This is a genomic window from Luteipulveratus halotolerans (assembly GCF_001247745.1).
In the GTDB taxonomy this organism is placed as follows: domain Bacteria; phylum Actinomycetota; class Actinomycetes; order Actinomycetales; family Dermatophilaceae; genus Luteipulveratus; species Luteipulveratus halotolerans.
This window is the reverse complement of the sequence record NZ_LAIR01000002.1, coordinates 1,356,226-1,412,843: the sequence shown is the minus strand read 5'-3', so window position 1 is coordinate 1,412,843 and position 56,618 is coordinate 1,356,226. Positions and strand designations below refer to the sequence as shown.

The following is a 56,618-nucleotide window of genomic DNA, read 5'->3' as shown; positions in this document are numbered from 1 at the left end:
CGTAGGACGCCCGGAGCACGTAGGGTCATCGACGCCCGGCGACCGTCGGGTGACGGAGCCATGTTCCACCCCAGGAGGTGCCGAGTGATCTCCCTGCGCGAACAGCTCATCGTCCGCCTGCAGGACGTGACGGCCCGCCTCGAGGATGCTCGGGGACGTCGCGACGAGTACGACAGCATGCTGGCCACCGGTGAGGTCGAGTCGCTCCTGCGGATCGCAGACGACCACGGCCTGCACCTTCCGGAGGCCGATCGCCTTCGCGCGTGCACTGCTTGAGGCCGCTGCTCACTCGATCAGCGACCTGACCCGGTCGACGAGCGCCGACGGTCCAGCGACCACCAGCTCGCTGGACGCCGCCGCCCCGCCCGGGCCGACGACCTTCCCGCCGGCCTCCTCCACGATGAGGTGGCCGGCGGCGAGGTCCCAGGGGTTGAGCCCCGACTCGTAGTAGACGTCCAGCCGGCCCGCCGCGACCGCGCACAGGTCGAGCGCCGCGCTCCCGGCGCGACGGATGTCGCGCACCTGCGGCAGCACGCGTGCGACCACCTCGCCCTGACGGGCCCGCTTGGCGGCGTCGTAGCCGAAGCCGGTACCGAGCAGCGCGGACCCGAGGTCGTGCTCGGCGCTCACCGAGAGCGCATGGACGCCGCTCGGCGCGCGCAGGAAGGCGCCGGACCCGCGGCGGGCGTGGAACATCTCGCCGAGCACAGGGTGGTAAACGGCGCCGGCGACTGCGTGCCAGGCGCCGTCGGTCCTGGTGTCACCCACGCAGGCGGCGACCGACACGGCGTACTGCGGGATGTCGTACAGGTAGTTGACGGTGCCGTCGATGGGATCGACGACCCAGGTGATGCCCGAGGTGCCCTCGACGCTGTCGCCCTCCTCGCCGAGGATGCCGTCCTCAGGACGGCGGGCCAGGATGCGGGCACGCAGCAGCTCTTCGCTGCGGGTGTCCATGACCGTCACGACGTCGGTGCTGCTGGACTTGGTGGCGGCGACACCGAGTCCGTCGGGACGTTCGTCGACGATCAGCCGCCCCGCCTCACGGGCCAGGTCGGCTGCCATCGTCTCCAGGGTCGCGAGGCCCGCTGCGCTGAGCGTGGGCTCGGGGGCGGCCATCAGTCGGACCCGCACGCGGCGGCCTTGGCCACTCGCAGGTTGGGACAGCACCCGGGACGGCAGATCGAGGGCATCGCCTCGCCCGGCCACGCGGGATGGGACACCGTCTCGTCGCGGGCCTCGGCAGCACGCTCCTCGGTCAGGTCGACCAGCCCGCTCACGAACTCGCCGTCGACACCGACGGTCGGGACGCGTACGACACGCAGGCCGAGCTCGGCCGCAGTCTCGGCGGCCTCGACGTCGAGGTCGTAACGCACCTCCATGTGGTCGGAGACGAATCCGATCGGTGCGATCACCACGTCGGTCACGCCCTCGGACGCGACCTGCCTCAGGTAGTCGTTGACGTCCGGCTCCAGCCAGGGCTGGCTGGGAGGCCCGGACCTGGAGCAGAAGACCAGCGCCCCGGACAGGTTGCGGTCCAGGGTGATGCCCGCCTCGTCGAGGATGACGTGCCCGAGCTCGTCGTGCTGGTGCCAGTAGAGGTTGCCCTCACCGTCGCCCGGTCCCGACGTGTCGTCCATGCCGACCGGGATCGAGTGCGTCACGAACGCCACCCGCAGCCGCGCGTCGTCGGGCTGGCCGATCTGGCGGATCGCCTCGGTGGCCAACCGGGTGTTGGCGCGCGCGAAGCCCGGGTGCGTGGCGTACTGACGGATCTTGTCGACGACGATCGTCCGCCCCTCGCCCGCGAGCGTCGAGACGGCCTCGGCGATGTCCTCGCGGTACTGACGGCAGGAGCTGTACGACGAGTACGCGCTGGTGGTGATCGCAAGGACACGACGGGCGCCGCGGTCGTACGCGTCGCGCAGCACGTCGGTCAGGAAGGGCTCGGAGTTGCGGTTGCCCCACAGCACCGGCAGCGCACTCCCCCGCCTGCGCAGCTCGGCGTGCAGGGCCTTCAGCAGCGCCCGGTTCTGGTCGTTGATCGGGCTGCGACCGCCCATCAGGTAGTAGTGCTCGGCCACGCTCTCGAGGCGCTCGTCCGGGATGCCGCGACCGGCCGTGACACGGCGCAGGAACGGCATGACCTCCTCGCGCGACTCCGGGCCACCGAAGGAGAGCAGCACCACGGCGTCGTACGGGCGCAGCTCCTCGAGGTCGTCGGGCGCAGGCTCGGGCACCGGCTCGGATGCCTCGTGCGGTGCCTGGCCTTGTGGTTCGGACGGTTCGGCCATGGGCGAGGTCACGACGGGTCTCCTGTTCGCAGAGGCTGAGGGGCATTGAGGTCGAGGACGACGGCCGCCATGCGGACCGCGAAGACCAGCACCACCGCCGCCCAGACTACGAGGCTCGTGAGGTGCTCGAGCCGGGCGGCGACCACGATGACGACCGAGCCCAGCAGGGCCGGGACGGCGTACAGCTCGTTGCGCAGCACGGCAGGCACCTGCCCGACGATCACGTCGCGCAGCAGCCCGCCCCCGACAGCGGTGATGACGCCTACGACGGCGGCGGTCACCGGAGCGACCGAGAACAGCACCGCCTTCATCGCACCGGACACGGCGAACACGGCGAGGCCGGCCGCGTCGAGGACCCGGACCAGACGGGCGATGCGCTCCACGCGCGGGTGCAGGGCGAACGTGATCAGGCCTGCGACACAGGCTGCGAGCATCAGTCGCCAGTCGCTGACGCCCACCGGCGGGGTGTCGCCGATGAGCACGTCGCGGATCATCCCGCCGCCGAGGCCGGCGACCCAGGCGAGCACCACGACGCCGACCAGGTCGAGACGTGCGCGGACCGCGACGAGGCCGCCGGACAACGCGAACACGAAGACCCCGACGAGGTCGAGGCCGAGCTGGAGGTCGGAGTTGGCGGTGAGCATCTCGGTGCCAAAGGCTACCGGCGCGGCGTGGCCTGCGACTCGCCGACGGCGCGGGGTGGCACAGTTGTCAGCGCGCGCATCGGCCAGCACCCGCTGGCACGTGCGTACGCCGCGGTCGCAGCCCATGATGATGGGGGCACGGCCACTCGGGTGGGCGGTCACGCGACCGCAGGAAGGGACGAGACTGATGCAGGACCTGCGACTGGTGGGGATCCACGAGGACGGCGAGCACGTGCTGCTCGCCGGCGCCGACGGAACCCGCTACCGGGTACCCGTCGACGACGCCCTGAGAGCAGCCACACGCCGCGACCGCACGCCCACCGACCACGGCGACGAGGCGCGCGAGCCGGCCGAGCCCATGCGGCCGCGTGACGTGCAGGCCCTGATCCGCGCCGGAGTGTCCGTGGTCGAGGTCGCCGAGCGCTCGGGATGGACCGAGGACAAGGTCCGTCGGTACGAGCCGCCGATCCGTGCTGAGCGTGAGTACGTCGCAGGCCTGGCCCGCGGCGTACAGCTGCGCGGTCGTACCCATGACGGATCGCTGCCGACGCTCGGAGCGCGAGCAGCACTGCGACTCGACGAGCGCGGGGTCGAGGCCGAGCGGGTCGTCTGGGACTCCTGGAAGACCGAGAGCGGCGCCTGGACCGTCGTCTGCATCTTCCCGGCCGGAGGTCGTGAGCGGCGGGCAACGTGGCGGTTCGAGCCACGTGACCGGACGCTGTCCCCGGCCGACGACGAGGCGCGCTGGCTCGGCGAGGACGAGCAGGCCCAGGCACCCGGCCCGATCCCGGCGTCGACGCCGGCCCGCCCCGCGCGCCGTGTCTACGACGTCGAGGCCGAGGGTGGCCTGCAGGCCAAGAACCGGCACCCGGCGGGCAAGTCCCGTGCCGCCCGACCCACCCCCGCGCCCACCGACGTCCCCGCGCCCGCTCCCGAGGCGACCGCTGACACCGACGCCGAGCCGCTGGACCTGATGTCGGCGATGCGCGAGCGGTCCGCCGCCCGACGCAAGAAGCCGGCTCGTCGTGAGCCCGCGCCCACCGACACGTCCGAGGACATGCCCGAGGACGCGCGGCCGGTCGAGCGCCTCCACCTGGCCGACACTCCGCCGCCGATGGGGTCACACCCGGCGCCGCAGGAGGTCGAGCACGCCTCGCAGGAGATCTACGACGAGGACGACGCGTCGGAGGCGGACACCGCCGCCGCCGACCTGTTCGGCGACATCGACGAGGACTCCAGCGCCGAGACCGCCGACGAGCACGACGACTCGGCACCCGACGACGATGACTCCGCGGACGACGACGATGTCGCTCCCCCGGTGCCGGCCCGGCAGAGCGGGTCTCGCCGCGGTCGTCCTGCGGTGCCGAGCTGGGACGACATCATGTTCGGGACGCGGCCCAGCAGCGAGCACTGACCTCACCCGGCAGCCTCCGCGGGGCGTCAGTCGCGGAAGCGCGAGCTCCAGCGGTCACGCCGGTCGTCATCGTCCGGCGTCGGCGGCCGACGACGCGGTGGACGCCACTGCGGATCGGAGCGGTTGATCGGCACCGTGCGCTCGACGTCGTCCTCGTCGTACGCGTCCGTGGTAGGCGCGCTCGGGCGGTGCTCCTGTGGCCGCTGTGCGCCCGGGGCACGGCGGCGTACGCGCCCCACGGCCGGCCTGGCTGCGGCGGGCACCGGGATACTGCGGCCCGTGTGCCAGGTGATGACGGCTGCGGTCCAGAGCACGAGCAGTGCGGCCGCCACGATCATGCCGATCTTGGCGTTGGCCGGCACGATGACCGCGAGGATTCCGCCGAGCACCCACGACATCTGCAGGACGGTCTCCGAGCGGCCGAACACGCTGGTGCGGACGTCCTCGGCCACGGTGTCCTGGATCTGAGCGTCCAGCGCCAGCTTGCCCATCTGCTGTGCGATGCCCGCGACCAGACCGACGGCCACCGCAGTGACCACGTTGAACATGATGGCGGCCACGACCACCATCACCGCATCGGCGAGCAGCACCGCGAGCACGATCACGCGAGGCGAGCTGACGCGGACGAGCGCGCCGGCCATCGTGCCGATCGCGTTGCCGAGGCCCGCCGCACCCACGACGAGGGCGAGCAGCAGTGAGGCCTTGTCCTCCCAGCCGGGCAACGGGTGCTCACGCACGAGGAAGGCCAGGAACAGCGTCAGGAACCCGGACAACCAGCGCAGCCCCGCGTTGGCCCGCAGAGCCGTGACGACGTCGCCGGAGATCCCGCGGCGGGCACCGCCGGTGGAGCTGGCGGCAAGGTCGCTCATCCTGGCCTGCTCCTCACCGACCGAGGAGTCGACCCGAGCAGGCAGCATGATCGCGAGCACTGTGCCGGCGGCGAACACGACGAACGCGACCCGCAGTGCCCACTCGGACCCGAATGTCGCAGCCGCACCGGCCAGACCGCCGCCGACGCCGGCGCCCACCGTGCCGGCGAGCGAGAGCCGACCGTTGGCCTTGACCAGGGTGAGCCCGTCCGGCAGCAGCCTCGGCGCCGCGGCCGACCTCGTGACCAGGTAGGCCTTGGACGCGACGAGCACCCCGAGCGCGACGGGGAACTGCCAGGTCGACTCGTCGCTGATCGTCTGAGCCAGCACCCAGCACAAGAAGGCACGCAGCGCGAGGGTCGCGCCGATGGACCAGCGACGACCGTGCCGGAAGCGGTCCAGGAGCGGCCCGATCAGCGGTGCCACGATCGCGAACGGCAGCATGGTGATCAGCAGGAACAGCAGCACCTGGGTCTTGGCCTGCCCCGGCTCCAACGAGAAGAACATCGAGCCGGCCAGACCGACCGTGACAGCGGTGTCACCGGCCGAGCTGAACGCGTGCACCTGGATCAGCCGTGCGAGGCCGGACTCCCCCGCCCCCTGTGCCTCGCTCGCTCGCCGCGCGACGCGTAGGGTCGACCGTCCGGCCCGGGCGGTGACACGAGCGACCGCCTTGCTGCCACGGGCCACGCCCCGACCTGCGGCTGCCGCCGTACGCCGTCGGGACCCGGTCGTGGTCTCCGTCGGTCCGTCGTCGTCACGGTCGGTATCGCCCAGAGGTACGCGACCGGTGCGGTCGCGTGGGGCCATGGGCCGCGTCGGGTCGCGCGGAACCGGCCCACGCGGTCGGCCGGGACCTGGCCGGCGAGGCTGATGGGGTCGACGCGGCGGAGGCGCAGCGTTGTGCGCCTCGACGCTGCCCCGGTCGTCCATGGGTTTATTCTGCCCGCGCCCGGGCGGCGGAGCACCCACGTTCAGCCTCGCGTCCCGGCACCCGGGAGCGGGCACAGGCCGAGGTCGAACGGCAGGACGTCGGGCGAGCCGGCCTGCTCGCGCGCGGCGTGCGAGGTCATCCGGCGCATGTAGTGGCGACGACACAGCACCTCGTACTCGACCTGACCCGCGGGGGCGTCGTGGGTGTCACCGACGACGACCTGCTCGCCCTCGACGACCATGTGGCCGTCCACGACGCGCGCGTTGTGGGTGGCCCGGCGGCCGCACCAGCACAGCGCCTCGACCTGGGGCACCTGGATCCGGTCGGCCAGCTCGATCAGCCGCCGCGAGCCCGGGAACAGCTCGGTCCGGAAGTCGGCCGTGATGCCGAACGCGTAGACGTCGATGTCCATCTCGTCGACGATGCGTGCGAGCTGCTCGACCTGCTGCGGTGTGTAGAACTGCGACTCGTCGCAGATGAGGTACTGCACCGAACGACCGTGGGTGGCCTGCTCGACGACGAGGTCCCACAGGTCGAGGTCGTCCCTGACCTCTAACGCCTCGCGTGAGAGCCCGAGGCGCGAGGAGAGCACTGACTCGCCCGCACGGTCGTGCTTGGTGAGGACCAGACCTGTCCGACCGCGCGCGCGGTGGTTGTGGTCCATCTGCAGCGCAAGGGTCGACTTGCCGCAGTCCATCGTCCCGGAGAAGAACACCAGCTCAGCCACGGGACGACCTTAGGAGGTCGAGCGTGCATCGCATCAGACGCTCGCCGACGCCGGCACATGGAGCATCGGGACGAGCTGTTCGTCACCGGTGAGCGAGCCGTGCTGGCCGATCAGACCGAGCACGACGGGTCGCATCACGCGGCTGTCGACCACACCGACCGGCGCGTGCAGAGCGACGACGACCTCACCGATGCGGGGCAGCACGCGCTCGTGCACCGCACCGAACCACCCTCGCTGCAGGGCGTCCTCGCGATGCAGGACCCAGCCCGCGTCGCCGAACCGCGCCTGCCAGGTCGCCAGCACGTCGGCGGCGGCACCCGGCTCGCAGTAGAGCTGGAGGGCGCGCATCTCGCCGCCGACGAGGCGTACACCGGCCGCGAGCTGCGCGTCGTGCGCCACGTCGGTGCGTGCGTCGAGCGGGATGTCGACCATGCCGTGGTCGGCGACCACGGTGAGCGAGCAGTCGTCCGGGAGCCGGCCCGCGAGGCGGCGCAGCTCGCGGTCGATGTGCTCGAGCTCGTCGCCCCACTGCCAGCTGTCGCAGCCGTGCACATGGCCGGTGCGGTCGAGCTCGCCCCAGTAGAGGTAGACCAGCGCGCGCGGGTCGGCTCGCACCGCGGACAGGGCCGCGTCGACGCGGTCGGAGAGCGCGTCTGCACCGCGAAAAGCCGCTCCGCGCAACGCTGCTCGCGTCAGCCCCGACCCGTCGAAGTAGGCCGGCGCGACCATCGTGGTGGCCACGCCTGCGGCGGCGGTGCGTTCGAGCACGGTCTGCTCGGGCTGCCACATCAGCGGATCGGGCCCGTCCTCCCAGCTGAGCTCGTTGAAGAGCCGCCCCTCGCCGGGCACCTCGACCTGGTAGCCGGTCAGCCCGTGCGCGCCCGGGGGCAGACCTGTCCCGAACGAACCCATGCTGGTCGCGGTCGTCGTCGGGAAGCCGGCGCGCAGGTCGAGCCCGTCGGCCAGCAGGGAGCGCAGGAACGGCGCATGCCCCTTGCGCCGACGCAGCAGCTCCATCCCGAGGCCGTCGACGAGCACGACGACCGCTCGGCGCGCAGGGGCGAGCGCGAGCGGACCGGAACCGACTCCGAGTGATGCGGCGACCGAAGGGAGCACGCCGGCGAGGCCACGGTCGTCGTACGCCGGGAGGACCGGCTCCGGCGACGTCACTGGCCGGGGCGGCCGATGGCGGCCGACAGGGCCGCCGCGAAGTCGTGCGCACGGGCGAGCACGTGCTCACCCTCGGCGTCGGCGCTGACGCGCAGCGAGATGTCGTCGCCCGTGACCGTGCCCTCGAAGCCGTGGTCGGCCTCGCACTGCGGGTCGCCGCACGTCGCCGGCACCAGGTCGACGCGCGAGACGGTGCCCCAGCCCAGGGTCAGCGTCAGCTCGCGACCCAGCGAGCCGGGACGGTAGCTGTCGGGCTCGGCGACGACGTGGGTGAGCATGACCCCGCGCACGGCGGAGAGCGGGACGCACTCGGTCGAGGCCGTGGCGACGGACGTCGCGTGGATGCTCGACGTGGGGTCCGGGGCGTGGTCGTCGGCGTGGGCGATGACCAGTCGGCCGGGCGTGAGCGCGAGGACGGTGATGTGCCGGCGTACGGACTCCTGGTCCAGCGTGGTCTCCTGGTGCACCAGGTGAGCGACGACGTCCTCACCCGCGACGGCGGCCGCGACGACGTCGGCCACCAGGGCCGGGTAGTAGCCCGCGGCGGTGATGTCGTCGTGCAGTGAGGACGGCAGCGCGGCTGCCTGAGGCGTACGAGAGACCATGAGGGGCATTGTCCCACCCGTCAGGAGAGTGCACGCCGCCCGGAGTCCTTGCGGCTGTCGGGCGGAGTGAGAACCACCTCGGCGCCGAGCACCTCGAGCCCACCGGGGTGGCAGTTGACCGGGTTGAGCTCCAGGCTCGCCACCTCGGGGATCTGGTCGGCGAGCACCGACACCCGGGCGATGACGTCCTCCAGCGCCGCGCGGTCGACCGGCGCCGCACCCCGGTAGCCGTGCAGCAGCGGCGCGGCCTTGACCGACAGGATCAGGTCGCTCACGTCGACGTCGGTCAGGGGCGGGATGCGGTAGCCGACGTCGTCGAGCAGCTCGGTCGGTGACCCTCCGAGCCCGAAGCTCACGACCGGCCCGAACAGTGGGTCCTCGCTGCTGCCGATCACGCACGGCATACCCGGCGTGGCCATCTTCTGCACGACGAACCGGTTGGCGTGCAGGGGCGCGAGGCGCTCGTCCAGCGCGTCGTACGCCTCGCGCACGGAGGAGTCGCTGGAGATGTCGACCCGCACGGCTGTGACCGGCTGGTGGCGTACGAGCGGCGAGACGGACTTCAGCACCACCGGGTAACCGAGCCGGCGGGCCGCACGCACGGCCGACCGCCGGTCCTGCACCGGCACCACAGGCCACACCCGGATGCCGTAGTGGCCGAGCAGCTGCTCGACCTCGTCCGTGCGCAGGCGGCGCCCCTCGGGCGAGCCCGCGAGGACCTCCTCGACGAGCTGCTCGGCAGCCCCGCGGTCGATGCCCTCGGGCCGGACGAACTGGCCGTGGTCGCGGGCCCGCCACTCGCCGTACCGCGTGGCGGCGGCGAGGGCACGGACACCGTCCTCGGGCATGGAGTACGACGGCACGACCCGACGCCGTCCGCTGTCGCCCTCGGCGCTGGACAGGGCCTCGAGTGCGCCGTGCATGCCGAGGAACGTCGTGACGCACGGCTTGTCGTGAGCTGCGCTGGTGCGCGCGAGCACCTGGGCGACCTCGGTGGAGTCGGTGACCAGCGGTGGGATGAAGCAGGCGATCACGCTGCTGACGTCCGGGTCGGCGAACGCCTCCTCGAGCGCAGCCTCGAACGTCGCGGCGTCGGCCTCGGCGGGCACCGACACCGGGCCGTGCACGACGTCGAGGCCACGGCTCGTGGCGGCGTCGGCGGCGAGTGCGCCGAGGGCGTCGGAGTTGCCGACCACCGCGACCCGGTTGCCCTCGGGCATGGGCTGGTTGACGACCAGCTGAGCCACGTCGAGCATCTGGTGGACGCCGTCGACGCGGATCACCCCCGCCTGCCGCAGCATCGACCGGAACGCCTCGGGCCGCGCCCTCGTCTCGCGGACGCGGTGACCCGGAGGGACGCCGAACGCCGATGAGCTGCTCTTGACGACGATGACCGGTTTGCGGCCGGCGAGCCTGCGTGCGATCCGGGAGAACTTGCGCGGGTTGCCCATGGACTCCAGGTAGAGGCCGACCGCGTCGGTGTCGTCGTCGTCGAACCAGTACTGCATGAGGTCGTTGCCGCTGACGTCGATGCGGTTGCCGGCGGAGACGAAGTCGCTGAGCCCGAGGCCGCGCCGGTCGGCGGCTGCGAGGACGGCGATGCCGAGAGCTCCGCTCTGGGCGAACAGCCCGAGGTGCCCGGCCGACGGCATCTGCGGCGCGAGCGAGGCGTTGAGGCGTTCGTCGTCACGCGTGTTGATGATCCCGAACGAGTTGGGTCCGATCACCCGCATCCCGTGCCGGCGGGCCGTGCGCAGGAGCCGTTGCTGGCGCAGGCGACCGTCCGGGCCTGCCTCGGCGAAGCCTGCCGACACGACCAGCAGCGACTTCACGCCGGCTCGGGCACAGTCGAGCACCACGTCGTGGACCTGGGCGGCGGGGACGGCGATGACGGCCAGGTCGACCGCCGCGGGCACGTCGCTGACGCGCTCGTACGTCGGTCGTCCCTCGACGGGCTCACCGCTCCTGCTGACGACCCAGACCTCGCCTGCGAAGCCGGACCCGACGACGTTGCGCAGCACCTGGCGTCCGACCGAGGCCTCGCGCGCGCTCACCCCGACGACGGCGACCGAGCGCGGTCGCAGGAGGGACCGGACGCTGACCGACTCGGCGCGCTGCTCGCGGGCGGCGCGCACCTCCTGGCTCTGCTCGGTGGGGCTGATGTCGAAGGACAGTGCGATCACACCGTCGTCGAACTGCCGGCTCACCTCGTAGCCGGCCTCGGAGAACACCGACAGCATGCGACGGTTCTGCGGCAGCACGTCGGCGATGAAGCGCTGCACGCCGTTCTCCTGGCCGATCGCCGCGAGGTGCTCCAGCAGCACCGACCCGACGCCGCGGCCCTGCATCGCATCGGAGACGTTGAACGCGACCTCGGCGGTCGGGTCGGTCGGACCGTCGATGCGGTCGTAGCGCCCGACCGCGACGATGTCCTCACCCACCTCGACGACCAGCGCGACACGACTGACGTAGTCGACGTGCGTGAAGCGGTGCAGGTCCTTGTCGCTCAGGCGTTTGAGCGGCGCGAAGAAGCGCAGGTAGACCGACTCGGGTGACTGCGCGGTGTGGAAGCGCTGCAGCGCCTCCTCGTCGTCGGGCCGGATCGGTCGGACGTGCGCGACGCTGCCGTCCCGCAGCACGACATCGGCCTCCCACTCCTGCGGGTAGCCCTCGGGTACGGGGCGCTGCGGCGTCATGACCGCAGCATGTCAGGTCGGCACCGGCCAGGCTGTGACCTCAGCGGGCAGCGGTCGGTGTCGCACCGCCGTGCGTCGCCGGGTCGACGACCTCCCAGGTCCGACCGTCGTCGCTGGAGTGCCAGTACCCCCGCACGGTGCGCGGCACGGCGTACACCTGGGCGGCACCCGGGCTCGCGGTCCAGTCGAAGCCGTCCTCGGGGGCACTGCGCAACGGGCGCGTCCAGGTGCGGCCGCCGTCGCCGGTGACCTGGAGGTGCTGGACACCGACCGTGACGCGCGGCGAGCGCGGCCCCCCGCTGGTGGCGACGACCTTGCCGGCCCGCGTCGCAGCAAGGCTGAGCCGGCCGGCCCGCGGCATGCTGAGCTCACCGGCCGCCGCCGACCAGGTACGACCGTCGTCGGCGCTGCGTACGAGGCGGAACTGCGCGGTGCTCCCGGCCGTCCGGATCTCGCACGCCGCGTAGAGCAGGTCCTTCTCACCGGCCGCGGACGTCATCGCCTCCAGCGGGCGCCCGGCGCACTCTGCCGGTGACGACAGCGAGGTCAGGCGCGTGCCGTCGAGCCGCATCGGTCCGCCGGCGCCGGCTGCGGGCTGCACGTAGACCTGACCGTTGCGCAGCACGAGCTGGGCGTCGGCGACCCGGCCCCCGAGACGCCGCGTCGCGACGGGCCCCTGGACCGTCCGCTCGGCCGTCGTCGTCCGGGAGACGTAGAGCGGTCCGCTGCATCCGCCGGTGGAGCAGCCGTCTGCGGAGAGCACCACGACCTTCTGTTCGCCGTCGATCTCGACGTCGAGCACCGTCTCGCCAGGGTGTGCCATCTGGGTGAAGGTCGCGCCCGCGTCGCGGGTCGCCCACAGGTCTCCGCCGAAGACGTAGCCGACCTGCGGCGAGGCGAAGCGTGCCTCGGTGATCGCGTCCTGCGGCTGCACCAGAGGACGCTGGTCACCGGTGGAGCCGTCCATGTCGGCCTGCGCGAAGGAGTGCACCGACCGCCACGACGCCCCGTCGTCACTGGACCGGATCACGGCCGGGCACGCCTTGCCGTCGCACCGGCCCTCGCCGAGGGCGTAGATCGTTCCCTGGTCGGCATAGCTGAGCGACCAGGTCCGAAAGGCCGGGTCCACCGGCCCGGAGACCTGCAGGGCCGACGTCTTGGTCGCGGTCCCCTGCTCCATCCGTTGCACGGTCGGCGTGGTGCTGGTCGCGACCGCCGCACCACGCGTCACCTCGCCCTGCCCGAAGGTCGTCTGGTGCAGTGACCATCCGGCGACGCCCACGGCGACGGCTGCCGCCGCACCGACGGCAGGGCCCCACCACGAGCGGCGGCCGGTGCGGGTGCTCGCACCCTGCACGATGCGCTGCCACTCGGCCGGACCGGCGCGGTCAGGCCGGATGTCGTCCCGCTCCGCAGCGAAGAACCGCGCGACGTCGTCATCGGCCTCATGTGGCTCGCGGCGCTCGTCGTTCATCGCACTCCCTCCAGCTCGGTCGCGAGCAGCCGGCGTGCGTCGTACAGGTCACGCTTGACCGCTCCTTCGGACTTGCGCAGGCTGTGGGCGACCTGCACGACGGGCAGGTCGACGAAGTAGTGCAGCAGCACCACGGCGCGCAACCGGTCCGGCAGCGCGAGCACGGCGTCGCGCACCGACAGGCGGTCGGCGTGGTCGGGCTGCGGCGCGGCGACCTCGGCACCGACCGGGTTGCCTGCGTGCCATCGGTCGTACGCCGCCGCCTCGCGACCCCGTCGCCTCCAGTGGTCACGGACCTGGTTGGTGACGGCGGTGTAGAGCCACGCGCGTGGGTTCTGCACCGAGGACCAGTGCCGCAGCAGACGCACGAACGCCTCCGTCGCGAAGTCGTGCGCGAGGTCGGGGTCGTCCACGAGCCGCGTCGTCCACCCGACCAGGCGGCCGTAGTGGGCGTCGAAGATCTCGCGCACGGCCTCCTCGGCGCCTGCGGACACTGCGGCGCTCCTCTCGGGTTCGGTCTGGACGCGGACGGACGCCCAGCCGGCCACAGCAGTCATGACCGGTACGACGCCTCACGTCGCCGTCCGGTTGGGTGGCCCTGCACACGGGACGACGCGCGCCGACCAGTATCGATCACCTGGCTGCGCCGATGGGTGCCCGGTCGGGTGCTGGACCGGGCGCGCTCGGGTCGGGCGGACGTGCCAGAGTGACCGGGTGCCCGCAACTGTGCTCCTGGTCCAGAACGCCGAGTCCAGCGGACCTGGCCTGCTCACGGGATGGGTCGAGGAGGCCGGGCTGGCACCGCAGCTGTGCCGGGCGTACGACGGCGAGCCGGTCCCGACCCACCCTGGCGGGCATGCCGCCGTGGTGCTGCTCGGCGGCGGGCTGCTGCCTGACGAGGACGACCGAGCACCCTGGCTGGCCGACGAGCGCCGTCTGGCCCAGGCATGCCTCGACGACGGCACTCCCCTGCTCGGCATCTGCCTCGGCGGCCAGCTGCTCGCCCACGTCGGCGGTGGCCGCGTCGAGGGCAACCACGGACTGCCCGAGAAGGGCGTCACCGACATCACGCTGACCGACGCCGCCGCGGACGACCCGCTCCTCGCCGACCTCGCTGCGACCGTGCCTGCGGTCGAGAGCCATCGCGACGCGATCACCATGCTGCCGTCGACCGCCGTCTGGCTCGCTCGCAGCGAGCGCTGCCCGCACCAGGCGTTCCGGCTCGGTGAGCGAGCCTGGGGCACGCAGTTCCACCCCGAGGTCGGCGCCGACCGCATCGCGCAGTGGAACCCTGACGACGTCCGCGAGCTGGGCTTCGACCCCGACGACGTGCTCGCACGTGCCCGCGAGGCCTCACCCGAGCTCGAACGCACCTGGCACGACGTGGTGCACCGATTCCTCACGCTCGCCACTGCCTGACCACACCTGTCCCACCGAGGAGCCGACCATGGAGCTGCAGGAGGCGGTGCGCAAGCGCCGCATGATCCGCCGTTACGACCCCGACCGACCCGTGCCCGCCGAGGTGCTCGACCGCGTCCTCGAGCTGGCGCTGCGTGCCCCGAGTGCGGGGTTCAGCCAGGGCTGGGACTTCGTCGTCCTCGACCAGGACGCCGACCGCGACGCGTTCTGGTCAGCCACGGTCGAGGAGGACGACGAGCCCGACGCCTGGCTCGCGGGACTGCAGACTGCTCCGGCGCTCGTCCTGTGCTGCTCGGACAAGCAGACCTACCTCGAGCGCTACGCCGAGGACGACAAGCCGTGGCAGGACATGGACGAGTCGCACTGGCCGGTGCCCTACTGGGACATCGACACCGGGATGGCCGCGCTGCTGATGCTGCTCGTCGCGGTCGATGAGGGTCTGGGAGGCCTGTTCTTCGGCGTCCCCGCTGAGGCGCACGACACCGTGCACGAGACGTTCGGCATCCCCAAGGACCACACGATCGTGGGCGTCGTCGCGCTCGGGTACGCCGCCGAGTCCGATCCCAGCGGCAGCACCCGCAAGCGGGCCCGGCGCGGCGTCGGCGAGGTCGTGCACCGTGGGCGCTACGGCACCCCGTACGAGCCGTCAGCCTGACGCGACGACGTAGGACGGGTCCAGGGCGGCCAGATCGGGCGCACCGGCCAGCCCCATGAGGTGCGCGAGGTCGTCCTGCAGTGCGGTCAGCAGGTCACGCACGCCGTCCGCTCCTCCGCATGCGAGCGCGTAGATCGCCGGTCGCCCGAGCAGGACGGCATCCGCCCCGAGCGCGAGCGCGACGAGGACGTCGTACGCGTTGCGGAGACCTCCGTCGACGAGCACCGGCGCCCGGCCACCGACCGCCGCGACGACCTCGGGCAGCGCCGACGCCGTGGGCACCACACGGTCCAGCTGTCGTGCGCCGTGGTTGCTGACGACGATGCCCTCCGCACCCGCGTCGAGGCACGCGGTGGCGTCGTCGCCGCGCAGGACGCCTTTGACGAGGACGGGCAGTCCTGACAGCTCGTGCAGCCACCTGATCTGCTCGGTCGTGATGCCGGGGTCGGCCGCGAGCGCCGAGATGTCGCGCCCGGTGAGGTGCCGTCCGAGGTTGTCGTCGGCTGCCGCGTCGACGAGGGCCGCCGCGTGCTCGGCTCGTGCCCTGCGCGACACGTACGGCGTGTCACCCGTCAGCACGAGGGCTGATGCTCCGGCGTCGACGCACCGGCCCACCATCGCCTCGGTGATGTCGCGCGCGGCGGTGACGTAGACCTGCATCCACCACGGGCCGGTCGCGGCGGCGGCGACGTCCTCGAACGTGCGCGAGGTGCGTGTCGACACGCAGAACGCCGCACCGGAGGCCCCTGCCCCCGCGACGGACGCCCGCTCGCCGTCCGGGTGGTAGAGCCCGTGCGATGCGGTCGGGGCGACGACGACGGGGAGCGCCAGGCGGTCGCCGTACAGTGTGGTGCTGGTGTCGACGGTGCGGACGTCGCGGAGCACGTGGGGCCTGAATCGCCAACGGTGCCAGGCGTTCTCAGCCTCGTCGAGCGATGTCTCGGCGCCGGCACCGGTCTCGATGTAGTCCCACACGGCCGGTGGCAGCAGGGCCTGTGCTCGCTGTCTGAGCACGGCGATGTCGAGGGGCGGAACGACACGGTCTGATGCGGTCACGACGCCTAGCATGCCTGCCATGCCGACGCGTCCCGTCCGAGTTGCCGTTCAGCTGCAGCCGCAGGACGCCGACTACGCCCAGATCCGTGACGCCGTACGCCGCGCCGAGGACCTGGGCGTCGACGTCGCGTTCAACTGGGACCACTTCCGGCCGCTGCGGGGTGACGTCGACGGCAAGCACTTCGAGTGCTGGACGATGCTCGCCGCCTGGGCCGAGCAGACCTCGCGCATCGAGCTCGGCGCCCTCGTCACCTGCAACGCCTATCGCAACCCCGACCTGCTCGCCGACATGGCCCGTACTGTCGATCACATCTCGGGCGGTCGGCTGATCCTGGGCATCGGATCCGGTTGGCACCGAACGGAGTTCGAGGACTACGGCTATGAGTTCGGCACGGCCGGGAGCCGCCTCGACGCACTCGGTGAGGCGCTCCCCCGCATCGAGTCCCGCCTGGCCAGGCTCAACCCGCCACCCACCCGTGACATCCCCGTCCTCATCGGTGGCGGCGGCGAGCGCAAGACGCTCCCGCTCGTCGCCCGGCACGCCGACCAGTGGCACTGGTTCGCCGGGCCGGACGAGCTCCCGCACAAGCTCGACGTGCTTCGTGGACACTGCGCGGCGATCGGCCGGCCGTTCGAGGAGATCGAGCTGTGCGCCGGCGTCGGCGGCCTGGGCCGTGCGGGCCTGCCGCCGCAGCTGCCGGAGGTCGAGGGCGAGCCGTTGCGGGCGCTCGGTGTCACGATGTTCACGATCAACGTGGTCGGGCCGTCGTACGACATGTCGTTCGTCCAGCCCTGGCTCGACTGGCGCGACCGCCTCAACGCCTAAGGTCGCTCTCGTGACCTCTCGCCCCGTACGCATCGCCGTCCAGATCCAGCCCCAGCACGCCGACTACGCCCAGATCCGTGACGCCGTACGCCGCGCCGAGGACCTCGGCGTCGACGTCGCGTTCAACTGGGACCACTTCTACCCGCTGTCCGGTGAGCCCGAGGGCAAGCACTTCGAGTGCTGGACCATGCTCGCCGCCTGGGCCGAGCAGACCAGCCGCATCGAGATCGGTGCCCTCGTCACCTGCAACAGCTATCGCAACCCCGACCTGCTCGCCGACATGACGCGCACCGTCGACCACATCTCGGGCGGTCGGCTGATCCTGGGCATCGGCTCGGGCTGGTTCGAGAAGGACTACTCCGAGTACGGCTACGAGTTCGGCACGGCCGGCACGCGGCTGGACGCGCTCGGTGCGGCTCTGCCCCGCATCGAGAAGCGCCTGGGCCGCCTCAACCCGCCGCCCACGCGCGACATCCCCGTCCTCATCGGCGGCGGCGGTGAGAAGAAGACGCTGCGCTTCGTCGCTCAGCACGCCGACATCTGGCACACGTTCTCCGACGGCGACGAGCTCACGCACAAGATCGGTGTGCTGCGCCAGCACTGCGCCGACGTCGGACGCGATCCGTCCGAGATCGAGATCTCGGTCAACGCCGGCACGTCGACACCGCAGGAGTACGGCGACGCCCACCGGGCTCTGGGGGCTTCTCTGTTCACCCTGCCGGTGGGCGGCCCGGACTACGACTTCACGCCCGTACGCCAGTGGCTCACCTGGCGGGACGCGGTCAACGGCTCCTCCGCCTGAGTCTCGGATCGACAGCACTGCCAGGCGATTTCCTACGCCTGGCAGTGTCCTGCCGAAGGAATTCCGAAAGCCTCATCACCGAGGCCGCAACGGTCCTACCCTTCCCGCATGGGGTGGGGAATCACAGTGAACGGCCGGGCTGTCGCATGCTCCGGAGCGCTGCTTGCGGCATTCGCGCTGTCGGGCTGCGAGCCCGTCGACCAGGGTGCGCCGAGCGCGACCGTGCCTGCAGCGCCGGCTGCGGTGACCGCAGCCGATGCTGCAGCAGCACCGTCGACGAACGACACCTCGGCCGGCACGTCCACGCCCTCCACGGCACCGGCTGCACCCTCCTCGGCCGCCCCAGCCGCACCACCGACCTCTGCACCGCCGTCGGCTGACGCCGCGGGCTCCCCCACTAGTGGCTCCAAGAAGGCAGCCGCGGCTGCGGCAGGAGGCGGTGCGGCGTACGCGGTGGTCAGCGTGATCGACGGCGACACGATCCGGGTCTCGATCAACGGCCGCCGCGAGAAGGTCCGGCTGATCGGCCTCGACGCACCTGAGTCGAAGAAGCCTGGCGTGCAGGTGCAGTGCTTCGCGCAGAAGGCGGCGAGCAAGATGCAGTCGCTCGTGCAGAGCCGCAGCGTGCGCCTCGCGGCGGACCCGACGCAGGCCGACCGTGACCGCTACGGCCGGCTGCTGCGGCACGTCTACACGCTCGACGGCCGCAGCGTGGCGGCCGTCCTGATCCGCGGCGGCTACGCGCGCGACTACACCTACGCCGCGCCGTACGCCGGCCAGGCGGACTACCGGGCCGCGCAGCAGCAGGCACAGAGCACCCACGCCGGGCTGTGGGGCGCCTGTGGTGGTTTCCCCGCCGAGGTGCCGTTCGCGGCCGCGCCTGCTCCGGACCCGAAGCCCAAGGCTTCGGCCACACCGACGAAGAAGGCTGCTCCGCGTACGCCGGTGAAGGCCGCCGAGCCCGCGAAGCCCCAGGGCAGCTGCGACATCAAGGGCAACATCAACGACGAGGGCGAGAAGATCTACCACGTCCCCGGCCAGCAGTTCTACGACAAGACCAAGATCTCGCCGTCCAAGGGCGAGCGGATGTTCTGCTCCGAGAGCGACGCCCGCGATGCCGGCTGGCGCAAGGCCAAGGTCTGACCGGCCGACGGCAGGACCCCGAAGATCGAGCACGCCTATGGGGCACCCACCTCGCGGGGCAACGCACAGGACGCACCGGGCTCCTCCATCGTGATGGCTCGTCGCGAACCTCGCTCGCGCCACCGGTACAGCCTCATTCGTGGCGCCCGAGGTCGAGGAAGTCCCGGAGCCAGGAGCGCATCTCGTGCAGCGTCGACCGGTCGACCTGACCGGAGCTGCGGGTGATGCGACGACGGTCGACGGTGCGGGGCTGCTCGGTCATCGCGAACGAACGCTCCTCCAGGCCGGTTGAGCCGGTCAGCCTGACGTGGTTCGGAAGGCCGCGGTCGCGCGTCGTGACAGGAACGACGATGACGACGTTGGGGACGACCGCGAGGTACTCCGGGCCGGAGACGATCACTGCTGGCCGATGCCCGCTCTGCTCCGAGCCGATGACGGGGCTGAGGTTGACCCACACCACCTCCCCGCACGCCAGGTCAGGCACCCGCGAGTCCGTCCTCACCGGCCGCGTCCCACTCAGCCGTCTCGCCGGCGTAGTCGTCGTCCGCCGGTAGCGCTGCGTATGCCGCCTTCACGGCCGCGAAGCGCTCAGCCCGGTCGTGCTCATCCAGCATGCGCTCCAGCAGCACGGCAGGCGTGACGCCGTGCGCACGCGCTCGATCATTGATGCGGTCGCGGGCGTGCCGGGTGACCTTGATCGTGGTGTTCGCTGCCATCGCTCCATCGTATCCCGCGATCGCCCAGGCCGGTAGACCAAATGCGCTACCTTCCGCGCCACTCCGCCTCGACGCGGCGAGCCTGACCCACGCGACACGCCGACGCGACCATCATGGGAGGCTGACCGGGCGTTGTACACGCGTGCGACGCACCGCCCATCACATGCAGGAGAACGCACGCCTCATGGCTCGCCGTAGCAAGACCCCGTCGGACGACGACCTCAAGGACGTCGTCGAGAACATCGTCGACATCAGCGTCCAGGACGAGATGGAGGCCGCCTACCTCGAGTACGCCTACTCCGTCATCTACTCGCGCGCGCTCCCCGACGCCCGTGACGGCCTGAAGCCCGTGCAGCGGCGCATCCTCTACGCGATGGACGAGCTGGGCCTGCGTCCCGACCGAGGCCACGTGAAGTCCTCCCGCGTGGTCGGCGAGGTCATGGGTAAGTACCACCCGCACGGCGACCAGGCGATCTACGACACCCTCGTACGCATGGCGCAGCCGTTCACCATGCGCCTGCCGCTCATCGACGGCCACGGCAACTTCGGCTCGCTCGACGACGGCCCGGCTGCCGCGCGATACACCGAGGCGCGCCTCGCCCCTGCGGCGATGCTCATGACGGCCAGCCTCGACGAGAACACCGTCGACTTCGTCCCCAACTACGACGACCAGTTCACCCAGCCCGGCGTGATGCCGGCGGCGTTCCCCAACCTGCTCGTCAACGGTGCGAGCGGCATCGCGGTCGGTATGGCCACCAACATGGCGCCGCACAACCTCGGTGAGGTCATCGCCGCGGCCCGCCACCTGATCAAGCACCCAGACTGCTCGCTCGATGACCTGATGAAGTTCGTCCCCGGCCCGGACCTGCCGCTCGGCGGTCAGATCGTCGGGCTCGACGGTATCCGTGACGCCTACCTCACCGGGCGCGGCTCGTTCAAGACCCGCGCGACCGTGCGCATCGAGAACGTCACCCCGCGCCGCAAGGGCATCGTGGTCACCGAGCTGCCCTATCTCGTCGGCCCCGAGAAGGTCATCGAGCGCATCAAGGACCTGCACAACGCCAAGAAGCTGCAGGGCATCTCCGACGTCAAGGACCTGTCCGACCGCGAGCACGGCCTGCAGCTGGTCATCGAGATCAAGAACGGGTTCAACCCCGAGGCGGTGCTCGAGAACCTCTACAAGCTCACGCCGCTGGAGGACTCCTTCGGCATCAACAACGTCGCGCTCGTCGAAGGTCAGCCCCGCACCCTCGGCCTCAAGGAGCTGCTGCGTGTCTACGTCGACTTCCGCATCGACGTCGTACGCCGGCGCACCCAGTTCCGCCTCGACAAGCACGAGCGCGACCTGCACCTCGTCGAGGGTCTGCTGCTGGCGATCGTCGACATCGACGAGGTCATCCAGATCATCCGCAGCTCCGACGACGCCGCAGCCGCCCGTACGCGCCTGATGCAGATCTTCGACCTCACCGAGCTGCAGGCCAACTACATCCTCGACCTGCAGCTGCGGCGCCTGACGAAGTTCTCCCAGATCGAGCTCGAGAAGCGCCGCGACGAGCTGATCAAGGCCATCGAGGCGCTGCGCGCGATCCTCGACGACGAGAAGCTCCTCCACAAGACCGTGTCCGACGAGCTCGCCGCCGTCGCCAAGGAGCACGCGACCCCGCGGCGCACCGTCCTGCTGGAGTCCAGTGGCCAGACCGCTACTGCCGCAACGCCGTTGGAGGTCGCGGACGACCCGTGCTGGGTGCTGCTGTCCTCGACCGGACTGCTCGCGCGCACCACCACGGCCGACCCGTTGCCGACCGAGGGCACCAGGCGCAAGCACGACGCGGTGCTCGCGGCCGTACGCACCACGGCCCGAGGCGAGTACGCCGTCGTCACCTCGGCCGGTCGGCTCATCCGGCTCTCCGCGATCGACCTGCCCACCCTTCCCCCGAGTGCCGACGCGCCGAACCTGTCGGGCGGGGCACCGCTGGCGGCGTACGTCGACCTGCCGCAGGGTGAGCAGGCCCTGACGCTCACGACGACGTCCGACGCGGGCGCCGGCATCGCCCTCGGCACCGCGGCCGGCGTCGTCAAACGCGTCAACCCCGACTACCCGTCGGGCAAGTCGTCGTTCGAGATCATCAGCCTCAAGGACGGCGACCGCGTCGTCGGCGCGGTCGAGCTGGCCACTGGTGAGGAAGAGCTCGTGTTCGTCACCAGCGACGCGCAGCTGCTGCACTACTCCGCGAGCCTGGTCCGCCCGCAGGGCCGCGCCGCCGGCGGTGTCGCCGGCGTCAAGCTCGGCTCGGGCGCGAGTGCCGTGTCGTTCGGCGCCGTCGACCCCGCCCGCACCAACGTCGTCGTCACGATCGCCGGCTCGTCCGGTGCGCTGCCCGGCACCGAGTCGGGCTCGATCAAGGTGACTCCGTTCGAGGAGTACCCCTCCAAGGGCCGCGCCACCGGCGGTGTGCGCTGCCACCGGTTCCTGCGTGGTGAGGACGAGCTGATGCTGGCGTGGGTCGGCGCACAGCCTGCGCGCGCTGCCAGCGCCAACGGTGTCGCCGTCGACCTGCCGCCCGCCGAGGGTCGTCGTGACGGCTCGGGGCAGCCTGCTCCCGCGCCGATCGCGGCCATCACCGCGGCGTTGTCCTAGGCGGTGTCGTCCGCCCGGCACCGGCTCGTAAGGTGCCAGGCGTGACGACCACCCATGCGACCAGCCGTCCCGACGCGTGCTCCGTGCAGTGGGAGGACGCCGGCCTGCCCGCGTGGGGTACGGCCTCGCAGGCCCAGTTCTGGGTGGCTCTGGAGCAGCCCGGTCCGTGGGGCCGTGAAGCCGCCCTCGACTCGCACCTGAGCACCGAGGCGGGACACCGGCTCAGCCAGGCGTGCGCGGACGCGGGCGGCCGCCTGCTGCTCGTACGCGCTCCCGGCCGCCACGCCGATGCCCACTCCGAGGTCGACGGCCACCGGGTCTGGGTCGCGGGTGGCCTGGCCGACGAGCCGTGGCTGCTCGAGGGCGAGGTGGAGGACCCGGCCGAGCTGCTCGCCCTCCCCTGGGCCGACCTGCTCGGCACCGAGCCCGACCGGGTCGAGGCCGCCGTCCCGACCCTGGAGGAGACCCGCGAGCCGCTGCTGCTGGTCTGCACCAACGGTCGCCGTGACATCTGCTGTGCGGTCCGTGGCCGCCCGGTCGCTCTCGAGGCCGCCGAGCTCCTGCCCGGACGTGTCCTGGAGTGCTCGCACACCGGCGGGCACCGGTTCGCTCCGACCGGGATCATGCTCCCCTCGGGTCAGACCTGGGCGAGGCTCACTGCTGAGCGGGCCGTCGCAGCGTTCGGGGCCGAACGCCGAGGTGAGATCCCCGCCGAGCTCAACGACCCGGCGTACGACCGCGGCCGCAGCTGCCTGTCCCCCGCCGCCCAGGCCGCGCAGTCGTGGGTACGCCAGCAGTCCGGCGAGCTCGGTCTGGTCGCGCTGCGTACGCCCACCGATGCGGGCGAGGGCGCGGTCCGGGTGACCGGTGCCGACGGCCGGGTCTGGGACGTCCGCGCCACCCGGCACGAGGGGGCGCAGGTCACCGACTCGTGCGGCAAGCCGGCGAAGCCCTCGATCACCTGGACCGTCGAGCCCGCCTGACCCCGCTCTCAGTCGCCCTCGAAGTGGTCGGGGTCGCGGATGTACGTCTTGCGGGCGTAGAGGGCCCGGTTCAGGAACCACGTCACGGCCCAGAGCACGATTCCGACTGCGAGCAGGCCGCCCGCGATCTGGTACTGCTCACGCTGCTCCTCGGTACGTGCCCAGGGCCCGGCCAGGAAGAAGCACGTTGCTGCGCCGACGTACGGCAGAACCGTGGGCGTGCGGAAGTGGGCGTGCTCGACGGGGTTGCGACGCAGCACCAGCAGGGCCACGTTGACCACGGTGAACACGCACAGGAGCAAGAGCGCCGTCGTTCCTCCGAGCAGCTTGATCGCGTTGGACCCGCTCTCCGTGCCGCTGGCGCGCACGACGTAGACGATCAGTCCGAAGGAGATCAGTGTCGTGAAGATGATCGACACCCATGGTGTACGCCGGGTGGGGTGGACCCTCCCGAACGCCGCCGGCAGGACCTGCTGATTGGCCATGCCATAGAGGAGGCGACTGGCCATCAGCATGTTGATGAGGGCTGAGTTGGCCACAGCAAACATGCCGATGAACGGGAAGATCTTGTCGAACGGCAGATCCGGCGCGCCTGCGGCGACCACCTGAGTGAGCGCCGAGCCCTTGTCCGGGTCGGACAGGTCACCGACCGGCACCAGTGCCACCGCCGTGATCGCGACGAGCACGTAGATCAGCCCGGTAATGCCCAGACCGGTCAGCATCATGCGCGGGAAGTCGCGGACCGGGTGCTCGCACTCCTCGGCCATGTTGACCGAGTCCTCGAAGCCGACCATCGCGAAGAACGCCAACGAGGTCGCCGCGGTGACCGCGAAGAAGGTCGACTTGTCCTCGGAGGACTCGAACACCGTCACCCGTGAGAAGTCGGCGTCGCCCTGGGTCACGGCGTACAGGCCGACCATGATGATCATCAGCAGCCCGGAGAGCTCGACTGCAGTCAGGACGACGTTGGCCTTGACACTCTCGCCCACACCACGAAAGTTCACGGCGGCCACCAGGGCCATGAAGGCCAGGGCGATCAGCATGATCTCGGTGCCCCCGACCTCGAAGCCGAGGTCGAACCCGTCGTTGAGGAAACCCGCGAATGCGTTGGACGCCGTTGACGCCGAGGTGATGCCGGAGCACATCACAGCGAACGCGATCAGGAACGTCACGAAGTGCACGCCGAAGGCCTTGTGCGTGTACAGCGCGGCACCGGCCGCCTGGGGATACTTGGTGACCAGTTCCAGGTAGGAGCAGGCGGTGACGGTGGCCACCAGGAAGGCAGCAAGGAACGGCGCCCATGCGGCTCCGCCGACCTCCTTGGCGACGTCGCCGGTGAGTGCGTAGACCCCGGTGCCGAGGATGTCGCCGACGATGAACAGCAGCAACAGCTTCGGGCCCATGACCCGCCTGAGCTCAGTCTGCGGCTGCGCTCCGGCGGGCTCGGCTTCAGCGGTGTGGCTCATAGCAGTCCAACTTGTCGTGCCGTGGCCGTCCCTGTCCAGTGAAACGCCAGGTGAGACACCGGAAAACTCAGCTCTTGGCGGCCTTGGCCTTCGCCTTGGCAGCCTTCTTGAAGTCGCGCACCTTCTGCAACGACGTCTCGTCGACGACGTCTGCGACGGACCGGAAGCTGCCCTCCTCGGCGTACGGGCCGATCGCCTCGCGCCAGCCGTCGTGCTGCACGCCGAGCTGCTTGGCGAGCAGCGCCGCGAAGATGCGCGCCTTCTGGTCACCGAACCCGGGCAGCGCCTTCAGCCGCTTGACCAGCTCACCGGTCGAGGAGGCTGTGGTCCAGATCGTCGCGGCGTCACCGTCGTACTCGTCGCGCACGGTCGTGGCGAGCTGCTGCACCCGCCCGGCCATCGAGCGGCCGTAGCGGTGGATCGCCGGCGGGGTCGAGCACAGGTCGGCGAACGCCTCCGGGTCGGCGGCGGCGATCTTGGCCGGGTCCAGCGTCCCGAACCGGTCGGCGATCTTGGCCGGACCGCGGAACGCGTGCTCCATCGGGTACTGCTGGTCGAGGGCGGCGACCATGGAGCATCTGCCTCATAAACGAGGCAAAACGTGAACCGCCGTTGTCCTCAACCATGGAACGTGCAATGCCAACCATGGAGCTCGCAAAGGGCACCACGGCCGATCCCCTCGGAGCGGGCGTGGTGCCTAGGAAGCTGAAGCCTTAGCGGCGGCCTTCTTCTGCTTCTTGAACTCGCGCACCTTGAGAAGGCTGTCCTGATCGACGATGTCGGCCACGGAGCGGTGGCCCTCCAGCGCGTAGTCGCCGGCGGCCGCCTCCCAACCCTCGGGACGGACATCGAGCTGCTTGGCCAGCAAAGCGACGAAGATCTGGCTCTTCTGCTTCCCGAAGCCCGGCAGGGCCTGGATGCGCTTGAGCAAGTCCTTGCCCGAGTCGGCTTCCTCCCAGAGCCGAGCGGTGTCCCCGTCGTAGGTCGACACGATGAAGGCAGCCAGCTCCTGCATACGACCGGCCATCGACCCAGGGAACCGGTGGATCGCCGGCGTCTGGCTGCACAGCGCTTTGAACTCCTCCGGGTCGGCCGCCGCGATCGCACTCGGCTCGAACGAACCCATACGGTTGAGCACCTTCCACGGTCCGCGGAACGCGTGCTCTACGCCGTACTGCTGGTCCAGCATGAGGGACACCACCAGCGCGAACGCGTTGGAAGAGTTCACCTCGTCGGCTTCCGGATCGCCCGTAACGGTCACCGGGTGGGCTTTCGGATCGGTCATGACCACATCATCCCTCAGACAGGCCGCGGCGTCGCTCCCGCGGACCTCCCTCCTCGTCCGGCCCAGGCAGGCTTCGAACGAACATCGGCTCTCAGCTGACGTCCAAGTCGGTGGCCCACCCATCGGGCGAATGTTGACCAGGTCCGGCTCGGGTAGATCCACCGCGGACCTGTTCGGCACGAGGCCTCCCGGTGCGCAGGCCATCCTTAAGGTGTTGCACGCCGATCCCGCCTCTGCCGGATCCACTGCTGCCGTCCGAAGACACATGTCGGCCCACCCGACCAAAGGACCTCGCCATCCTGAGCGCGGACAACGACAATCAAGGCAACGGACGCAAGCACAGCCTTGGGAGGCGCACATAATGTCCGAGACGACGCAGATCTACACGATGCGCGAGCTCAGCATGGACACGCCGCGCGTCATGAGGGAGATCAACGAGCGTGGTCGACCCGCGGTGATCACGCGCCGTGGCCGGTTCGTGGCGTTGATCACGCCGCTTGCTGATGCCGAGGTGGAGTCCGTTGCACTGTCAGCGGCCGTGGCTGCCTCCCAGGACCGCGCGCAGCTTGTGGGAGAGGAGCGCGTCTGATCAGTCGGCACGCTCTACCGATGCGCAGAGTCGCTGAGCCACCGTCGTCCTGACCGGTGCGCGGGCGGCCACTCGGCTCACAGTGGCATCAACCGCCTGCCACCTCGGGCCGTGGAGCATGCAACGTGGCCCCAACGAGAGCTCGTCGAACCTGTGGCCCGCGCTCGCAGCAAGACACCGTCATGCCTGTCCGCACTTGGAGTTCAGGCGCGGATCTCGAATCCTTGCTCAGACGAGCCTTTATGCCCTAATGAAGGACTCGCGGATGCCGAGGTCGTGCACCAGGATCGTGCCGTTGATGATCTCGTGCCGGATGATCCGGTCGTCTCGAACGGCGGGCTTGTCAGCGAACTCGGCATACCGGTCGTTGCTGATCACGTAGGTGTAGGGATCCGCGGCTGCGTCGAGAATGGTCTCGTCTGCCGTCCGCCTTGTCGCAACGACATGCACAGTTGCGCCGGGGAGCTGCGCCCGCAGGGCACGGTCTCCAAAGCGCAGGATGCGACGGATCGAGGCGTCGAACACGACCGTGACATCTCGTGTGGTCGCAAGTCGTGCCACGAGCGGCTGCAGCGCGGTCAGGCCGATGAATGCGGACTCCTCATAGCAGAGATTGCTGCCGTCCAGGATCACTGTCTTCACGTCGCGCGACGCTCGCGACGCGAGCTGCTCGAGCCGGGACTCGGTCTTGGCAATGTCGCGCTCGACCGCCGCCAGCCGTCGTCGTCTGTTCGCGACGACCTTCCGGGGGCTCCGAGTGCCGAACCGTCCTTCGCACTGCTCGTGCAGCAAGGCTCGCTCGTAGCTATTCGTAGCAGCCCCCAGGTCGCTATCGAGACGTTCGGCTGCAGCGATGTCGTCCTTGAACCTTGCAGCGTCAGCCCGATAGGTGCCCAGGATGCGCAGCGGACTCTCGAGCGCTGCGTCCACCTCGTCGCGCCGGCGCTCCAGGTCCTCCAGCGTCCGCCGGTTCGACGTGACGTCGGCGTCCAGCTGGTCCACGACCTGTGCGAGCTTCACCGGGTCCATCGCGTCGTAGCGCGCCACCTCCGCGAACGCGGCCTTCCTGCGCTGCTTATGAGGTCGCAGGTCACGCTTGATGCTGCGGAGCTCAGCCTGGTGCTTGTTCAGCTGATCGCGCTGCCTCTCCAGATGGCCCTTGGCTTCGTCGCGCTCCGCTGAGAACCAGTACATCGGGTTCCACCCGAGGTTCGCGCGCTGCACCTGGGTGCCCACGGCGCGTTCTGTGCGGGCGACTCGCTCCTCGGCCTCCATGAGATCCCGCTCCAAGGCCGCGACTTCCGCTTCCTCACGTGCCAGCGTTCTGCGCGCGGCCTCGACGTTGAAGCTGCCGTGCCACGCAAGATCCTCTTGAGCTGAGCTGCGCTCCTGTTCCATGCCGCCCAGCGTCTTGCGGAGCGCCGTGCACTCGGCGGCAAGCGGGTTGTAGGTCAAGCTGCCTCCTCGGCATTGAGAGCTGAGCACACCCCGTCCGCGGCCAGCTGGACTCATTGTGCATGTGGCGGGTCAGCTCGCGTCTGCTTGTTAGCGATGTCAGGACCGCGTCCGGCCAGCGCTGTTCGCTGCCAGACCTGCACCCTGCGTGCGCTCGAGGTCGATGTTGCCGAAGTCGCGGTGGCTGTCCGACGAAGCGGCTAGGTTCCGGGCATGACAGACGACCTGGACGTGCTGCTGCGAGCACTCGCCGACGACCTCGGGGACCCGACCGGCTGGGGCGCTCCGGTGGAGTTCGGCGACTCCCTGGCGCTCTGCGCGCTGAACTCGGCGTACTCGCTGCGCGCGACGTCGGTGTCTGTCCAGCGCGTCCTGGCCCGCTACCGCGCCGTCCGTCCGAGCGCCGAGACCGACAGCGGCCCGGACCTCGTCAAGGCCATGGACGACGCCGGCGGGCCGGAGGCATTCGCCCGGGACGTGCTGCGCAACACCACCGTGCTGCCTGGCACATCACGACTGCGCACCGTCGGCATCCACGAAGGGCTGAGCAGGCTGGCGGCGCTGGCCTCGCCAGTGAGGACCGCGGAGCAGCTGCGCGCAGCCGCGAAGGACCCAGCAGCGAGCCAGGCATGGCAGTCCGTACTTGGGCTCGGTCAGCTCGCCTGGTCCTACCTGCTCATGAACGCCGGCGTCGGTACCGAGACCAAGCCCGACGTGATGGTGACCCGCTACCTGTCCCGCCGTCTTGGCGCAGCCCATCTCTCCAGGGAGCAGACCCACGAGCTGCTCACGAAGGCCGCCGCCAGCCTCGGTGTCGAGCCGAGGGCGCTGGACCGCGCGATCTGGCAGTACGAGAGCCCCTCGAGCAGGTAGGCGGCCGAGGGCGCTCGCAGTCGACCCGGTCGGCCAAGCCAGCCGGCTTCTGCGCACGTCGGGAAAGTTCAGCGGCACAAGGATTTATCGTGACGTCGCGCCCTAGCGCGGCGCAGCAGCACGGCAAGGGGGGTGCCATGGTCAGCGAACCGCACGGCGCATCAGCACACACGAGCCGAGGCGACCTGGCCCCGGCAGAGTGGAAGCGCATCTGCGCGAGCATGCCCATTGCCTGCGTCGACCTGGTGCCAGTACACACTGACTCCGCCGGCACAGTGACCCACGTCGGCCTGATCCTGCGCGAGACGCCATGGGGCACCCAGAAATGGTGCCACGTCGGCGGCAGGGTGCGGCGCGGAGAGACGCTCCAGGACGCCGCAAGGCGACACCTGGACGAGACCCTCGAGCTGACCGAGACCGAGCTTGATGCGGCGCTCCAGGGGATGCGGAGCCGCACCCAGGTCCCGGTCATGGAGTGGTTCCCCGAAGCGCGCGAGCCCACGGGCTCGTACGGCACCGATCCCCGCAAGCATGCCGTGTCCGTGACGGTGGCAGCGGTGCTCGAAAGCGAGGCTGAGCCACGCGTCGGCGGTGAGGCGATCTTCTTCCGGTGGTTCCCGGTCACGAGCCTGCCCGCCGACTTGTGGCCCGGGTCGGAGAGGGCCATCGTGTCCGCGGTCGACTGGGTGCGGCCACGCGGGGCTGAGCTCACGTACACCACGGTCGCCGCGCGATACAACGCCCAGAACACCCTGATGTGGCAGACCCCCGCGCTCGCGCTCACCGCCCAGGCGTTCCTCCTCACCATTGCGATGTCCGCTGGGTCGCCGACCGTCGGCCGCGTCATCTCGTCGCTGCTTGCGGTCCTCATCTCGTTGCTCAGCATCCAGCTCATGCTCAAGCACTCGGCCTACGAGCTTGCCGACCGGAAGACGCTCGAACACCTCGAACACGCGATGGGCCTGCAGCCTGTCCATTCCACGCCCGCGCCACTGCGAGGTCTGGCAGGCCAGAAGAGCCGGACCTGGTGGGTCACAGGGCTCGCGCTACTCGGTGTCGCTGCCATGGCGAACCTCGTTCTGGTGCTGGTCGCACCAAGTCTGTACTGACCGAGGTCGACCGGCCGGCAATGCAAGGTCTCGTCGAACAAGCGCTCGCGACGTCAGCCGCCGGGGCACCGCCAGACGTCGTGAGCGCCGGCATCTGCTCCAGTACGCTCCAAACACGACCGGTCCGGGAGGAGGTGCTTCTCACCTATGGCTGCCGACACCGTCCGAACAACTCGCAGCGGAGATCGTTTCCACTACCTTTGGGCGTCCCTACACGCTCTTCGGCTACTTGACCCGACCAGCGACCTTCGGTCGATCAGCATCGAAGGTCCAACTGACGGTGAGCACGTGCCAAGCGAAGAGATCATCGACGTCGCGGAGTACTTCGGTCGAGGCCCTGACGACACGCCAAGCGGCGTCCATTATCACCAGCTCAAGCACTCCTCTGTCCGCGTTGATGACCCAATTACAAGCTCTGAGTTGGGCAAGACCCTGAGCAAGTTCGCGGACATCTACCGTGACGCCCTCGCCGCCGGCAGTGCAGCCAACATCCGGTTCAGTTTCGTCAGCAACCGACTCCTGAACGCTAAGGTTCGCCAATCCCTGACCGACTTGCGCTCGGGGCGGCCCCCGTCACATGCAACTGAAGGGAACTACCTTCGCGACGCGCTGGGATTCGGAGCGGAAAGGACCGCCGAACAGAAGTTCTTTGATCGTTTCACGGTCAACGACGGGGTCCCTGGGGTGGAACACACTGAGCGGATCCTGACCGATGAGTTCAAGGACTACCTGCCAGGCGGTGGTACCGGATCCGAGCTCGCTGACCTGATGAACCACATCTCCCGGATGGCAACCCACGAGGCCAAATCAAACACCCTTACGCGTCACGACCTTCTTGTCATCCTAAGAACGACGGAGGATCAGCTCTTCCCCGCGTTGCCGGCTTTTGAAGACCTTGAACATGTGATTGAGACACCTGACGTTGACCGCATTGCCTCCATCCTTCGCTCTGGGAACCAGCCCAAACTCCTTATCACCGCGCACGGAGGCGTCGGCAAGTCGATCTTCGTCGGAATGCTGAAGGACAAGCTCGAGGATGTATCGTCGACGCTGCTGTTCGACAGTTTCGCGGGCGGAGATTACCGGCAACTCGGTAAGCGGCGGCACCAGCACAGAATTGCCTTGACCCAGCTTGCGAACGAGCTCGCCGGTAGAGGTCTGTGTACCGCCTTGATCCCGTCCCAGGTCGCGGAACCGGGCGATTACCTCAACGCATTTGAGAGCAAGGTCCGCAAGGCGTGCGCTTCTCAACCAGAGTCGTTGATCACGATCGTCATTGATGCTGCTGACAACGCGGTGATGGCCGCATCTGCCTTCCGTGAGCGACCGTTTATAGCAGATCTGTTTGATATTTCCTGGCCAGCAAACTTTCGCCTCGTTGCACTCTGCCGACCGGAGCGAAAGGAACTCCTTGGTTTGCCGGGTGACGTTCCCGAGATCGAACTCAGCGGGTTCGACCAGACACAAACAATGGCGCACCTGCGGACTCGATTTCCGACATCAACTGGGGCTCAGGGGGCTCAGTTGCATGTGCTGAGCACTGGTAACCCGCGCGTCCAGGCGATGGCTTTGGAAGGAGCGCAGTCGGCAGACGACGCCATCTCGACTTTGCAGATCGCAACCAATCGACCTGGTGCGGCTCTCGATGCCTTGTTTGCGGACCAAGTTCAGAACGTGGTCGCGCAGGGGCACTTGCTCCGAGACGAACTGGACCGCCTGTGCCAAGCACTTGCAACCCTGCATCCGACGATTCCGCTTTCGGACCTCGCCTTGATCGCTGAAGTCAGCGAAGACGCGATACGCAGTTTCGCTGTTGCCCTTGGCAGAGGCCTTCACTTCAATAATAACTCTCTCCAATTCCGGGACGAACCGACCGAGACTTGGTTCACAAATAATTACAGCCTCACCCCATTAGGGATGCGCAGCTTCGCGACAAGGGTTATCCCGCACTCATCTGCATCGGCATACATCGCCTCAATCCTTCCCCAACTGCTGTTCGAGGCGGGAATGGTCGACGAGCTTGTTGAACTGGCCCTATCTGACGGTGGACTTCCGACAGGAATCGATGATCTTCAGGCGCAAGAGATTGCGCGCGCCCGTTCCCGGTTCGCCCTGGGATCCGCGCTGCGGGCACAGCGATACGATGACGCGGCTCTGTTGGCAGTGAAAGCGGGAACGCTCTCATCCGGACACGCCCGTCGGATGAAGATGTTCCGCGCAAATCCTGACATTGCCGCAAGATTCCTGGACCGGGATGTCATCGATTCACTGTGCTCCGGTCGCGAGCTGACCGATGAGTGGCCGGGCTCAAATCTGCACGTAGAGGCGGTAATGCTTTCGAGCCTTGATGAGCGGCGCGACCTCGGGCGTGCACGCCTTACAGCCTCGTACAATACCATCAGAGCAATCCTTCGACTGGACAGCGACGAGCTCCGCGATCTCCACGCGCAAATCACACCGAAGGAAATCGCGAGTCTTGCGATTGCAATGATCAATATCGACGGTGCCAGCGCGGCAGTTCGGTTCCTTTCAGGATGGAGGCCACGCGAGTTCGTACGCGAGGCCAGTGCCATGTTCGCGTCTCGTCTCGCTGATGCCGGTCGGGCCAACGAACTTTCCGCGGTCGTCGCCCTCGCCGAATACTGTAAGCACATACAAATCGCCGTGACAGAGACGATGTTCGACTACGGCATTGTCCCGTCCAACGAGGCCACGGCAGCGTTGGCGGTGATGCTGAAGGATCGCAGTGAGCCCTTCCGACACCGAAGCGGCCCTTATGTGTACGACGCAGATCTCCGGGGCGTGACCTGGGCACTTCTGCATGCCCTCCGAATCGCAGCGATCACGGAAGATGATGCTCGCCGCGTACTCGAAGTTCACCTCGTTCCGCTCAGGGATCACGCCGGTGAAAGTTGGTCCGGCTTACTGCCGACGAGTTGCATACTCGGCCATGCACTCAAGGCTCGCCTTTCGAAAAAGCATCTCGAGGTTGGCGACGTCGTGATGCCGGAATTCCTCGAACGTCTCTTGAGAGATAGTCCGGTAGAGGAACGCCACAGCCGCGCCTTCAAGCAGAACATCACGCCACTCCTGCCATGGGCTACGTGCCTGGTCGATGCTGTTCTTGACGGACCGGTCGATTCCGTGCGGCTCGCAGTGTCGACCCTGGCGGCCAACGACTTTGCCACCAAGCACAACTACGATCCGCCGTTCGTTCGCCTGAACGGAATGGCAGAAATCGCAATTAAGATACTCAGCCTAATGCCCGATCCCATCTTTCTTGCGCAGTTCGAGGCCTGGCACAAAGCATCTGGCCACGCCATAACGCGGTCCCAACTGGCTGTCATCAGGTGCGCAGCGCGCAACCCAGATCTAGCATCGTTCGCGATCGCCGCTGTGAACCGAGCGTTGGATGCGAGCCAGAAGGACCGCCTAAATGCGGACGCGCGAGTTGACGAGATCATTGAGTTGGCACGCGCAATCCTTGCAACGAGTGAATCCGAGTCGCGAGCCATCTTTAATATCGCCGACCGCGAGGCAAAACTCGTCGGCGATGACCTGCCTGCTCGCTGGTACGCTCTGACCAACACTGCTCGTCGGCTCGGATCGGGCACGGAGCCAGAACGGGCCTACCGGCTGCTTCAGATCGGCGAGACCCTCGGGACGGACGAGGGTTCGGACATCTCGCGGCTCGCCACTCCCCTGTTCGAGATGCATCCCCCAAGTTACTACGCGGCCGTCTCGAGACAGCGCGACCGGCGTGCACTGGCGTTCGACAGACTGCTGGAGCCGATCATGAGCAACGCCTCAAAACTGGGGACACCAATCGGGGCACTCGCCGTCACTGCATTGGGCGCGCCCGATCAGTGGCAAGCCGTCACCGAAGCTCTGCCAGCGCAAGAGGCAGCACGCCTGGATGGCGTCTACCGTCAGTTCACAAGCCATTCGCGGCGGGGAGGGGAGATTCCGCTCGAAGATCGCAGCGCCAGCACATCACGAGACTGGGCGGGCTCTAAGCAGACGGACCCGACGAAGGTGGTCGGGCCGCTCGACTTCACCACTGCCGAGGGCTGGGACGGAGCGTTCGCGAAAGTTGACTGGTACTCAGATGCTCGGAGAACTGTGGTCCGCCTCGCACTCGGAAAGCTTCCTGCAAAACTGGCCGAGGCCATTCGGGCCATCGCGGATTCGACTGGCGCGCGCGAGGAAGATTTCGTCATCGCGGCAACGTACGCATCCGAGCAAACCCCAAGCGCTGGCCTCATGGAGTCCCTGGACTACCTAGCCGACGTGTTCGCCGACCGCTTCGCGGCAACCATCGCGACCCGTCATTACGACCGTCCTGACCTCGAAAAGTTCGCGGAAGCAGCTGGAGTACCCCAGAGAAGGCTCCTCGAGGCCGGTTTCGCCAAGCTTGGCGAGAAAGCACACACGCTGAACCACGAGGAATATTTTAGCCTGGCCTCCCACCTCGCTAGAACCCTTCAGGTTCCGAAGGCGGCTCTCGTATTCGACGCCCTGGCTGCTCTCTTCGACGATCTTGCACCGCCGGCGAAGGCATCAGACGGGCTGTACGCCAACATCGCGCAGCCGCCTGCTGACCTGGCCATATGCCTCGCTGGCCTGATCTGGGCGGCACTCGGCGACATGGCGATTGCTCGCCGATGGGAGGCTTCTCAAGCCGTACTGCTCCTGGTGGAAGTAGGAGATCAAGCAACGCTCAACGAGCTAGCTAAGTTTGCTGACGGCACCCACGACCCCGCACCGTTTTACGACGCACGCTTCGCACACTATGTGCTCCACTCTCGGACGTGGTTGCTGTTCGCACTGGAGCGGGCTGGTTCTGAGCCAACCGCGAACCTCTTGGCTGCCTTTGTCCCGTGGCTTCTCGAGCTCGTGGACGGGCCACCACACGCTGCCAACCAGGTCCTAGCACAGCGAACGCTTCAGGTCTTGGCCGACAGGGGTGCCGTGGCACCCACGCCTGAGTGGGCCGACCCGTTGGCTCGACGTCTATTCGCCGAATGGGACGAACTGGATTGGTCAGCTCAATCTGCGCGACAGGATCCATTCCAGTCCGAGGTAGACGCGCCTTCCGGCAACGGCGGGCATCCGTTCTTCTATGACTTTCGGCAATCCTGGGCCGCGCATCTCGGACGAGTGTTCGGAACGTCCGACGTGGCGTTGGCGATGAAGGCAGAGGTTATCGCTTGCGACCTGACCGGGTACGACGACGGCTACAAGGACCCGCGCCACGATGCCGGCGTGTTCAATCAACGGGGTTCGTATCCCGACCATCGCAACTGGCCCCAAGAAGAGGACTTCGCCTTCTACTCGGCGGTGCACGCCATCCTTAGCCTTGCTGCGGACCTTGCGTCGACACTGAAAGCGTTCAAAGATCAGAACGCTGATTTGGATGAGTACACGTCGTGGCTAAACGAGTTCCTGCCGAAACGGCGAGATGGGCGCTGGCTATCCGACCGAAGAGACTCCCCTCCAGTGCCCGCGCCAGAATTGCGTATCATGGCTAGCACGAATGACACCTGGCGGTGGTCCCTGACACCGTCGGATTTCGAAAGTGCCGTGGCCCATGGGACCGATTGGATCGTGGTCGACGCGTCCTATGCCACGACGCTCGGCGAAAGGTCCGAAGAAGTCGACATTTCGAGTGCCCTGATCCACCATGCGACAGCTAATTCGTATCTAACTGCCCTGCAGACGAATGCCCTGGGAGGACTGGGAGCACTCCCGACGACCGACGACAACTGCGAGGATGACATTGAGGGCGAGTCTCCGTTCCGACTTGTCCCATGGATAGACGGGTCATACTTCGAAGAGTCGATTGACCGGGACGATGAGCGTGGGCGAAATGTTACATTCCCACCCCCTCGTCCTTGTGCCGAAATCGTGGATCGGTTCGCCCTCGTCACCGACAATGATCTCCGGGTCTGGTCGAACCGTGCTCGTGAGGTATTCCGAAGCCGGGTCTGGGATAACACCGAACGGACCAGTCGGGAACACAGCACTGGAACGAGTGGAACGGACCTGGTAGTGGATTGGCAGTTCCTCAAGGAGGTCCTGAACGAGCGCGACATGACACTAGTGGTCCAAGTGAGGCTAAGGCGGGACGTACACCGGTCGTCCTATGACAGGAAGGAGTCCGATGAAATCCCCTGGATCGAGTGGTCCTCGAAGGTATATCTCATCGATCCGGAAGGACGGTGGACCGAGTACTGAGGCTGCACTCAAACTAGGTCGAAGACTTGCTGCAGAGTGCGCCGACCATGACCTGACGAGTCAGTGGATGGCGCACCATCTCGCAGCACTTGTCACGGCCGCCGAGACTGCAGATGCCGTCACGGTCGACCAGCGTACGGAGATCGTCGACCTTATATTGAAGATTTGGCGCGCTCGACGGACGCTCCCTGGGGATGTGCCAGCTCACGATCTCGACATGGTGTTCGCTGCGCTGGACATGCTTGGCGATGACCGGCCGTGGAGGTTTTCGCGGCTCCAGAAGTACGCGGACGACCTGGACGCAGCTCGGGCAGCCGCGGTGCCGCTGGTCGTCAAGGCAGTCCTCCTCGAACGCACCACTCGGCAGGCTGTTCTCGCGTTGATCTGGCTAGCTTGCGAGGATGCAGCCTCACGGAACGAGGAATGGCTGGTGACAGCCGCGAGCGCGATGGCACCTTTGGAGGACGAGCTGGCAGCCACCACCCAAAGTGTTCGCCGACGCCTACGCGACTTCTTAGGCGACGAGCCGTTCTCTGGGCTGGACACCGAACAGAAACCAAAGATCGATTCAATCGTCCTAGGCGGACGGCTGCGCGCAATGGCTGAAACTCTCACCGGCCTTGCCAACGAACTTGATGGCGACACGTCCACATCCGCTGCGACAAACCAGGACGCTCAGCACGGCCCAAGCACCGAAGGTTGATGTCCGAGTCGGGCTTGCTTGACGGCGACGCCTGCAATCCGCCCTAACTGAACTTAGGCGTGCCTGCAAGCTTTCCAACTGCGACCGATACGTTGGCCTGATTACCGGGTGTGACACTTACGGTGGTCGTGTTCGAGCGGCCCTTGTTCGTGCGAGTTTCGACGTGGTGGCTCCCAGGCGGTACGGGCACCGTGACAGCGCCCGTGCCTTGAGGTTGCCGAACGGCTTCCCATTCACCCATACCTCCATACCTATGATCGCCCGCGATCGCGTTCTCCTGCGCAGACGTCAGCGCCCCCAGGTGCGCCGGCATGGCCACGGCCATGCTGATGTCGTCGAACCGGTCGTCCGGCACCGTGCCCAACTCGCGGACCAGCGCATCGATCACCTCCGGGCTACGGATGTCCCCGACCACGCACCAGGCCTCCTTCGCGCCGGAGGCACCCGGCACCTCTGTCAGCTCGCGGGCAGCATCGAGCACGTACAACGCGAACCGGTCATCAGCAGCCAGCGTGCTGAGCGCCTCCAGCCGCGAGTGATAGGCCGCACCGACCGAGCGCATGCACTCATCCATCAGCCGCACCGTCCAGCCACGCACGATCGCCCGAGGAAGCAGCATCTCGTTCGCGGTGGTCAGCGCATCCGCCAACTGGAGCCAGTTGTACCCGGCCATCTGCGCCCCTGCCCGCTCCCGCTCGTAGAAGTCATCGACGAGACGCTCTCGGGCGGCGCTGCTGCTCTCTACCGTGCTCGCTGCAGCAGGGCGGTACTACCTGGCGCGTCGGGAACCATCCGCGCCGCCGCGCGCAGCGGAGCCGCCAGCAGCCCCGGGTCCAGACCGAGCAACCTCTCGTAGGTGCCGATGATCGACGCGTCGACGCCCCCTTGCCGCTCTCGGCACGAGTCTCGTCATACACCGTCAGCGAGATGCCCTGGGCCGCAGCGTGGGGACTGTCCGGCAAACGGTGTAACCGGCCTGACACGCCAACGCTGGTTGGCGAGGAAGGTCTGTGATGACCGAGACACTGGCGACTGTGTCGCCTGAAGATGATGACAGCGCTGACCATGTCGATGATCACGAGCGGGTTCGGCCGGCGGAACAGCCCGCGGCGGTGATGTCCGAGCGAGCCGCGGTAGCGCAGCTGGTCCGTGCCGCCCGGGCGCGTGGTGAGGACCTGACCGGCCCGGACGGACTGCTGAAGCTGTTGACCAAGACCGTGCTGGAGACCGCGCTCGATGAGGAGATGAGCGAGCACCTGGGCTATGACAAGCACGCGGTCGAGGGCCGTGATGGTGGTAACTCCCGCAACGGCACCCGGGCCAAGACGGTGCTGACCGACAACGTCGGCCCGGTCACGATCGAGGTCCCACGGTACCGGGACGGCAGCTTCGAACCGGTCATCGTCAAGAAGCGACAACGCCGCCTGGGTGACGTCGACACCGTCGTGCTGTCGTTGTACGCCAAGGGCCTGACCACTGGTGAGATCAGCGCGCACTTCGCCGAGGTCTACGGCGCCTCGCTGTCCAAGGACCGCATCTCGGTGATCACCGACCGCGTCATCGACGAGATGAGCGAGTGGTGCGCCCGGCCGCTGCTGCCGGTCTACGCGGCGATCTTCATCGACGCGATCTACGTCAAGGTCCGTGACGGCCAGGTCGGCAACCGGCCCTTCTACGCCGCGATCGGGGTCGACCTGCAGGGTCGGCGCGACGTGCTCGGGCTATGGGCCGGCACCGCCGGGCACGGGGAGTCAGCGAAGTTCTGGATGAGCGTGCTGGCCGAGATCAAGAACCGTGGCGTGGCCGATGTGTTCTTCATCGTGTGCGACGGACTGAAGGGGCTGCCGGACTCAGCGAACGCGGTGTTCCCGCTGGCCACGGTCCAGACCTGCATCATCCACCTGATCCGCGGGTCCTTCCGGTACGCCTCCAAGAAGTACTGGGAGGCGATGGCCAAGGACCTGCGCCCGATCTACACCGCACCGTCGCAGGAGGCGGCGTGGGCGGCGTTCGAGCAGTTCGAGGAGACCTGGGCGGCGATGTATCCCGCGATCTCACGGCTGTGGCGTGATGCGTGGGAGCAGTTCGTGCCGTTCCTGGACTACGACGTGGAGATCCGCCGAGTTCTGTGCTCCACCAACGGGATCGAGTCCTTGAACGCCCGCTACCGGCGCGCGGTCACCGCCAAGGGCCACTTCCCAACCGAGCAGGCCGCGCTCAAGACGCTCTACCTGGTGACCCGGTCCCTGGACCCCAAGGGCACCGGTCAGGCACGCTGGACCATGCGCTGGAAGCCGGCCCTGAACGCGTTCGCCGTGACCTTCGCCGACCGCATGCCCGCGGCCGAGAACCTGTAACCAAGTACGCCGGTTACACCGATAACCGGACAGTCCCGCAGCGTGCTCGACCAACGCCGGGCCAGGGTCAAGTCCCTTGTAGTGGTGTAGCGCTGCGTTCTCCTTGCTGAGGGTTTAGGCGGTCAGGGCGGGCAGGTCATCAACTCCGGTGTCGGGTTCGGTGGTGGGCACGATGTTGATGCGGCAGCGGGCCAGCAGGTCCAGGCCGAGGTAGCGGCGGCCTTCGGCCCATTCGTCGGTCTGCTCGGCCAGGACCGCGCCGACCAGCCGCACGATCGCCGCGCGGGTGGGGAAGATGCCGACGGCGTCGGTGCGGCGGCGGATCTCGCGGTTGAGGCGTTCGGCGGGGTTGTTGGACCAGATCTGGGTCCACACGTCCTTGGGAAACGCGGTGAACGCGAGGATGTCCTCGCGGGCGTGTGCGAGGTGCTCGGCCACGGCGGGCAGCTTCTCGGCCGTGTACTCGATGAGCCGGTCGAACTGGGCTTGTACGGCTTGGTCGTCGGGCTGGTCGTACACGCTGTGCAGCATCGCCTTGACCGCCGGCCACATGCTCTTGGGACAGATCGACATGAGGTTGGCGGCGTAGTGGGTGCGGCAGCGTTGCCAGGTCGTGCCGGGCAGGCTCGCTGCGATCGCCTCGACCAGCCCGTGGTGGGCGTCGGAGGTGACCAGCCGCACCCCGGTCAGGCCGCGGGCGACCAGGTCGGCGAAGAACTCATTCCACGCCGCGCCGGTCTCGGCGGTCGCGACGCGCAGGCCCAGGACCTCGCGGTGCCCGTCGTCGTTGACGCCGGTCGCCAGCAGCACCACGGCGTTGATGACCCGGCCGCCCTCGCGGACCTTCATCGTGAGCGCGTCGGCGGCCACGAACGTGAACGGGCCGGCCTCGCCCAGTGGGCGGTGGCGGAAGGAGTCGACGTGCTCGTCCAGGTCGGTCGCCATCCGCGAGACCTGCGACTTCGACAACGAGTCGATTCCCAGGGTCTTCACCAGCTTGTCCATGCGCCGGGTGGACACCCCGGCGAGGTAGCAGTCGGCCACCACGGTGATCAGCGCCGACTCGGCCCGTTTGCGCCGTTCCAGCAGCCATTCGGGGAAGTAGCTGCCGGTGCGTAGCTTGGGGACTGCGACATCGATCGTGCCGACGCGGGTGTCCAGGTCCCGGTGCCGGTACCCGTTGCGCTGAGCCGTGCGCGACGGGCTGGGCCGGCCGTACTCGGCGCCCACGACCGCGTCAGCGTCCGCGGACAGCAACGTGTTGATGATCGACTGCAGCAGGTTGCGCATCAGATCAGGGGACGCTTCGGCCAGGGCTTCACCCAACAGGCCAGCAGGGTCGACAATGTGTGGTGCGGTCATCGTGATGACTCCGTTCGAGAGTGCTGTGGAAGGTTCACTCGAAGGATCACGCGGTGGCCGCACCCACGTCCACGACCAGCTCGTGTCGACGATGGTCAGCGACCGCGCTACACCACTATCAGGGACTCAACTAAGAACCTTCTCGTGAAGATGGACGGGCTGACGAATCCCCGAGAGCGTCGGAGCGCGAAGAGTGCCCAACGACGCCTGGAACGTCTAGTGGCGCGCCATGAAGAAGAGGAGAGGTGGATGCGAGCTGCAATCGCTGGAGCGCCACCCATCTCACCGGACGCGGCCGATCAGATCGCCCAACTCCTTGAGGTGAGACGCACGGAACGGAACTACAGTCGGCTCCGAGACTGGGAACGTCGCTCTCCGGTCCACGGCGATGATGAGTAGGCCAGCGACCTGCGGCGCTCACACGAACAAGACAGTGTTCCTGCGGACTCAGCAGCACGCTTCCATGGTCAAGACACCTGCTGGTCCAGCAGCATCCCGACCAGCAGGCCGAACGGGTCGGTCGACAGGATCTCGTCGGCGGCAGTGTCCTGGGCGATGTGCAGGGAGGCCATGCGGGCAGCGTACGACGCCGCCCGTCCGCCTAGGCTGCGGCGATGAGCGATGTGCTGGACAGCGGGCCCTTCTTCCACGGGACCAAGGCCGACCTGCAGGTGGGTGATCACTTGACGGCGGGCTTCCCGTCCAACTTCCGGCCGGAGGTGGTCATGAACCACATCTACTTCATCGCTCTGCGGGACGGCGCCGGACTCGCTGCCGAGCTCGCGCCCGGCGATGCCGCCCCGCGCGTGTACGCCGTCGAGCCGACCGGGCCGTTCGAGAACGACCCCAACGTCACGGACAAGAAGTACCCGGGCAACCCGACCCGCTCCTACCGCAGCACCGAGCCGCTCGTGATCACCGGCGAGGTGCACGACTGGACCCGCCAGACACCCGAGGCGCTGCAGATGTGGCGTGACCGGCTGGCGTCCGCCCGTACCGGCGAGCGCGGAGAGATCATCAACTGACCGGCTCCGCCCGCGTCAGTGGCAGTGGGCGTACTCCGCACGGCGCCGCAGCATCACCGCGAGCATCAGCGGGAACATCGCGACGTGTGCGATGACCATGAAGCCGGTGCGGCCCAGCAGCCCGGACCAGACGAGCGGGAGCAGCAGGAGCGGCGCGTACATCACCGCGCACATCTCCAGGGTGCTGCGCCAGCCGTGCCCGCGCCACCGCATCATCGCCGCCATGCCGACGGACATGTCGGTGGCCATGAGCAGGTACGCCAGACCCAGGTGGTCGTGCGCAGAGACGGTGAGCCCGACGGCGGCGCGGGCCAGAGCGAGGACGCCCATCGCAACGAACATCGCGACGACCATCTCGAGGTAGTGACGGGCCAGCACGCGCCACTGCGGGCGAGCGACCGGCGTTGACGGGGTGAGCTGGATCGAGGTCATGCCAGCACCGTGCTCCCGGCACCGGGCCGGGCGGAACACCGCGGCCGCGATATGTCCGTAAACCTGGGATGCGGGTCATCCCGGACAGGGGCCACCGGTCGTCGTACGGGCCTACCGTGAGGACATGGACCCCGTACGCCGCGTCGTCGTCATCGGCTACCCCGCCGCCGAGCTGGTCGACATCGCCTGCGTCACCAGCGCCCTGGTGATGGCCAACTGGTTGCACGGCTCGGCGGTGTACGACGTCACGGTCGCCACTCCCGGCGGCCGTCCGATCGAGTGCGGCAGCGGGCTCACGCTGCAGGCTCAGGCGACCCTGGAACGGCTGAACGGACCGCTCGACACCGTGCTGGTCTCCGGCGGCATCGGGCACGTCGACGCCGCGGCGGACCACCGGCTCGTCGCCCACGTACGCCGACTCGCCCAGGAGAGCAGGCGCGTCGCCTCCGTGTGCACCGGAGCGGGAGTCCTCGCCGCAGCGGGCCTGCTCGACGGCCGGCGTGCGGCGACCCACTGGTTCCAGGCCGATGACCTGGCCGCGACGTACCCGGCAGTGTGCTTCGACTCCGAGCCGATCTACGTGCGCGACGGCAACGTCGTGACCTCGGCCGGTGTCACCTCCGCGCTCGACCTGACGTTGGCGTTCATCGAGGAGGACGTCGACGCCGACCTGGCTCGCGGCGTGGCGCGGCACATGGTGACCTACCTGCAACGACCCGGCAACCAGGCGCAGATGAGCATGTTCACCAGCGCTCCGACCGCCTCCGGCGATGTGGTGCAACGGGTGGTCGACAAGATCACCGCCGACCCAGGAGCTGACCTGACCACCGCATCACTCGCGGACGAGGCCGGGGTGAGCGAACACCATCTCACCCGGCTGTTCCTGCACGACGTCGGAGTCACGCCCGGCCGGTTCGTACGCCGTGCGCGCACCGAGTCGGCAGCGCACCTGCTGGTCACGACCGGGCTCACCATGGACCGGATCGCCGGCCGGTGCGGCTTCGGGAGCGCGGAGTCGCTGCGCCAGGCGTTCGTGTCGCGCTACGGCGTCTCGCCCTCGCACTTCCGCCGTACGCAGGCCATGCGGCCCGACGGCCCCTCAGACGTCGATGCGCTCGCGGTCGAGGTCACCGGCTGAGGAGACGATGAAGTCTCGGCGCGGAGCCACGTCACTGCCCATCAGCAGTCCGAACACGTGCTCGGCGGCCTCCGCGTCGGCCATCGTGACGCGGCGCAGCGTGCGGTGGCGGGGGTCCATGGTGGTCTCGGCCAGCTGGTGGGCGTCCATCTCACCCAGACCCTTGTAGCGCTGCATCGGCTGCTTGATCGTGCGGCCCTTCTTCTGCAGCCCCGCGACCGTGCGGCGCATCTCCTGCTCGGAGTAGGTGTAGATCGTCTCGCCCTTGGCCCGGCCGCTGGCGGTCGTCTGGATGCGGTGCAGCGGCGGCACCGCGGCGTACACCCGGCCGGCCTCGACCAGCGGACGCATGTAGCGGAAGAACAGCGTGAGCAGCAGGGTGCGGATGTGGGCGCCGTCGACGTCGGCGTCGGTCATCAGGATGACCTTGCCGTAGCGGGCCATGTCCAGGTCGAACGAACGCCCCGAGCCCGCGCCGATGACCTGGATGATCGCGGCGCACTCGGCGTTCTTGAGCATGTCGCCGACCGAGGCCTTCTGGACGTTGAGGATCTTGCCCCGGATCGGCAGCAGCGCCTGGAAGTCGGACCTGCGGGCGTCCTTGGCGGTGCCGAGCGCGCTGTCGCCCTCGACGATGAACAGCTCGGTGCGGTCGGTGTCTGAGCTGCGGCAGTCCTTGAGCTTGCCCGGCAGCGAGGACGACTCCAGCGCGGTCTTGCGGCGCTGGGTCTCCTTGTGCTGGCGCGCGGAGATGCGCGACTTCATCTCGGCGACGACCTTCTCCAGCAGCTGGGCCGACTGCGCCTTGTCGTCACGCTTGGTCGAGGTCAGGCGCGCGGTCAGCTGCGACTCGACGACCTTGGACACGATCTGGCGCACGGCCGAGGTGCCGAGGACCTCCTTGGTCTGGCCCTCGAACTGGGGCTCGGCGAGCCGCACGGTCACGACCGCAGTGAGCCCGGCGAGGATGTCGTCCTTCTCGACCTTGTCGTTGCCGACCTTCAGCCGCCGGGCATTGACCTCGAGCTGCTTGCGGAACACCTTCATCAGCGCCTGGTCGAACCCGGTCTGGTGGGTGCCGCCCTTGGGCGTGGCGATGATGTTGACGAACGAGCGCACGTGCGTGTCGTAGCCGTTGCCCCAGCGCAGGGCGATGTCCACGCCGCAGGTGCGCTCGACCTCGGTCGGGGTCATGTGGCCCTTGGAGTCCAGCACCGGCACGGTCTCGGTGAACGTGCCCTCACCCTCCAGGCGCCACACGTCGGTCAGCGCCGGGTCGGCGGCGAGGAACTCGGCGAACTCGCTGATGCCGCCGTCGTGCTGGAAGACCTCCTCGTGCGGACCGTCCTCCCCCGGCGTGCCGGGCAGGCCGCGCTCGTCGCGGATCACCAGAGTGAGCCCGGGGATCAGGAACGACGTCTGCCGCGCCCGGGTGATGAGCCCGTCGTAGTCGAAGCCCGCGTCCTTGAGGAAGATCTGGTGGTCCGACCAGTAGCGGATGCGCGTGCCGGTGACACCGCGCTTGGCCTTGCCGATGACCCGCAGCTCGCTCCCGGCGGTGAACGGCTCGAACTCCGCGTCGGGGCTCGGGCCGTCCTTCGGGTCGTGGAAGACGCCCGGCTCACCGCGACGGAAGCTCATCGCGTAGGTCTTGCCGGCACGGTCGACCTCGACGTCCAGACGGGCCGACAGCGCGTTGACCACCGAGGCGCCCACACCGTGCAGACCACCGGAGGCGGTGTAGGACCCGCCGCCGAACTTGCCGCCGGCGTGCAGCTTGGTGAACACGACCTCGACACCGGTGAGGCCCGTACGAGGCTCGATGTCGACGGGGATGCCGGCACCACGGTCGGCGACCGAGACCGAGCCGTCCGCGTGCAGGACCACGGTCACGTGGTCGCCGCGGTCGGCCAGCGCCTCGTCGACCGCGTTGTCGATGATCTCCCAGAGGCAGTGCATCAGCCCACGGGTGTCCGTCGAGCCGATGTACATGCCCGGTCGCTTGCGGACCGCCTCCAGGCCCTCCAGGACCTGAAGGTGACGAGCGCTGTAGTCGGCCGGACGGGTCGTGGTGGTGATGGCCACGGATGGAGCTCCTGCGAGAGATCAGGGAAGGACGCGGCTTGCGTCGTGGGAAGGCTAGCCGCCCGCGCCGACACGCGGTCGCAGGCTCTCCGAGAAGCCGACGGCCGTTCTGCTCGCAGCGAACGGACCGGCGCGACACCCCGCCGATCCCGGCGGATCAGTGGCAAATGACGTGCGCCACACCCTGAGAAGGTGCGGCACGGGAATCGCCTGGCGTGCTTCACTGTTGGCACTTCCGAGACGACGGCACGGGCATCGGATGCAACGAATCCGCCGCCTGGATCGTCCAGGAAGTACGGCCCCTCGGGGCTTCGACCGCATTGGCGTCTCGGCGCCAGGACGAGAGGATGGCAGACATGACGACCGCTCTTGCCCCCACCCTGACTTTGGCGGACCGCTGCGATCGTTGCGGCGCTCAGGCCTTCATCCGCGCGCGCCTCACCGGCGGCAGCGAGCTGCTGTTCTGCGCCCACCACGGGCGCGAGCACCTCGACAAGCTCCGCGCCATCGCCGAGGAGGTCGTCGACGAGAGCGACCGCCTGCACGAGACGCCCGAGGCCGCACCGCAGGAGGTCTGACCTCTCGGCCCCACTCCCGTCCCAGAACCCCCACGCCGCTCCGGCCGCGTGGGGGTTCTGCTGTCCGACGACGGCCCGCTAGGTTTTCCGCCATGGAGCTCGTGACGGTCGCCGCTGCCGTTCTCATCGCCGCCGGGATCGTCGGGCTGGTCATCCCCGTCCTGCCCGGTCTGCTGCTCACGATGGGCGGAGTGCTCCTGTGGGCCGCCGACCGCGGTGACCGCACCGCCTGGGTGTTCTTCGGCATCTGCCTGGCGATCGCCGTCTTCGGCTGGACCGTGCAGTACCTCGTGCCGTCACGCCGGATGCGCGCTGCGGGTGTGCCGACCCGCACGCTCCTGGCCGGGGCCGTCTGCGCCATCGTCGGGTTCTTCGTGATCCCCGTCGTCGGCCTGTTCATCGGGTTCGTGCTCGGCGTCTACCTCGTGGAGCATCTGCGCCTGCGCAGCACCGCCGCAGCCTGGTCGGCCACGAAGATCGCGCTGCGTGGTGTTCTGCTCAGCATCGGCATCGAGCTCGCCGCGGCGTGCCTGGTGGCCGCGACCTGGGTCGTCGGACTGCTCGTGACCCGCTGACCCCACACGGTCCGGACAGCACGAAGGCCGCCCGTGGGCGGCCTTCGTGCATCTCCAGGGGGCGGAGCGAGGTCCTACCAGCCGTCCTGTCCGCGGCGGCGGTCCCAGCGCTGCTCCATCCGCTCCATGAACGTCCCGGCACCCTTGGTGCGCGCACCGCGCTTCTTGGGCTTGTCCTGGTGCAGCGTCACGTTGCCGTCCTCACCGACGGAGCCGAGCGTGCGACGGTGACCCGGCGTCACGGCGTACGCACCGCCGGCGACCATCACGGCGAAGCCGACGCCACCCAGCCAGATCTGCTGGGACATCACGCCGAGGATGACCATGCCGAGACCCACGAGGAGCACGGCGCCGCCGATGATCATGCGTCGCTTCGTGCGCTGGCGGGACGGGTCACTCACCATGTGTGAGGCGAATTTGGGGTCCTCGTCGTACAGGGCCTGCTCCATCTGGTCGAGCAGGCGCTGCTCGTGCTCGGAGAGCGGCACCGTTGACACCTCCCACGTTCCGAACGCTGTCGCGACGGTAAGTCATCCGGCCTCTGCGTGGCCGAAAGGCCTCAGCCGCGTGCTGGTCAGGATAGGTCTCCAGAATACGCCGCGGTAGTCAGCGGTGTGAATCGGTGGTGACCGAACTGACGGACGTCAGCTGTACGCGGCCGACCCGTCATCGGCTCAACGCACCGGATGCTGCGGAGGTGCCCCGTCGAACGGCGCCTCAGGGGCGGTTGACCGGGGTCATGCAACGGGTCACCGACGCCTGGACCGGCAGCCCGAGGTGACCGAGCACCAGATCGAGGAAGACCTCCGCCTGACGCACCAGGTCATCGGCCTCACGACTGGTCATCTCGACCGAGCCCCGGTCGACAGCCAGCTTGCGTCGGCCGGCGGCCGCCAGGAAGACCGACCACTCGGTGAGCTCAGGGGCGCACCGGGCGACGGAGTCCCAGACGCTGCGAGGTCGTGATCGCGCAGGCGCGGGTGCTTCGGCCGCGAGAAGAGCCGCAGCACCCCGGACGGCCGCCTGATGAGCCAGCCCGAAACGCTCACCTGCGCCCTGCGCATGGCACGCGGCACGCAGGCCGGTGCGTGACCGCTCCACGAGGTCCAGGACCGCACCCGTCACAGGCACAGGCGCCGTGGGCCGACCCCGTCGTGAGGTAGGTGCCGACGAGATGCTCATGGACCGCTCCCCTCTGCTGCGTGGCCTCAGGCGCCGACGACCCGGAGCGTCCAGCCCTGCTGCGCCGGGCCGCCCGTGCCGACGCGGGCGAGCTCGACCACCGCGCTGTCGCCGTCACGACCCGCGCTGGCCTCCACACGCCACACCACTGTCGGCTCCACCGGGCGAGAGGCGATCGGCAGTCGGTCCACCACTCGTCGTACGACCCACACGTGCTCGCCCCACACGAACATCACCGGCGCACTGGCCGGGCCCTGCTCGTCGTCGGTGCGCACCAGGACCTCGTGCGGACGCATCGTCTCGATCGTGGCCATGCCAGCCCTCCCTCACCCAATATCGAACATGTGTTCGATGTGATGTCTCGACACTAGCGCGCCGGACCGACACCGCCAACCCCTCGCCGAGAACCTGCGCGACGTGGACCCGGGATACCGCTACGGTCCTGCCATGTCCGAGGAGGACCAGGCCCAGCCCGCTCCACCGGAGCCCACTGTGCCGCCGACCACCGACAGCCGCGCGCTGAGCCGGCACGCCGCTGTGCTGCGAGTGCAGCAGGCCCTCGACGAGCAGGCAGCGTCCGCCCGGATGCTCGCTCTGCCCGAGCCTGCCCGCAGCGCACAGGCAGCCGCCGCACAGCTAGACGTCGAGGTGGGTCAGATCGCCAGCTCGTTGCTGTTCCGGGCGTACGGCCTCGACGGCCGGGACCATCCCCTGCTCGTCCTGACCTCAGATGCCCACCGCGTCGACCCGGTCAAGCTCGGCGTGCTCCTCGACCTCGACCACCTGGAGCTGATGGACGCCGAGTCCGTACGCCGCATCACAGGTTTCGCGATCGGCGGGGTGGCCCCGGTCGGATCGCTCACCCCGGTGGCAACCGTCGTCGACGTCGCCCTCAGCAGGTACGCGCAGGTCTGGGCGGCCGGTGGCCACCCGCGCATCGTGTTCGCGACGTCCTACGACGAGCTGCTGCGCATCACCGCTGGCCAGGCGGCCGAGGTCGCCTGACCGCAGCGGTCACTGGAGGTTGTCGAACACCTCGAGCGTCGCCGTGGAGCGGTTCATGGTGATGAAGTGGATGCCGGGCGCACCCTCGTCGCGCAGCCGCGTGGCGTGCTCGGTGGCGATGGCGATGCCCTCGGAGCGCACGGCGTCGGGGTCGTCCTTGACCGCCTCGATCCGGCGCACGACCTCCGCCGCCAGCGGCTGCCCGTTGAGAGCGGTCATGCGCTCGAGCTGACCGTGCCGAGTGACCGGCATCAGACCCGGGACGATCGGCAGGTCGCGACCGCGCGCAGCGACGAGGTCGCGCAGCCGCAGGTAGGAGTCGACGTCGGTGACCATCTGCGTGATGGCGAACTCCGCACCCGCGTCGGCCTTGCGCACCAACGTCTCGGCGTCCTCCTCCAGAGAACGCGACTCGGGGTGCTTGTCCGGGAACGCAGCCACGCCCACCGTGAAGCTGCCGAGCGAACGCACCAGCCGCACCAGGTCGTCGGCGTGGTCGAGGCCCTCGGGGTGGGCGACCCACGGCGCGTCGAGGCCGCCCTGCGGGTCGCCCCGCAGAGCCAGGACGTTGGAGATCCCGGCGGCGGCGTACTCACCGATCACCTGCCGCAGCTCGTGCACCGAGGAGCCCACGCAGGTGAGGTGGGCCATGGGGACGAGCGTGGTCTCGGCGGCGATCCGGCCGGTCACCCGGACCGTGCGGTCACGGGTCGAGCCGCCCGCGCCGTAGGTCACCGACACGAAGGAGGGGCGAATACGCTCGATGCGTCGCACCGACTCCCACAGCACGGCCTCGGCGGCGTCGTCCTTGGGCGGGAAGAACTCGAAGCTGTACGCGGTGCCCTCCTGCGCCAGCATCTGCGGGATCGAGACGGCGCCTGAACGGACGTTGCGACCAGCAGCGACAGTCATGCCGCCGATCGTAGACGCGCTCCCGGCACGTACGCTCGTGCCGACCACCTGACGGAAGGACCCGCGTTGGCCAGCTCCCTGGACGTCGACCTGCGCTCCCGCGTGCAGGCCGCGGTCGACACCCAGCTGAAGTCGCAGCAGGAGGTGCTCGCGCCTGTCGGGCCGGCCACCGACATCCTGCTCTCCGCGACCACCGACCTGCTCAGCGGCGGCAAGCGGCTGCGCGCGGCGTTCTTCTACTGGGGCTACCGCGCCCTCGGCGGCGCCGACAGCGACGCCCTCCTGCGCGCCGCGGCGTCGATGGAGATGTTCCAGGCCGCCGCGCTCATCCACGACGACGTCATGGACGACAGCGACACCCGCCGTGGACAGCCCGCCGTGCACCGCCGGATCGCCGCGCTGCACTCCGAGCGTGGTTGGCACGGCGACAGCGACCGGTTCGGTGCGGCGGGCGCCACCCTCGCGGGTGACCTGTGCCTGACCTGGACCGATGAGATGTACGCCACGAGCGGGCTCCCCGCTGACCAGCTCGCCCGAGGTCGTGGCCTGTTCGACGCGATGCGCACCCAGCTCATGGGTGGCCAGTTCCTCGACGTGCTCGAGGCGGCCCTCGGCTGGGAGGGCGCGACGACCGAGCAGCGCGTCGAGCGAGCTCGCCACGTCGCCCGGGTCAAGAGCGCTCGCTACACCGTCGAGCAGCCGCTGCTCATCGGTGCGCTGTGCGCGGGCGCCGACGACGCCACGGTCGCCGGGCTCTCGGCGTACGGGCTCGGCCTGGGCGAGGCGTTCCAGCTGCGTGACGACGTGCTGGGCGTGTTCGGTGACCCCGACGCGACGGGCAAGCCCGCGGGCGACGACCTGCGCGAGGGCAAGCGCACCGTGCTCATCGCCTACGCCCTCGACGGCCTGGACGACGAGCGCACCGCACGCTTCGAGGACCTGCTCGGTCGCGCCGACCTGAGCGATGACGACGTCCGCTGGATGCGCGAGCTGATCACCGAGACCGGCGCGGTGACGCGCGTCGAGGACCTCATCACCGAGCTCGCGGACGGCGCCAGGAGAGCGCTCGAGACGCTCGGGTCGCTCGGGTCGCTCGGGTCGCTGCAGCCTGCCGCGCGTGCGGCTCTGCTGGAGCTGGTCGAGATCTCCACCGCACGCTCGTCGTGACCCGCACGGCACCCGGCGGCCACGTGATCGTCGTCGGCGCCGGCCTGGCGGGGCTGTCGGCCGCACTGCACCTCACCGGGGCCGGACGCGAGGTCACGGTCCTCGAGAGCGCCGACGGCCCCGGTGGTCGCGCGCCCCGGCTGCAGCGGTCCGGCTACTCCCTCGACACCGGTCCGACCGTCGTGACCGTGCCCGGTGTGCTGGCCGACGCCTTCGCCGCGGTCGGCGAAGACCTCGACGACCACGTCCGGCTGCTGCCCGTCGACCCCGCGTACGTCGCTCAGCTGCACGACGGCTCGACACTGGCGCTGACCACGGACTCCGCCGTCATGGCGTCGCGCATCCAGGCCCTCGCCGGGCCGGGCGACGCCGCGGGTTACCTCAGACTCGTCGACCACCTGCGCGCGCTCTACTGCGTCGAGCTGCCGTCCTTCATCGACCGCAACCTCGGTTCGCCGGCGTCACTGGCCAACCGCTCACTGCTCGACATCGTTCGCCTGCAAGGGTTCTCGCGCCTCGACCGCGTGATCGCGCGCTACTTCGAGGACGAACGGCTGCGTCGTGCGTTCAGCTTTCAGGCGCTGTACGCCGGGGTCTCGCCGGCCCGCGCGCTCGGGGTGTTCGCGATCATCACGGCCATGGACCTCGTCGAGGGCGTGACCTATCCGCAAGGAGGCATCAACGCGATCCCCGCTGCGATGGCCGGGGCGCTCGCACGCCACGGCGCCGAGATCCGTTACGGCACGACCGTGACCTCGGTGGTCGACGACGGCCGGAGCGTGTCCGTCACGACGGCCGACGGCGTCCGCCATGTGGCCGACTCGGTCGTGCTGACCTGCGAACCAGACTCTGCCGCAACGCTTCTCGGCGACCGATCGCCGCGCGCTCTGCGCCGACCGGTACGCCTCTCCCCCAGCTGCGTCGTGCTCGCCGCCGGTGTCCGCCGACGCATTCCCGGCCGAGGTCACCACACGATCCACCTCGGCAACGCCTGGGACGAGGTCTTCGACGACCTCGACCGAGGTCGCCTCATGCGCGACCCGTCCTTCCTGGTCTCAGTCCCCTCGCGTACCGACCCCACAATCGCTCCGCCCGGGCACGACGTCCTGTACGCACTGTTCCCCGCACCGCACCTTCGGCACCGCACAGCGCTGGACTGGGAGACGCTCCGACCGTCGTACCGGCGGCACATGCTCGACCACCTCGACGCGGCCGGCTTCGGCGACCTCTCCCCGCACCTCGAGGCCGAGGAGCTCATCACGCCGGCTGACTGGATGCGGCGCGGATTCGCTGGTGGCACACCGCTTTCGGCCGCCCACACCTTCTCCCAGAGCGGTCCGTTCCGCACGCCCAACCAGGTGACCGACCGGATCGTGCTGGCCGGTTCGGGCACGACGCCCGGCATCGGCGTACCCATGGTCGTGATCAGCGGGCGGCTGGCCGCCGAGCGACTGGTCGGCCGCGACCCGGCGTACCGCTCCCGGGCCTGGCACTGAGGACGACCCGTGCCCACCTCGACCCCGCTCGACGGCGCGTACGACGCCTGCCGCCGCATCCACCGCCGCTACGGCCGCACGTTCTACCTCGCCACCCGGCTCCTCCCCCGTGACCGCCAGCCGCACGTCCATGCGCTGTACGCCTTCGCGCGGGTCGCCGACGAGATGGTCGACTCACCGGGACCGACAGGGCCCCACGACTTCCTCGCCTGGCGCGTGTCGGCGACCGAGCAGCTGCGCAACGACCATCCGCCGCACGCGGTCGCCGAGCCCGTGCTCGCGGCCACGTGGCACACCCTGCGCCGTTACGACCTCGACCCCCACCTGCTCGAGGAGTTCCTCGACTCGATGCAGCAGGACCTCACGGTCACGCGCTACGACACGTGGGACGACCTGCGCGGATACATGCGCGGCAGCGCCGCCGTGATCGGCGAGCTGATGGCACCGCTGCTCGGCGCGCGCGGTGACGACGCACTCCTGCGCGCGGGGCGACTCGGTGAGGCGTTCCAGCTCACCAACTTCGTCCGCGACGTCGCAGAGGACTTCGGTCGTGGCCGGGTCTACCTCCCCCAGTCCGACCTGCGCCGGTTCGGCGCGACCGACGACGACATCGCGGCCGGCGTCCGCGACGGCCGGGTGAACCCACGGATGCGCGCGGTGCTGGCCCACGAGATCGCCCGTGCCCGAGCCCTATACGCCGAGTCCGAGGCCGGCGTCGCCGCTGTCGACCGATGGGCCCGACCGTGCCTGCGTGCGGCGAGCCGGCTCTACGCGCAGATCCTGGACGAGATCGAGGCAGCCGACCTCGATGTCTTCAGCCGCCGCGCCGTCGTCCCGCACCGCGACCGTGTCCGCGCCGTCCTCACCTCGTGGCGTCCGTTGCCCGGCGAGCACGACCCAGCCGGGTCCACACGGCGCAGCTGAGCAGCACCAGCGCGAACCCGAAACCCAGGTCCTCGACCGGCGCGTAGGCGATCCGTCCGTCGCCGAGCAGCCGGGGCTCGGCGCCGCCGATGATGGTGCCCGGGTCGTACCGCACGATGCCGCGTCCGGTGAGCCAGCCGTTGGTGAGCAGCTGGAACCCGACCACGACGGCGTACGACAGCCACCACGTCGAGCTCAGCACCAGCCGTGTGCGCAGCACCAGCAGATCGATCAGGACAGCGAGCGGCACCGCCACCGCGGCGAGCATCGTGTAGGTCATCGACGCGCTCGACGTGCCGTACGCCGTCCGCGCACCTCGGCGACTGCCGCGTGGGTGAGGATCGCGGCGATCGGGATGACCACGAAGAAGCCGACCTCCTCCCACGGCACACCGAGGACGCGCAGGGGCAGGGTCTGGGCGTCGTCGAACCACCAGTGCCCGGCGTGGGTCGCCCACAGGTCCCAGACGAGGAACGGCCCCGCGGCGACCGCCAGGGTGAGCGCGAGTCGTCGTACCTGCCGGAGCACGCCTAGGCGGAAGACACGGTCGAGCGGCACGGTGCCGAGCAGGCAGAACGCGAGCATCCCGGCGTAGGCCAGGTGTCTCATGTCAGAACGCGAGCTCCTGGGCGCGCTTGCGCACCTCGGCCCGGCGACCGGCCACGAGCATGTGCACGGGAGCACCCTCGACGGGCAACGTGTCGTCCGGGGTGAACAACCACGTCAGGGCCTCCTCGTCGGTCAGCCCGGCGTCGGCGAGCACCGTGATCGTGCCGGCGAGATGCGGCAGCACCTCACCGTCCTTGACGAACAGCGCAGGCACCGCGACGACCAGCCGCTCGCCCACCCGGTGGGACAGCAGCTCACGGTCGTTGATCAGCTGGCGGACCTGCTTCAGCGACAGCCCCAGCGCCTCGGCGAGGTCGGGGACGTTCAGCCACTCGCCGACCAGCTGCTCGAGGGTGCGGTCGACCTGCTCGTTCGCGTCATTCACGACGCCCAGCCTGCCAGACCGGGTACGCCGCGCCCCGGGCGCGCCTGCGTGGAACCCCGACCGATCTTCGCTAGCGTCCAGCGACGTCACACCCGTCACATCAGCACCACGCACCGGCGGAGCCCGAGGCGAGAGGACCCGACATGGCACCGTTCGACTACACGCCGCCGGCCAACCCCCATGCGCTGCACAGCCCGGCGGAGCTGAACCAGGGACGCACCTGGGTGCGCTACACGGTCCGCCCGGGCGACTCCCTCGCCAAGCTCGCCGTCCAGCACCGTACGACGGTCGCCGCGCTGGTGCACGCCAACCGGATCACCAACCCGCGTGCGCTCACGGCGGGCAAGGTCCTGCAGGTCCCGGCGGGCACCGCTCCGGCGCGGTCGACGGCTCCCGCGCCGCGCAAGCAGAGCCCGGCTCCGGCGCGTCGCGCGACCGCCGCCAAGACGCCTGCACGCCAGATGCGCACCCACGTGGTGCAGCCGGGCGACAACCTCATCACCCTGGGCATCCGTTACGGCGTCGGCTGGTCTGCGCTGATGAAGGCCAACGGCATGTCCGACCCCAACCAGCTGCAGACGGGTCGCGTCCTGCGAGTGCCGGTGAGCCCCGGTACGGCCGCGCCGACGCAGGCGACGCCCCCTCGACGTACCCCGGCAGCGAGCCGCAGCGTCGCACCCGCGGCCGTCACGCCTCGTACGCACACCGTGCGACCGGGCGAGAACCTCATCGGCCTCGGCACGCGGTACGGCGTCGGCTGGCGGGCGCTCATGAACGCCAACGGCATGTCCGACCCCAACCGGGTCGCGGTCGGCACGGTGCTGCGCATCCCCGCCAAGGGCGCACCGGTCGCGAGCCCGGCCACGCCACCCGCGGCGCGCAAGCCCACCAGTGCGACACCTGTGTCGCACACGCCGGCCGCACCACGCCCCAAGACGCCGGTGCGCATCACGCCACGCATCCACACCGTCCGGTCCGGCGAGAACCTCATCGAGCTCGGCCGCAGGTACGGCGTCGGATGGCGCAACCTGATGAACGCCAACGGGCTCACCGACCCCAACCGCGTGGCGGTCGGCACGGTGCTGCGGATCCCCGCGCCGGGTACGACGGTCGCCCCGGCCAAGCCGGCCGCAAAGAAGCCCGCAGCCCGGCCGGCCGCCAAGAAGCCCGCGGCCAAGCCGAGCGCCCACAAGCCCGCCGCCAAGAAGCCCTCCGCGAAGAAGCCGGCCAGGACCACCAGCCGCAGCTCGTCCAACACCTTCCTCGGGCGCACCTACCCCGACCACGTCGTCGCGTCGGCGGCCAAGAACCGTGAGGCACTGCGGCATGTCGCCGTGCCGACCCGCAGCCAGACCCGCGACCTGATCGTGCAGACCGCTCGCCGCTACGGCGTCAACCCCAAGCTGGCCCTGGCGATCGGCTGGCAGGAGTCGGGATGGAATCAGCGTTCGGTGTCGGTCGCCAATGCCGTCGGCATCATGCAGGTCATGCCGAGCACCGGCCAGTGGTGCGGTGACATGGTCGGTCGCCGCCTCAACCTGATGGATCCGCGCGACAACGTCACGGCGGGCGTCGTCATGCTGCGCTGGCTCACCACGCACGCGAGCAGCCGCGACCAGGCGATCGCCGGCTACTACCAGGGCCTCGGGGGTGTCCGCGAGAACGGCATGTACCCCGACACCCGGGCCTACGTCCGCAACGTCAAGGCGCACATGGCACGGTTCTGACCGCTGAGCGCGGCACCGGTCCACCTGTTGCGCCGCCACCAGTCGAACCGTCTGCCATTCGTACACTCGGGGAGTGTCCAAGGTCGCCTCTTCATCGCTCGTCGGTCGTGTGATCGACGGCCGCTACCGCATCCGCTCCCACCTCGCGGACGGCGGCATGGGCAGTGTCTTCGTCGCCGTCGACGAGCGCCTCGACCGTGAGGTCGCGCTGAAGGTCATGCGGACCGACCTGAGCCGTGACGACGCCTTCGTCGCCCGTTTTCGCCGAGAGGCGCGATCAGCTGCACGGCTGGCCCACCCCAACGTCGTCAGCGTGTACGACCAGGGCCAGGACGCGTCGTACGTCTTCCTGGCCATGGAGCTCGTCCGCGGCCAGACGCTGCGTGACGTCATCCGGGCGGACGCACCCCTCACTCCCCGGGCGGCCCTGGACATCTACGAAGCGGTCCTGCGCGCCCTACGGGCGGCGCACGCGGCGGGTCTGGTCCACCGTGACGTCAAGCCCGAGAACGTCCTGATCAGCGACGAGGGCACCATCAAGGTGGCCGACTTCGGACTCGCGCGCGCCGTGACGACCGACACCCTCACCACCAACAGCGACGTGCTGCTCGGCACGGCCGCCTACCTGTCGCCCGAGCAGGTCGAGCACGGCACGGTCGACCAGCGCAGCGACGTCTACTCCTCGGGCCTGCTGCTGTTCGAGATGCTGACCGGTGAGAAGGCCTACCCAGGCGACAGCCCGATCCACGTGGCCTACCAGCACGTCCACGGCGCGGTGCCGATGCCCTCCGATGCCGTGCCCAGCGTTCCGGCCGAGCTCGACGAGCTCGTCGCGCTCGCCTCGGCCAAGGACCCTGTACGCCGCCCCGCCAACGCG

Annotated in this window: 53 protein-coding genes and 1 pseudogene (1 of these 54 running past the window's edge); 25 read left to right on the top strand and 29 right to left on the bottom strand. The window is 69.2% G+C overall.

Annotated elements, in window-relative coordinates:
- Nucleotides 1–84 precede the first annotated feature (84 nt).
- Nucleotides 85–276, top strand: a complete 192-nt coding sequence (locus tag VV01_RS07295; protein ID WP_050669313.1) for a hypothetical protein — start codon at nt 85–87, stop codon at nt 274–276.
- Between the two features lie 9 nt (nt 277–285).
- Here VV01_RS07295 and VV01_RS07290 read toward each other — a convergent pair whose 3' ends face one another.
- Genes VV01_RS07290 through VV01_RS07280 form a run of 3 tightly spaced genes read right to left on the bottom strand, consistent with a single transcriptional unit; the run spans nt 286 to nt 3,100 of the window.
- Nucleotides 286–1,119, bottom strand: a complete 834-nt coding sequence (locus VV01_RS07290; RefSeq protein WP_050669312.1) for an inositol monophosphatase family protein — start codon at nt 1,117–1,119, stop codon at nt 286–288.
- On the bottom strand, nt 1,119–2,294 hold the full coding sequence (locus tag VV01_RS07285) for a ferrochelatase (protein WP_082221194.1): 1,176 nt from the start codon (nt 2,292–2,294) through the stop codon (nt 1,119–1,121). The genes VV01_RS07290 and VV01_RS07285 overlap by 1 nt, the downstream gene beginning before the upstream one ends.
- 8 nt (nt 2,295–2,302) lie before the next feature.
- Nucleotides 2,303–3,100: a trimeric intracellular cation channel family protein gene (locus tag VV01_RS07280; protein WP_331456421.1), complete on the bottom strand. Its 798-nt coding sequence runs from the start codon at nt 3,098–3,100 to the stop codon at nt 2,303–2,305.
- 25 nt (nt 3,101–3,125) lie between these two features.
- On the opposite strand from VV01_RS07280, the gene sepH reads away from it, so the two are divergent.
- Entirely contained in the window at nt 3,126–4,352 is a 1,227-nt protein-coding gene (gene sepH, locus VV01_RS07275) for a septation protein SepH (RefSeq protein WP_050669311.1), read from the top strand.
- A gap of 26 nt (nt 4,353–4,378) precedes the next feature.
- Here the strand turns inward: sepH and VV01_RS07270 are convergent, their stop codons facing one another.
- From VV01_RS07270 to VV01_RS07240, 7 genes are all read right to left on the bottom strand, one after another.
- A complete protein-coding gene (locus tag VV01_RS07270; RefSeq protein WP_231635178.1) occupies nt 4,379–5,911 on the bottom strand; it encodes an MFS transporter in 1,533 nt (510 codons plus the stop codon).
- Nucleotides 5,912–6,195: 284 nt separating this feature from the next.
- On the bottom strand, nt 6,196–6,882 hold the full coding sequence (locus VV01_RS07265) for a thymidine kinase (protein ID WP_050669310.1): 687 nt from the start codon (nt 6,880–6,882) through the stop codon (nt 6,196–6,198).
- Between the two features lie 33 nt (nt 6,883–6,915).
- Nucleotides 6,916–8,052, bottom strand: a complete 1,137-nt coding sequence (locus VV01_RS07260) for an alkaline phosphatase family protein (protein ID WP_050669309.1) — start codon at nt 8,050–8,052, stop codon at nt 6,916–6,918.
- Nucleotides 8,049–8,666, bottom strand: coding sequence for a DUF5998 family protein (locus tag VV01_RS07255; RefSeq protein ID WP_407942902.1), 618 nt, complete (start codon nt 8,664–8,666; stop codon nt 8,049–8,051). Before VV01_RS07255 ends, VV01_RS07260 begins: the two co-directional genes overlap by 4 nt.
- Before the next feature lie 11 nt (nt 8,667–8,677).
- Entirely contained in the window at nt 8,678–11,353 is a 2,676-nt protein-coding gene (locus tag VV01_RS07250; protein ID WP_050669307.1) for a bifunctional acetate--CoA ligase family protein/GNAT family N-acetyltransferase, read from the bottom strand.
- A gap of 40 nt (nt 11,354–11,393) precedes the next feature.
- Entirely contained in the window at nt 11,394–12,827 is a 1,434-nt protein-coding gene (locus VV01_RS07245; RefSeq protein WP_050669306.1) for a sialidase family protein, read from the bottom strand.
- The gene (locus tag VV01_RS07240; RefSeq protein WP_050671782.1) at nt 12,824–13,321 is read right to left on the bottom strand and encodes an RNA polymerase sigma factor; all 498 of its coding nucleotides are present in this window, start codon (nt 13,319–13,321) and stop codon (nt 12,824–12,826) included. Before VV01_RS07240 ends, VV01_RS07245 begins: the two co-directional genes overlap by 4 nt.
- Before the next feature lie 220 nt (nt 13,322–13,541).
- Between VV01_RS07240 and VV01_RS07235 the strand changes: the two genes are divergently transcribed.
- Both VV01_RS07235 and VV01_RS07230 read left to right on the top strand, forming a co-directional pair.
- Entirely contained in the window at nt 13,542–14,246 is a 705-nt protein-coding gene (locus VV01_RS07235; RefSeq protein WP_050669305.1) for a type 1 glutamine amidotransferase, read from the top strand.
- A gap of 28 nt (nt 14,247–14,274) precedes the next feature.
- Nucleotides 14,275–14,901: a nitroreductase family protein gene (locus tag VV01_RS07230; protein WP_050669304.1), complete on the top strand. Its 627-nt coding sequence runs from the start codon at nt 14,275–14,277 to the stop codon at nt 14,899–14,901.
- Here VV01_RS07230 and VV01_RS07225 read toward each other — a convergent pair.
- Entirely contained in the window at nt 14,893–15,957 is a 1,065-nt protein-coding gene (locus tag VV01_RS07225) for an alpha-hydroxy acid oxidase (protein ID WP_197275008.1), read from the bottom strand. The genes VV01_RS07230 and VV01_RS07225 overlap by 9 nt on opposite strands.
- Nucleotides 15,958–15,976: 19 nt before the next feature.
- Here VV01_RS07225 and VV01_RS07220 point away from each other — a divergent pair, with 19 nt between their 5' ends.
- The 3 genes from VV01_RS07220 (at nt 15,977) to VV01_RS07205 (ending at nt 18,728) form a co-directional block, all read left to right on the top strand.
- Nucleotides 15,977–16,783: an LLM class F420-dependent oxidoreductase gene (locus tag VV01_RS07220; protein WP_050669303.1), complete on the top strand. Its 807-nt coding sequence runs from the start codon at nt 15,977–15,979 to the stop codon at nt 16,781–16,783.
- A 10-nt stretch (nt 16,784–16,793) separates the two neighbouring features.
- Complete coding sequence (locus tag VV01_RS07215; protein WP_050669302.1) at nt 16,794–17,585, top strand: LLM class F420-dependent oxidoreductase; 792 nt, start codon at nt 16,794–16,796, stop codon at nt 17,583–17,585.
- Nucleotides 17,586–17,693: 108 nt separating this feature from the next.
- Nucleotides 17,694–18,728 (top strand): thermonuclease family protein, encoded by a 1,035-nt coding sequence (locus VV01_RS07205; RefSeq protein WP_082220864.1) that lies wholly within the window; start codon nt 17,694–17,696, stop codon nt 18,726–18,728.
- A 133-nt stretch (nt 18,729–18,861) separates the two neighbouring features.
- Here the strand turns inward: VV01_RS07205 and VV01_RS07200 are convergent, their stop codons facing one another.
- Together VV01_RS07200 and VV01_RS07195 are read right to left on the bottom strand one after the other, a co-directional pair.
- Nucleotides 18,862–19,212, bottom strand: a complete 351-nt coding sequence (locus VV01_RS07200) for a type II toxin-antitoxin system PemK/MazF family toxin (protein ID WP_050669299.1) — start codon at nt 19,210–19,212, stop codon at nt 18,862–18,864.
- Nucleotides 19,205–19,444: a hypothetical protein gene (locus VV01_RS07195; protein ID WP_050669298.1), complete on the bottom strand. Its 240-nt coding sequence runs from the start codon at nt 19,442–19,444 to the stop codon at nt 19,205–19,207. Before VV01_RS07195 ends, VV01_RS07200 begins: the two co-directional genes overlap by 8 nt.
- Nucleotides 19,445–19,628: 184 nt before the next feature.
- Here VV01_RS07195 and VV01_RS07190 point away from each other — a divergent pair, with 184 nt between their 5' ends.
- Nucleotides 19,629–22,082: a DNA gyrase/topoisomerase IV subunit A gene (locus tag VV01_RS07190; protein WP_050669297.1), complete on the top strand. Its 2,454-nt coding sequence runs from the start codon at nt 19,629–19,631 to the stop codon at nt 22,080–22,082.
- 41 nt (nt 22,083–22,123) lie between these two features.
- Nucleotides 22,124–23,065, top strand: a complete 942-nt coding sequence (locus tag VV01_RS07185) for a sucrase ferredoxin (protein WP_050669296.1) — start codon at nt 22,124–22,126, stop codon at nt 23,063–23,065.
- A gap of 8 nt (nt 23,066–23,073) precedes the next feature.
- On the opposite strand, the gene VV01_RS07180 is transcribed toward VV01_RS07185, so the two are convergent.
- From VV01_RS07180 to VV01_RS07170, 3 genes are all read right to left on the bottom strand, one after another.
- On the bottom strand, nt 23,074–24,531 hold the full coding sequence (locus tag VV01_RS07180; protein WP_050669295.1) for an APC family permease: 1,458 nt from the start codon (nt 24,529–24,531) through the stop codon (nt 23,074–23,076).
- 67 nt (nt 24,532–24,598) lie between these two features.
- Complete coding sequence (locus VV01_RS07175) at nt 24,599–25,102, bottom strand: HhH-GPD-type base excision DNA repair protein (RefSeq protein WP_082220862.1); 504 nt, start codon at nt 25,100–25,102, stop codon at nt 24,599–24,601.
- Between the two features lie 126 nt (nt 25,103–25,228).
- Nucleotides 25,229–25,816 carry an HhH-GPD-type base excision DNA repair protein gene (locus VV01_RS07170; protein WP_050669294.1) on the bottom strand — a complete coding sequence of 196 codons (588 nt, stop codon included), beginning with the start codon at nt 25,814–25,816 and terminating at the stop codon, nt 25,229–25,231.
- A gap of 361 nt (nt 25,817–26,177) precedes the next feature.
- Here VV01_RS07170 and VV01_RS07165 point away from each other — a divergent pair, with 361 nt between their 5' ends.
- Nucleotides 26,178–26,405 (top strand): type II toxin-antitoxin system Phd/YefM family antitoxin, encoded by a 228-nt coding sequence (locus VV01_RS07165; protein WP_050669293.1) that lies wholly within the window; start codon nt 26,178–26,180, stop codon nt 26,403–26,405.
- Between the two features lie 240 nt (nt 26,406–26,645).
- Here VV01_RS07165 and VV01_RS07160 read toward each other — a convergent pair whose 3' ends face one another.
- On the bottom strand, nt 26,646–27,860 hold the full coding sequence (locus VV01_RS07160; protein ID WP_050669292.1) for a hypothetical protein: 1,215 nt from the start codon (nt 27,858–27,860) through the stop codon (nt 26,646–26,648).
- Between the two features lie 213 nt (nt 27,861–28,073).
- On the opposite strand from VV01_RS07160, the gene VV01_RS23825 reads away from it, so the two are divergent.
- The 4 genes from VV01_RS23825 (at nt 28,074) to VV01_RS07135 (ending at nt 36,782) form a co-directional block, all read left to right on the top strand.
- Nucleotides 28,074–28,733, top strand: a complete 660-nt coding sequence (locus VV01_RS23825; RefSeq protein ID WP_050669291.1) for a hypothetical protein — start codon at nt 28,074–28,076, stop codon at nt 28,731–28,733.
- 89 nt (nt 28,734–28,822) lie between these two features.
- Nucleotides 28,823–29,842 carry a DUF4916 domain-containing protein gene (locus VV01_RS23820; protein ID WP_050669290.1) on the top strand — a complete coding sequence of 340 codons (1,020 nt, stop codon included), beginning with the start codon at nt 28,823–28,825 and terminating at the stop codon, nt 29,840–29,842.
- Between the two features lie 288 nt (nt 29,843–30,130).
- Nucleotides 30,131–36,079, top strand: coding sequence for a hypothetical protein (locus VV01_RS23260; RefSeq protein ID WP_157508769.1), 5,949 nt, complete (start codon nt 30,131–30,133; stop codon nt 36,077–36,079).
- Nucleotides 36,080–36,146: 67 nt separating this feature from the next.
- Nucleotides 36,147–36,782: a hypothetical protein gene (locus VV01_RS07135; protein ID WP_050669287.1), complete on the top strand. Its 636-nt coding sequence runs from the start codon at nt 36,147–36,149 to the stop codon at nt 36,780–36,782.
- A 43-nt stretch (nt 36,783–36,825) separates the two neighbouring features.
- On the opposite strand, the gene VV01_RS07130 is transcribed toward VV01_RS07135, so the two are convergent.
- Nucleotides 36,826–37,455 carry a hypothetical protein gene (locus tag VV01_RS07130; protein ID WP_050669286.1) on the bottom strand — a complete coding sequence of 210 codons (630 nt, stop codon included), beginning with the start codon at nt 37,453–37,455 and terminating at the stop codon, nt 36,826–36,828.
- Nucleotides 37,456–37,897: 442 nt separating this feature from the next.
- On the opposite strand from VV01_RS07130, the gene VV01_RS07125 reads away from it, so the two are divergent.
- A complete protein-coding gene (locus tag VV01_RS07125) occupies nt 37,898–39,139 on the top strand; it encodes an IS256 family transposase (protein ID WP_050669285.1) in 1,242 nt (413 codons plus the stop codon).
- Between the two features lie 114 nt (nt 39,140–39,253).
- Here the strand turns inward: VV01_RS07125 and VV01_RS07120 are convergent, their stop codons facing one another.
- Nucleotides 39,254–40,501: an IS256 family transposase gene (locus VV01_RS07120; RefSeq protein WP_050668298.1), complete on the bottom strand. Its 1,248-nt coding sequence runs from the start codon at nt 40,499–40,501 to the stop codon at nt 39,254–39,256.
- A gap of 476 nt (nt 40,502–40,977) precedes the next feature.
- Nucleotides 40,978–41,073, bottom strand: a pseudogene (locus VV01_RS23255) (HhH-GPD-type base excision DNA repair protein); the annotation flags it as partial.
- A gap of 42 nt (nt 41,074–41,115) precedes the next feature.
- Here VV01_RS23255 and arr point away from each other — a divergent pair.
- Nucleotides 41,116–41,526, top strand: a complete 411-nt coding sequence (gene arr, locus VV01_RS07115) for an NAD(+)--rifampin ADP-ribosyltransferase (protein WP_050669284.1) — start codon at nt 41,116–41,118, stop codon at nt 41,524–41,526.
- 15 nt (nt 41,527–41,541) lie between these two features.
- Here arr and VV01_RS07110 read toward each other — a convergent pair whose 3' ends face one another.
- The gene (locus VV01_RS07110; protein WP_050669283.1) at nt 41,542–41,958 is read right to left on the bottom strand and encodes a hypothetical protein; all 417 of its coding nucleotides are present in this window, start codon (nt 41,956–41,958) and stop codon (nt 41,542–41,544) included.
- A 124-nt stretch (nt 41,959–42,082) separates the two neighbouring features.
- Here VV01_RS07110 and VV01_RS07105 point away from each other — a divergent pair, with 124 nt between their 5' ends.
- On the top strand, nt 42,083–43,096 hold the full coding sequence (locus tag VV01_RS07105; protein ID WP_050669282.1) for a GlxA family transcriptional regulator: 1,014 nt from the start codon (nt 42,083–42,085) through the stop codon (nt 43,094–43,096).
- Here VV01_RS07105 and VV01_RS07100 read toward each other — a convergent pair.
- Entirely contained in the window at nt 43,058–45,181 is a 2,124-nt protein-coding gene (locus tag VV01_RS07100; RefSeq protein ID WP_157508768.1) for a DNA gyrase/topoisomerase IV subunit B, read from the bottom strand. The genes VV01_RS07105 and VV01_RS07100 overlap by 39 nt on opposite strands.
- A gap of 356 nt (nt 45,182–45,537) precedes the next feature.
- Here VV01_RS07100 and VV01_RS07095 point away from each other — a divergent pair, with 356 nt between their 5' ends.
- Nucleotides 45,538–45,759, top strand: a complete 222-nt coding sequence (locus VV01_RS07095) for a DUF7455 domain-containing protein (protein ID WP_050671779.1) — start codon at nt 45,538–45,540, stop codon at nt 45,757–45,759.
- Nucleotides 45,760–45,851: 92 nt separating this feature from the next.
- On the top strand, nt 45,852–46,334 hold the full coding sequence (locus VV01_RS07090) for a DUF456 domain-containing protein (protein WP_050669281.1): 483 nt from the start codon (nt 45,852–45,854) through the stop codon (nt 46,332–46,334).
- 74 nt (nt 46,335–46,408) lie between these two features.
- Here the strand turns inward: VV01_RS07090 and VV01_RS07085 are convergent, their stop codons facing one another.
- The 3 genes from VV01_RS07085 to VV01_RS07075 form a co-directional block, all read right to left on the bottom strand.
- Nucleotides 46,409–46,822 (bottom strand): DUF3040 domain-containing protein, encoded by a 414-nt coding sequence (locus VV01_RS07085; protein ID WP_050669280.1) that lies wholly within the window; start codon nt 46,820–46,822, stop codon nt 46,409–46,411.
- A gap of 229 nt (nt 46,823–47,051) precedes the next feature.
- Nucleotides 47,052–47,516, bottom strand: a complete 465-nt coding sequence (locus VV01_RS07080; RefSeq protein WP_050669279.1) for an SAV_6107 family HEPN domain-containing protein — start codon at nt 47,514–47,516, stop codon at nt 47,052–47,054.
- A gap of 26 nt (nt 47,517–47,542) precedes the next feature.
- Entirely contained in the window at nt 47,543–47,830 is a 288-nt protein-coding gene (locus VV01_RS07075; RefSeq protein WP_050669278.1) for a hypothetical protein, read from the bottom strand.
- A 133-nt stretch (nt 47,831–47,963) separates the two neighbouring features.
- Between VV01_RS07075 and VV01_RS07070 the strand changes: the two genes are divergently transcribed.
- Nucleotides 47,964–48,521 (top strand): YbaK/EbsC family protein, encoded by a 558-nt coding sequence (locus tag VV01_RS07070; protein WP_082220861.1) that lies wholly within the window; start codon nt 47,964–47,966, stop codon nt 48,519–48,521.
- Nucleotides 48,522–48,530: 9 nt separating this feature from the next.
- Here the strand turns inward: VV01_RS07070 and VV01_RS07065 are convergent, their stop codons facing one another.
- Nucleotides 48,531–49,433: a methylenetetrahydrofolate reductase gene (locus VV01_RS07065; RefSeq protein ID WP_050669277.1), complete on the bottom strand. Its 903-nt coding sequence runs from the start codon at nt 49,431–49,433 to the stop codon at nt 48,531–48,533.
- A 66-nt stretch (nt 49,434–49,499) separates the two neighbouring features.
- Between VV01_RS07065 and VV01_RS07060 the strand changes: the two genes are divergently transcribed.
- Genes VV01_RS07060 through VV01_RS07050 form a run of 3 tightly spaced genes read left to right on the top strand, consistent with a single transcriptional unit; the run spans nt 49,500 to nt 53,020 of the window.
- A complete protein-coding gene (locus VV01_RS07060) occupies nt 49,500–50,600 on the top strand; it encodes a polyprenyl synthetase family protein (RefSeq protein WP_050669276.1) in 1,101 nt (366 codons plus the stop codon).
- Nucleotides 50,597–52,096 carry a phytoene desaturase family protein gene (locus VV01_RS07055; RefSeq protein ID WP_050669275.1) on the top strand — a complete coding sequence of 500 codons (1,500 nt, stop codon included), beginning with the start codon at nt 50,597–50,599 and terminating at the stop codon, nt 52,094–52,096. The genes VV01_RS07060 and VV01_RS07055 overlap by 4 nt, the downstream gene beginning before the upstream one ends.
- 9 nt (nt 52,097–52,105) lie before the next feature.
- Nucleotides 52,106–53,020 (top strand): phytoene/squalene synthase family protein, encoded by a 915-nt coding sequence (locus VV01_RS07050; RefSeq protein WP_050669274.1) that lies wholly within the window; start codon nt 52,106–52,108, stop codon nt 53,018–53,020.
- Here the strand turns inward: VV01_RS07050 and VV01_RS07045 are convergent.
- The 3 genes from VV01_RS07045 to VV01_RS23815 are packed head-to-tail and all read right to left on the bottom strand — an operon-like array spanning nt 52,959 to nt 54,014.
- Nucleotides 52,959–53,300 (bottom strand): lycopene cyclase domain-containing protein, encoded by a 342-nt coding sequence (locus tag VV01_RS07045; protein ID WP_050669273.1) that lies wholly within the window; start codon nt 53,298–53,300, stop codon nt 52,959–52,961. The genes VV01_RS07050 and VV01_RS07045 overlap by 62 nt on opposite strands.
- Nucleotides 53,297–53,629, bottom strand: a complete 333-nt coding sequence (locus VV01_RS07040) for a lycopene cyclase domain-containing protein (protein WP_050669272.1) — start codon at nt 53,627–53,629, stop codon at nt 53,297–53,299. Before VV01_RS07040 ends, VV01_RS07045 begins: the two co-directional genes overlap by 4 nt.
- 1 nt (nt 53,630) lies before the next feature.
- A complete protein-coding gene (locus VV01_RS23815; RefSeq protein WP_050669271.1) occupies nt 53,631–54,014 on the bottom strand; it encodes an Rv2175c family DNA-binding protein in 384 nt (127 codons plus the stop codon).
- Nucleotides 54,015–54,157: 143 nt separating this feature from the next.
- On the opposite strand from VV01_RS23815, the gene VV01_RS07030 reads away from it, so the two are divergent.
- Both VV01_RS07030 and pknB read left to right on the top strand, forming a co-directional pair.
- On the top strand, nt 54,158–55,741 hold the full coding sequence (locus VV01_RS07030; protein WP_050669270.1) for a lytic transglycosylase domain-containing protein: 1,584 nt from the start codon (nt 54,158–54,160) through the stop codon (nt 55,739–55,741).
- Between the two features lie 73 nt (nt 55,742–55,814).
- On the top strand, nt 55,815–56,618 hold the beginning of the coding sequence (pknB, locus tag VV01_RS07025; RefSeq protein WP_050669269.1) for a Stk1 family PASTA domain-containing Ser/Thr kinase. Its footprint extends 1,164 nt past the window's final position; only the first 804 of its 1,968 coding nucleotides appear in the window; its start codon is at nt 55,815–55,817; its stop codon lies off the right edge, out of view.

What these genes read in the sequence shown, in the direction of transcription:
- VV01_RS07290 (WP_050669312.1), bottom strand. Translation starts at nt 1,119, where the DNA reads ATGGCCGCCCCCGAGCCCACGCTCAGCGCAGCGGGCCTCGCGACCCTG.
- VV01_RS07285 (WP_082221194.1), bottom strand. Translation starts at nt 2,294, where the DNA reads ATGGCCGAACCGTCCGAACCACAAGGCCAGGCACCGCACGAGGCATCC.
- sepH (WP_050669311.1), top strand. Translation starts at nt 3,126, where the DNA reads ATGCAGGACCTGCGACTGGTGGGGATCCACGAGGACGGCGAGCACGTG.
- VV01_RS07255 (WP_407942902.1), bottom strand. Translation starts at nt 8,666, where the DNA reads ATGCCCCTCATGGTCTCTCGTACGCCTCAGGCAGCCGCGCTGCCGTCC.
- VV01_RS07250 (WP_050669307.1), bottom strand. Translation starts at nt 11,353, where the DNA reads ATGACGCCGCAGCGCCCCGTACCCGAGGGCTACCCGCAGGAGTGGGAG.
- VV01_RS07245 (WP_050669306.1), bottom strand. Translation starts at nt 12,827, where the DNA reads ATGAACGACGAGCGCCGCGAGCCACATGAGGCCGATGACGACGTCGCG.
- VV01_RS07230 (WP_050669304.1), top strand. Translation starts at nt 14,275, where the DNA reads ATGGAGCTGCAGGAGGCGGTGCGCAAGCGCCGCATGATCCGCCGTTAC.
- VV01_RS07220 (WP_050669303.1), top strand. Translation starts at nt 15,977, where the DNA reads ATGCCGACGCGTCCCGTCCGAGTTGCCGTTCAGCTGCAGCCGCAGGAC.
- VV01_RS07205 (WP_082220864.1), top strand. Translation starts at nt 17,694, where the DNA reads ATGGGGTGGGGAATCACAGTGAACGGCCGGGCTGTCGCATGCTCCGGA.
- VV01_RS07195 (WP_050669298.1), bottom strand. Translation starts at nt 19,444, where the DNA reads ATGGCAGCGAACACCACGATCAAGGTCACCCGGCACGCCCGCGACCGC.
- VV01_RS07190 (WP_050669297.1), top strand. Translation starts at nt 19,629, where the DNA reads ATGGCTCGCCGTAGCAAGACCCCGTCGGACGACGACCTCAAGGACGTC.
- VV01_RS07180 (WP_050669295.1), bottom strand. Translation starts at nt 24,531, where the DNA reads ATGAGCCACACCGCTGAAGCCGAGCCCGCCGGAGCGCAGCCGCAGACT.
- VV01_RS07175 (WP_082220862.1), bottom strand. Translation starts at nt 25,102, where the DNA reads ATGGTCGCCGCCCTCGACCAGCAGTACCCGATGGAGCACGCGTTCCGC.
- VV01_RS07170 (WP_050669294.1), bottom strand. Translation starts at nt 25,816, where the DNA reads ATGACCGATCCGAAAGCCCACCCGGTGACCGTTACGGGCGATCCGGAA.
- VV01_RS07165 (WP_050669293.1), top strand. Translation starts at nt 26,178, where the DNA reads ATGTCCGAGACGACGCAGATCTACACGATGCGCGAGCTCAGCATGGAC.
- VV01_RS23825 (WP_050669291.1), top strand. Translation starts at nt 28,074, where the DNA reads ATGACAGACGACCTGGACGTGCTGCTGCGAGCACTCGCCGACGACCTC.
- VV01_RS07135 (WP_050669287.1), top strand. Translation starts at nt 36,147, where the DNA reads ATGGCGCACCATCTCGCAGCACTTGTCACGGCCGCCGAGACTGCAGAT.
- VV01_RS07130 (WP_050669286.1), bottom strand. Translation starts at nt 37,455, where the DNA reads ATGGCCGGGTACAACTGGCTCCAGTTGGCGGATGCGCTGACCACCGCG.
- VV01_RS07125 (WP_050669285.1), top strand. Translation starts at nt 37,898, where the DNA reads ATGTCCGAGCGAGCCGCGGTAGCGCAGCTGGTCCGTGCCGCCCGGGCG.
- VV01_RS07120 (WP_050668298.1), bottom strand. Translation starts at nt 40,501, where the DNA reads ATGACCGCACCACACATTGTCGACCCTGCTGGCCTGTTGGGTGAAGCC.
- arr (WP_050669284.1), top strand. Translation starts at nt 41,116, where the DNA reads ATGAGCGATGTGCTGGACAGCGGGCCCTTCTTCCACGGGACCAAGGCC.
- VV01_RS07110 (WP_050669283.1), bottom strand. Translation starts at nt 41,958, where the DNA reads ATGACCTCGATCCAGCTCACCCCGTCAACGCCGGTCGCTCGCCCGCAG.
- VV01_RS07105 (WP_050669282.1), top strand. Translation starts at nt 42,083, where the DNA reads ATGGACCCCGTACGCCGCGTCGTCGTCATCGGCTACCCCGCCGCCGAG.
- VV01_RS07095 (WP_050671779.1), top strand. Translation starts at nt 45,538, where the DNA reads ATGACGACCGCTCTTGCCCCCACCCTGACTTTGGCGGACCGCTGCGAT.
- VV01_RS07090 (WP_050669281.1), top strand. Translation starts at nt 45,852, where the DNA reads ATGGAGCTCGTGACGGTCGCCGCTGCCGTTCTCATCGCCGCCGGGATC.
- VV01_RS07080 (WP_050669279.1), bottom strand. Translation starts at nt 47,516, where the DNA reads ATGAGCATCTCGTCGGCACCTACCTCACGACGGGGTCGGCCCACGGCG.
- VV01_RS07075 (WP_050669278.1), bottom strand. Translation starts at nt 47,830, where the DNA reads ATGGCCACGATCGAGACGATGCGTCCGCACGAGGTCCTGGTGCGCACC.
- VV01_RS07070 (WP_082220861.1), top strand. Translation starts at nt 47,964, where the DNA reads ATGTCCGAGGAGGACCAGGCCCAGCCCGCTCCACCGGAGCCCACTGTG.
- VV01_RS07065 (WP_050669277.1), bottom strand. Translation starts at nt 49,433, where the DNA reads ATGACTGTCGCTGCTGGTCGCAACGTCCGTTCAGGCGCCGTCTCGATC.
- VV01_RS07045 (WP_050669273.1), bottom strand. Translation starts at nt 53,300, where the DNA reads ATGACCTACACGATGCTCGCCGCGGTGGCGGTGCCGCTCGCTGTCCTG.
- VV01_RS07040 (WP_050669272.1), bottom strand. Translation starts at nt 53,629, where the DNA reads ATGAGACACCTGGCCTACGCCGGGATGCTCGCGTTCTGCCTGCTCGGC.
- VV01_RS07030 (WP_050669270.1), top strand. Translation starts at nt 54,158, where the DNA reads ATGGCACCGTTCGACTACACGCCGCCGGCCAACCCCCATGCGCTGCAC.